At 40.4% G+C, this 57,671-nt stretch carries 47 protein-coding genes and 1 pseudogene (1 of these 48 running past the window's edge); 25 read left to right on the top strand and 23 right to left on the bottom strand.

The window, feature by feature from the left end; all coding sequences use genetic code 11:
- The 7 genes from ADH81_RS09125 to ADH81_RS09095 all read left to right on the top strand — a co-directional run.
- Positions 1-1,223, top strand: the 3' portion of a protein-coding gene (locus ADH81_RS09125; RefSeq protein ID WP_049528464.1) for a DAK2 domain-containing protein. It extends 445 nt beyond the left edge of the window; only the last 1,223 of its 1,668 coding nucleotides appear in the window; its start codon lies beyond the left edge, outside the window; it ends in the stop codon at positions 1,221-1,223.
- 165 nt (positions 1,224-1,388) lie between these two features.
- Complete coding sequence (locus ADH81_RS09120) at positions 1,389-1,595, top strand: hypothetical protein (RefSeq protein WP_025171227.1); 207 nt, start codon at positions 1,389-1,391, stop codon at positions 1,593-1,595.
- On the top strand, positions 1,592-1,786 hold the full coding sequence (locus tag ADH81_RS09115) for a hypothetical protein (RefSeq protein WP_049528460.1): 195 nt from the start codon (positions 1,592-1,594) through the stop codon (positions 1,784-1,786). The genes ADH81_RS09120 and ADH81_RS09115 overlap by 4 nt, the downstream gene beginning before the upstream one ends.
- Positions 1,773-2,657 (top strand): ABC transporter ATP-binding protein, encoded by an 885-nt coding sequence (locus ADH81_RS09110; protein WP_049528458.1) that lies wholly within the window; start codon positions 1,773-1,775, stop codon positions 2,655-2,657. Before ADH81_RS09115 ends, ADH81_RS09110 begins: the two co-directional genes overlap by 14 nt.
- A gap of 1 nt (position 2,658) precedes the next feature.
- Positions 2,659-3,396 carry an ABC transporter permease gene (locus ADH81_RS09105; RefSeq protein WP_006147005.1) on the top strand — a complete coding sequence of 246 codons (738 nt, stop codon included), beginning with the start codon at positions 2,659-2,661 and terminating at the stop codon, positions 3,394-3,396.
- On the top strand, positions 3,396-4,493 hold the full coding sequence (locus ADH81_RS09100) for a sensor histidine kinase (protein ID WP_049528455.1): 1,098 nt from the start codon (positions 3,396-3,398) through the stop codon (positions 4,491-4,493). The genes ADH81_RS09105 and ADH81_RS09100 overlap by 1 nt, the downstream gene beginning before the upstream one ends.
- Positions 4,494-5,093, top strand: coding sequence for a response regulator transcription factor (locus tag ADH81_RS09095; RefSeq protein ID WP_049528452.1), 600 nt, complete (start codon positions 4,494-4,496; stop codon positions 5,091-5,093).
- Between the two features lie 146 nt (positions 5,094-5,239).
- On the opposite strand, the gene ADH81_RS09090 is transcribed toward ADH81_RS09095, so the two are convergent.
- The 10 genes and pseudogenes from ADH81_RS09090 to ADH81_RS09050 all read right to left on the bottom strand — a co-directional run bounded on the left by ADH81_RS09090 (position 5,240) and on the right by ADH81_RS09050 (position 16,862).
- Positions 5,240-6,034 carry a Fic/DOC family protein gene (locus ADH81_RS09090; RefSeq protein ID WP_049528449.1) on the bottom strand — a complete coding sequence of 265 codons (795 nt, stop codon included), beginning with the start codon at positions 6,032-6,034 and terminating at the stop codon, positions 5,240-5,242.
- Between the two features lie 76 nt (positions 6,035-6,110).
- Positions 6,111-6,221 (bottom strand): annotated as a pseudogene (locus ADH81_RS11490) (DNA cytosine methyltransferase); the annotation flags it as partial.
- Between the two features lie 64 nt (positions 6,222-6,285).
- Positions 6,286-8,028: a hypothetical protein gene (locus tag ADH81_RS09085; RefSeq protein ID WP_049528446.1), complete on the bottom strand. Its 1,743-nt coding sequence runs from the start codon at positions 8,026-8,028 to the stop codon at positions 6,286-6,288.
- Between the two features lie 4 nt (positions 8,029-8,032).
- A complete protein-coding gene (locus ADH81_RS09080) occupies positions 8,033-10,483 on the bottom strand; it encodes an ATP-binding protein (RefSeq protein WP_049528442.1) in 2,451 nt (816 codons plus the stop codon).
- A gap of 4 nt (positions 10,484-10,487) precedes the next feature.
- Complete coding sequence (locus tag ADH81_RS09075; RefSeq protein ID WP_049528440.1) at positions 10,488-11,747, bottom strand: modification methylase; 1,260 nt, start codon at positions 11,745-11,747, stop codon at positions 10,488-10,490.
- A gap of 79 nt (positions 11,748-11,826) precedes the next feature.
- A complete protein-coding gene (locus ADH81_RS09070; protein WP_049528438.1) occupies positions 11,827-14,478 on the bottom strand; it encodes a valine--tRNA ligase in 2,652 nt (883 codons plus the stop codon).
- The gene (locus ADH81_RS09065; protein ID WP_049528436.1) at positions 14,471-15,049 is read right to left on the bottom strand and encodes an AAA family ATPase; all 579 of its coding nucleotides are present in this window, start codon (positions 15,047-15,049) and stop codon (positions 14,471-14,473) included. The genes ADH81_RS09070 and ADH81_RS09065 overlap by 8 nt, the downstream gene beginning before the upstream one ends.
- A complete protein-coding gene (locus ADH81_RS09060; protein WP_049528434.1) occupies positions 15,049-15,609 on the bottom strand; it encodes a GNAT family N-acetyltransferase in 561 nt (186 codons plus the stop codon). The genes ADH81_RS09065 and ADH81_RS09060 overlap by 1 nt, the downstream gene beginning before the upstream one ends.
- Complete coding sequence (locus ADH81_RS09055; protein ID WP_049528432.1) at positions 15,587-16,174, bottom strand: flavin reductase family protein; 588 nt, start codon at positions 16,172-16,174, stop codon at positions 15,587-15,589. Before ADH81_RS09055 ends, ADH81_RS09060 begins: the two co-directional genes overlap by 23 nt.
- A 292-nt stretch (positions 16,175-16,466) precedes the next feature.
- Complete coding sequence (locus tag ADH81_RS09050) at positions 16,467-16,862, bottom strand: helix-hairpin-helix domain-containing protein (RefSeq protein ID WP_049509840.1); 396 nt, start codon at positions 16,860-16,862, stop codon at positions 16,467-16,469.
- A gap of 215 nt (positions 16,863-17,077) precedes the next feature.
- Here ADH81_RS09050 and ADH81_RS09045 point away from each other — a divergent pair, with 215 nt between their 5' ends.
- The 10 genes from ADH81_RS09045 (at position 17,078) to ADH81_RS09000 (ending at position 28,607) form a co-directional block, all read left to right on the top strand.
- On the top strand, positions 17,078-17,830 hold the full coding sequence (locus tag ADH81_RS09045; RefSeq protein WP_049528428.1) for an isoprenyl transferase: 753 nt from the start codon (positions 17,078-17,080) through the stop codon (positions 17,828-17,830).
- 8 nt (positions 17,831-17,838) lie between these two features.
- Entirely contained in the window at positions 17,839-18,642 is an 804-nt protein-coding gene (locus ADH81_RS09040; RefSeq protein WP_000613843.1) for a phosphatidate cytidylyltransferase, read from the top strand.
- A gap of 21 nt (positions 18,643-18,663) precedes the next feature.
- The gene (gene rseP / locus ADH81_RS09035) at positions 18,664-19,920 is read left to right on the top strand and encodes an RIP metalloprotease RseP (RefSeq protein ID WP_049528426.1); all 1,257 of its coding nucleotides are present in this window, start codon (positions 18,664-18,666) and stop codon (positions 19,918-19,920) included.
- Between the two features lie 17 nt (positions 19,921-19,937).
- Positions 19,938-21,791 carry a proline--tRNA ligase gene (locus ADH81_RS09030; RefSeq protein WP_049528423.1) on the top strand — a complete coding sequence of 618 codons (1,854 nt, stop codon included), beginning with the start codon at positions 19,938-19,940 and terminating at the stop codon, positions 21,789-21,791.
- Between the two features lie 224 nt (positions 21,792-22,015).
- Entirely contained in the window at positions 22,016-23,395 is a 1,380-nt protein-coding gene (locus ADH81_RS09025) for a glycoside hydrolase family 1 protein (protein ID WP_049528421.1), read from the top strand.
- Between the two features lie 269 nt (positions 23,396-23,664).
- Positions 23,665-24,717 (top strand): LLM class flavin-dependent oxidoreductase, encoded by a 1,053-nt coding sequence (locus tag ADH81_RS09020; protein WP_049528418.1) that lies wholly within the window; start codon positions 23,665-23,667, stop codon positions 24,715-24,717.
- 185 nt (positions 24,718-24,902) lie between these two features.
- Positions 24,903-26,087, top strand: coding sequence for an amidohydrolase (locus tag ADH81_RS09015; RefSeq protein ID WP_239682097.1), 1,185 nt, complete (start codon positions 24,903-24,905; stop codon positions 26,085-26,087).
- Entirely contained in the window at positions 26,088-27,122 is a 1,035-nt protein-coding gene (locus ADH81_RS09010; RefSeq protein ID WP_049528415.1) for a methionine ABC transporter ATP-binding protein, read from the top strand. It begins immediately after the preceding gene.
- Positions 27,097-27,756 (top strand): methionine ABC transporter permease, encoded by a 660-nt coding sequence (locus tag ADH81_RS09005; RefSeq protein ID WP_049528413.1) that lies wholly within the window; start codon positions 27,097-27,099, stop codon positions 27,754-27,756. Before ADH81_RS09010 ends, ADH81_RS09005 begins: the two co-directional genes overlap by 26 nt.
- Before the next feature lie 17 nt (positions 27,757-27,773).
- Entirely contained in the window at positions 27,774-28,607 is an 834-nt protein-coding gene (locus tag ADH81_RS09000; protein WP_049528411.1) for a MetQ/NlpA family ABC transporter substrate-binding protein, read from the top strand.
- Between the two features lie 134 nt (positions 28,608-28,741).
- Here ADH81_RS09000 and ADH81_RS08995 read toward each other — a convergent pair whose 3' ends face one another.
- The 13 genes from ADH81_RS08995 to ADH81_RS08935 form a co-directional block, all read right to left on the bottom strand.
- Positions 28,742-29,416, bottom strand: coding sequence for a rhomboid family intramembrane serine protease (locus ADH81_RS08995; RefSeq protein WP_049528409.1), 675 nt, complete (start codon positions 29,414-29,416; stop codon positions 28,742-28,744).
- Positions 29,400-29,939, bottom strand: a complete 540-nt coding sequence (locus tag ADH81_RS08990) for a 5-formyltetrahydrofolate cyclo-ligase (protein ID WP_049528406.1) — start codon at positions 29,937-29,939, stop codon at positions 29,400-29,402. The genes ADH81_RS08995 and ADH81_RS08990 overlap by 17 nt, the downstream gene beginning before the upstream one ends.
- 3 nt (positions 29,940-29,942) lie before the next feature.
- Positions 29,943-31,073 carry an N-acetyldiaminopimelate deacetylase gene (locus ADH81_RS08985; RefSeq protein WP_049528405.1) on the bottom strand — a complete coding sequence of 377 codons (1,131 nt, stop codon included), beginning with the start codon at positions 31,071-31,073 and terminating at the stop codon, positions 29,943-29,945.
- 61 nt (positions 31,074-31,134) lie between these two features.
- Positions 31,135-31,833 (bottom strand): 2,3,4,5-tetrahydropyridine-2,6-dicarboxylate N-acetyltransferase, encoded by a 699-nt coding sequence (gene dapD, locus ADH81_RS08980; RefSeq protein ID WP_049528404.1) that lies wholly within the window; start codon positions 31,831-31,833, stop codon positions 31,135-31,137.
- 63 nt (positions 31,834-31,896) lie between these two features.
- On the bottom strand, positions 31,897-32,829 hold the full coding sequence (locus ADH81_RS08975; protein WP_049528402.1) for a DMT family transporter: 933 nt from the start codon (positions 32,827-32,829) through the stop codon (positions 31,897-31,899).
- Between the two features lie 87 nt (positions 32,830-32,916).
- On the bottom strand, positions 32,917-35,463 hold the full coding sequence (pbp1b, locus tag ADH81_RS08970) for a penicillin-binding protein PBP1B (RefSeq protein WP_080979316.1): 2,547 nt from the start codon (positions 35,461-35,463) through the stop codon (positions 32,917-32,919).
- 148 nt (positions 35,464-35,611) lie between these two features.
- Positions 35,612-36,511, bottom strand: coding sequence for a UTP--glucose-1-phosphate uridylyltransferase GalU (gene galU / locus ADH81_RS08965; RefSeq protein ID WP_049528400.1), 900 nt, complete (start codon positions 36,509-36,511; stop codon positions 35,612-35,614).
- 21 nt (positions 36,512-36,532) lie between these two features.
- On the bottom strand, positions 36,533-37,549 hold the full coding sequence (locus ADH81_RS08960) for an NAD(P)H-dependent glycerol-3-phosphate dehydrogenase (RefSeq protein ID WP_049528397.1): 1,017 nt from the start codon (positions 37,547-37,549) through the stop codon (positions 36,533-36,535).
- Between the two features lie 191 nt (positions 37,550-37,740).
- Complete coding sequence (locus ADH81_RS08955; protein WP_049528395.1) at positions 37,741-39,399, bottom strand: ABC transporter permease; 1,659 nt, start codon at positions 39,397-39,399, stop codon at positions 37,741-37,743.
- Positions 39,389-40,480: an ABC transporter ATP-binding protein gene (locus tag ADH81_RS08950; RefSeq protein ID WP_049528393.1), complete on the bottom strand. Its 1,092-nt coding sequence runs from the start codon at positions 40,478-40,480 to the stop codon at positions 39,389-39,391. Before ADH81_RS08950 ends, ADH81_RS08955 begins: the two co-directional genes overlap by 11 nt.
- Positions 40,481-40,492: 12 nt before the next feature.
- A complete protein-coding gene (locus ADH81_RS08945) occupies positions 40,493-41,539 on the bottom strand; it encodes an ABC transporter substrate-binding protein (RefSeq protein WP_049528389.1) in 1,047 nt (348 codons plus the stop codon).
- A 113-nt stretch (positions 41,540-41,652) separates the two neighbouring features.
- Positions 41,653-42,423, bottom strand: a complete 771-nt coding sequence (locus ADH81_RS10875; protein ID WP_080979315.1) for a response regulator transcription factor — start codon at positions 42,421-42,423, stop codon at positions 41,653-41,655.
- Positions 42,416-44,065 (bottom strand): sensor histidine kinase, encoded by a 1,650-nt coding sequence (locus tag ADH81_RS08935; RefSeq protein ID WP_049528388.1) that lies wholly within the window; start codon positions 44,063-44,065, stop codon positions 42,416-42,418. Before ADH81_RS08935 ends, ADH81_RS10875 begins: the two co-directional genes overlap by 8 nt.
- A gap of 149 nt (positions 44,066-44,214) precedes the next feature.
- On the opposite strand from ADH81_RS08935, the gene leuS reads away from it, so the two are divergent.
- The 8 genes from leuS to ADH81_RS11485 form a co-directional block, all read left to right on the top strand.
- The gene (leuS, locus tag ADH81_RS08930) at positions 44,215-46,716 is read left to right on the top strand and encodes a leucine--tRNA ligase (RefSeq protein ID WP_049528385.1); all 2,502 of its coding nucleotides are present in this window, start codon (positions 44,215-44,217) and stop codon (positions 46,714-46,716) included.
- 280 nt (positions 46,717-46,996) lie between these two features.
- Entirely contained in the window at positions 46,997-47,689 is a 693-nt protein-coding gene (locus tag ADH81_RS08925; RefSeq protein WP_049528384.1) for a GNAT family N-acetyltransferase, read from the top strand.
- Positions 47,690-47,700: 11 nt separating this feature from the next.
- The gene (locus tag ADH81_RS08920; protein WP_049528502.1) at positions 47,701-48,123 is read left to right on the top strand and encodes a GNAT family N-acetyltransferase; all 423 of its coding nucleotides are present in this window, start codon (positions 47,701-47,703) and stop codon (positions 48,121-48,123) included.
- A gap of 276 nt (positions 48,124-48,399) precedes the next feature.
- Positions 48,400-49,263, top strand: a complete 864-nt coding sequence (locus ADH81_RS08915; protein WP_049528381.1) for an ABC transporter ATP-binding protein — start codon at positions 48,400-48,402, stop codon at positions 49,261-49,263.
- A complete protein-coding gene (locus ADH81_RS08910; protein ID WP_049528378.1) occupies positions 49,263-50,117 on the top strand; it encodes an ABC transporter permease in 855 nt (284 codons plus the stop codon). Before ADH81_RS08915 ends, ADH81_RS08910 begins: the two co-directional genes overlap by 1 nt.
- 166 nt (positions 50,118-50,283) lie before the next feature.
- Positions 50,284-51,282 carry a Holliday junction branch migration DNA helicase RuvB gene (ruvB, locus tag ADH81_RS08905; RefSeq protein WP_080979314.1) on the top strand — a complete coding sequence of 333 codons (999 nt, stop codon included), beginning with the start codon at positions 50,284-50,286 and terminating at the stop codon, positions 51,280-51,282.
- Positions 51,263-51,835, top strand: coding sequence for a nucleotidyltransferase family protein (locus ADH81_RS08900; RefSeq protein WP_049528375.1), 573 nt, complete (start codon positions 51,263-51,265; stop codon positions 51,833-51,835). The genes ruvB and ADH81_RS08900 overlap by 20 nt, the downstream gene beginning before the upstream one ends.
- A 500-nt stretch (positions 51,836-52,335) precedes the next feature.
- Positions 52,336-57,671: accessory Sec-dependent serine-rich glycoprotein adhesin (locus ADH81_RS11485; RefSeq protein ID WP_239682096.1), on the top strand; the 5,336-nt coding region annotated here is incomplete at its 3' end.

Genomic DNA, 57,671 nt, shown 5'->3' with positions numbered 1-57,671 from the left:
CAGACGATGCCATTGAGGTTATGCGTGCAGCTTTGGAAGGAGCTAAAACAGCCCTTGCTAAGACTCCAGACATGCTTCCAGTATTGAAGGAAGTTGGAGTTGTAGACTCAGGTGGTCAAGGTTTGGTCTTTATCTATGAAGGCTTCCTTTCAGCTCTTACTGGTGAATATAGCGCTTCTGAGGACTTTGTCGCTACTCCAGCCAACATGAGTGAAATGATCAATGCTGAACACCACAAGTCTGTAGCTGGACATGTGGCAACAGAAGACATCACCTTTGGTTACTGTACGGAGATTATGGTTGCTCTTAAACAAGGCCCAACTTATGCTAAAGAGTTTGACTACGAAGAATTCCGTAACTACTTGAACGAACTTGGGGATTCATTACTCGTTGTTAACGATGATGAAATCGTTAAAGTTCACGTCCATACAGAAGATCCAGGTCTTGTTATGCAAGAAGGTCTTAAATATGGTAGCTTGGTCAAGGTTAAAGTCGATAACATGCGTAACCAACACGAAGCACAAGTGGAAAAAGAAGCAGCTCAAGTCAGCAAACCAGCTGAAGAAAAAGAATACGCCCTTATCGCAGTAGTAGCTGGACAAGGCTTGGCAGACATCTTCCGTGCTCAAGGTGTGGACTATGTTATCGAAGGTGGACAAACCATGAACCCTTCGACAGAAGACTTTATCAAGGCTGTAGAGCAAGTCAATGCTCGCAACATCATCTTCTTGCCGAACAACAAAAATATCTTTATGGCAGCTCAATCCGCTGCAGAAGTATTGGAACAACCAGCAGTAGTGGTAGAAGCTCGTACTCTTCCTCAAGGATTGACTAGTCTTCTAGCATTTGACCCAAGCAAGTCTATCGAAGAAAATAAAGAACGTATGACTGCAGCCCTTGGTGATGTTGTCAGCGGTAGTGTAACAACAGCCGTTCGTGATACGACTATCGATGGTTTGGAAATCCATGAAAATGACAATCTGGGTATGGTTGATGGTAAGATCCTCGTATCAAACCCTGATATGCACCAAACTCTGACTGAAACCTTGAAACATATGTTGGATGAAGACAGTGAAATCGTAACCTTCTATATTGGTGAAGATGGAAGTGAAGAATTGGCTAACCAAATCGCCCAAGAAATCGCAGAAGAATTCGAAGATATTGAAGTAGAAATCCACCAAGGTCAACAACCAGTGTATCCATATCTTTTCAGTGTGGAATAAAGATTAAATAGAAAACGAAAGAGGTCGGGATTTCCCGACCTCTTTTTGATTTGCAGAGAATTCTATTTTCATAGCAGAACGAACTTTTAGTGACATTTGTCATATCTCCTCATGACAGAAGCTTCTAGTGGCATGACTCTCAAAGAATTATAATAGATGTATCAAATGGAGGAAGAAAAAATGAAACATAAAGTAATTATCGCAATGAGTTTAGTAGCAGCAGGAGTCATGACTTATCTCATGTTTTCAGGATTGGACGAAGGCTTCTATCATTTTCCTTGGGAGTTATTTGCAGGATTTGGTATGATGTCTTGGTTGATCCGAGAAGGTTTGAAATTGGTTTCAGATGTGAAAAAGGAGTTTGAAAAATGAAAAAAGCGATTCTCTATCTCTTTATTGGACTGTCACTAGTAGTATGGTTGGTCGAAATGTTTACAGGTTGGTTTGATCAAGCCTTCCTGCACCAAGCCATCCGAGGTGCCTGGGGATTAGGATTTATGATTTTTATCGCTTTTCCGATGGGACAGGAGTGGTTGAAAGGAGAATATCATGAACATGATTAAGGTAGAAAGCCTAAATAAAAACATCAAGGGCAAGGCTATTTTGAAGGATATTTCCTTTGAGGTAGCTGAAGGTGAATGCGTCGCCTTGATTGGGCCCAATGGTGCTGGGAAGACCACACTCTTGGACTGTTTGCTTGGAGATAAACTGGTCACCAGCGGTCAAGTATCCATCCAAGGCTTGCCAGTGACGAGTTCTCAGTTAGACTACACAAGATCCTACCTCCCTCAAGAAAATGTCATCGTTCAGAAATTAGATGTCAAAGAGTTGATTGCTTTCTTTCAAAGCATTTACCCAAATCCCTTGAGCAACCAGGAAATCGATCAACTATTGCAGTTTGACCAGCAACAGAAAGAGCAATTCGCAGAAAAATTGTCAGGTGGGCAAAAGCGTCTCTTCTCTTTTGTCTTGACCTTGATTGGCCGACCAAAGCTAGTCTTTTTAGATGAGCCGACTGCTGCCATGGATACTTCAACCCGTCAACGCTTTTGGGAAATTGTTCAGGACCTAAAAGCGCAGGGAGTTACCATTCTCTATTCGTCCCATTATATCGAAGAGGTAGAGCATACAGCTGACCGAATCTTGGTCTTGAATAAGGGAGAGTTGATTCGCGATACAACACCTCTAGCCATGCGCAGTGAGGAGATTGAGAAGCACTTTATCCTACCTCTGGCTTACAAGGAAGTCGTTGAGCAGTCAAACTTGGTTGATAACTGGTCACAAAAACAAGATGCTCTACAAGTAGTCACACGCGAAGCGGATGATTTCTGGCAACTGTTAGTGCAAGCAGGATGTAGGATTCAAGAAATTGAAGTCAATAATCGTAGTTTGCTAGATACAATCTTTGAAGAAACACAAAAGGGAGATGACTAAGATGAAACGATGGATTGCACTAAACAAGATAGAATTTCTATTGACCAAACGACAATTGGTCTATTATCTATTATCCGTAGGAATGCCGACAGCCTTCTATTTATTCTTTTCAGGCATGTACCAGGACACACCAGGTGGACCGGCTAATTTTATGCGCGACTACCTTATCTCTATGACAGCTTTTTCTATGATGTCGACAGCTATGTTTTCATTCCCAGCTGTCTTACATACCGATAAAATCAACAACTGGCAGAAAACATTACGCCATACTCCAGTAAATATGGTAGAATATTATCTATCAAAGATAACAAGTATGATGGTTGATTATTTGGTCTCAATCCTGGTTGTTTTCTCAGTTGGGCACTTGGTCAGAGGTGTAGATATGCCTCTAGGAAACTGGATTGGGGCTGCGTTCTTACTGATTGCGGGAAGTATTGCCTTTGTAGCGCTTGGCTTGACCTTGACACTCTTGCCTTCTAGTCAGCTGATGTCTGTCGTGGGCAATCTTCTCTATCTAGGCTTGGCTGTTTTAGGCGGACTCTGGATGCCCATCTCTTTATTTCCAGACTGGATGCAAGCAATCGGAAAGTGCCTACCAACTTATCAGTTGATGGAGTTGCTCAAGACCTTCTTAAACGAGGGTGGCATCAATTTATCAGCCACAGTTTATCTACTTGTTTTTTCAACAGTTTTGTTTGGTTTGACCATTTACCTTCAAGGTCATAAGGAGAATGCTTAATGCTTGTAAGACTGAAAAGCATAGATTATATGTATTGGGCCAGTTTGATTTTTATGGTTTTTCCCATCGTTCCTGTAGTGACTGGGGAGCTTCCTAGCTGGCATTTGTTGATTGATATTCTATTTGTCTTGGCTTACTTAGGTGTTTTAACCACCAAGAGTCAGCGTTTATCCTGGCTCTGTTGGGTTATCATGCTAGCCTATGTAGCTGGCTATACTGCCTTTGTTGGTGTAAATTATATCTGGTTCTTCTTTTTCCTTGCCAATCTTTTGATTTATCATTTTAGAGTTCGTAGTCTACGTTCTCTTCATGTCTGGACTTTTCTCCTTGCTCAAGTTCTTGTTGTTGGTCAACTCATGATGTTTCAGTCAGTCGAAACTGAGGTTGTAGCCTTTGAGCTTGGGATTCTTACTTTTGTCGATTTGATGACATTGGGCTTGGTTCGGATTCGCATTGTCGAGGATTTGAAAGAAGCTCAGGCCAAGCAAAATGCCCAGATAAATCTATTGCTTGCTGAAAATGAACGCAGTCGTATCGGTCAGGATTTGCATGATAGCTTGGGACATACTTTTGCTATGCTGAGTGTCAAGACAGATTTAGCCTTGCAGTTATTTCAGATGGAGGCTTATCCACAGGTGGAAAAGGAATTAAAAGAAATTCACCAGATCAGCAAAGATTCCATGAATGAAGTGCGAACCATTGTGGAAAATCTGAAATCACGGACCCTAGCTTCAGAGCTTGAGACTGTCAAAAAGATGCTAGAGATTGCTGGGATTGAGGTCGAGGTTGAGAATCAATTGGACAAGGCTAGCTTGACTCAGGATATAGAGTCGACAGCCGCTATGATTTTGTTAGAACTAGCGACCAATATCATCAAGCATGCCAGCGCTGAAAAAGCCTATCTAAAACTGGAACGTACAGATCAGGAATTGATCCTGACAGTCAGAGATGACGGGAAAGGATTTGCAACTGTAAAAGGAAATGAGCTCCATACAGTCCGTGACCGTGTAGCAGCCTTCTCAGGTCAAGTAGAGCTGGTCAGTTTGAAAGATCCCACAGAGGTGCGCGTGCATCTGCCTTATAAGGAGAGAAAGTAGATGAAAGTATTAGTTGCAGAAGATCAAAGTATGCTTAGAGATGCCATGTGCCAGCTCTTAAGCTTTCAACCAGATGTGGAGACTGTCTTGCAGGCGAAAAATGGAGCTGAAGCTATTGAGGTTTTGGGGAAAGAAGCAGTAGACATTGCCATCCTTGACGTCGAAATGCCAGTCAAGACAGGACTAGAAGCACTTGAGTGGATTAAACAAGAAGTGCCTGAAACCAAGGTGGTTATCGTTACAACCTTTAAACGTCCAGGCTATTTTGAACGAGCGGTCAAAGCAGAAGTCGACGCCTATGTCTTGAAAGAGCGAAGCATCGCCGAACTCATGCAAACCCTGCATACGGTGTTAGAGGGACGAAAGGAGTATTCTCCAGAGCTGATGGAAGTCATGATGACCCATCCCAATCCCTTGACCGAGCAAGAAGTCGCTGTTCTACATGGAGTAGCCCAAGGCCTCTCCAACCAAGAGATTGCTGACAAGCTCTACCTCTCAAACGGCACCGTTCGTAATTACATGACCAACATCCTCTCCAAACTAGGCGCCAGCAACCGAACCGAAGCAGCCAAAACTGCCGAAGAAGAAGGCTGGTTGTGAGGGGGAGAAGAAAGAAAAAAGAGGATGGGTAAAAAGTCTTTAAAATAAAAAAACGCATAATATCAGGTATTGAAAAAACTTGATACTATGCGTTTTATTGTGGAAAGATTTACTTTATTTTCTCCTGAAATATAGCATCAGGACTTTTAAAGATCGAGGTTTAGATACATCTTTTCTGAAGACAAATCATTTTGACCATCGAGCAAGAGATTTTCAAAAAAAGCTGTTAAAAACTCAGGGCGTCTCTGTAAAATCTTTGCATTATCTAATACCAAGGCATCACGAAAATACTTGGCATGTTGCTGAAACGGTGTATTATCAATATCAAAACCAAACTCACGAAGATACTGAATCAAAAAGACCGTTACCGTCCGAGTGTTTCCTTCGCGAAATGGATGAATCTGCCAGATTCCTGAAATAAAATGCTGGATTTGTTTAACCATATCCGCCTTGGTTAGTGTCGCATATGCAACTTGTTTTTCCTGATCAAAATCATAATCCAATGTCATTTGAATCATGGAGTAATCAGAGTACACAACACTTTCACCATTCAAAACAGGTTCATTCTTTGTAATATTGGTCTGACGAAATTGCCCCACCGGAATAGAGGCATCAAATATATCTTGAAACAACTCCTTATGAATAGCAAGTAAGGTCGCAGGGCTGAAGCTAAAGCCTCTTCGAGACAATAGTTCTACAATACGTAGAGAAACCAAGTCTGCCTCCTCTGTACTTGCATCAATGGTATGATGATAAGCCGTTGCATCTTCATAAACCTGCTCATAAGTCAGTTCTCCCCGGGACTGTTTCTCAGCCAAAGATTCCATATACGCTGATGGAACTAGATTATCAACTTTCTGCAGACCAAAACCTATCCGCCATAAGTCACGTTTAGCTTCATAAGACAAGTTTGGATTGTCAATGTTGTAAGTTGGTTGCATAGAAAGGTCCTTTCAATTCTTTTTCTTCAGTGACTGAATAATACGATTATTGAGATATATCTGGATAAATGGGCTAGTAAGTCTGACGCGCATACTTATTAAATTCATTGTCATACACCACTCTGAACTCGTTGGTCTGTTCAAATCCCAACTCAATTCCCCCAAAACCTGAGAAGAAGGCTGCGATGTTGTACTTCTCAGGTTGGTTCGAACTTAGAGGATTTGTTGTTTAGTTCCTTTACTAAATATAACTAAATAGACAAAATCTGAGTTATAGGGATGCGGCTCTCGTGTTCTACAATATTTTTCAAAATTTTCATAGCATCAAGCAAATCTAGCCTACCAATTCGTTGAATATTTTTTAATTTGAAGCCGATTAATTTGTGATCATCTGAAAATATCGGCTCACATTCAATTGGTAATTCGTCAAAAGTGAACTTAATAATTTTTTCAACTACTTCTTTAGAACTTTCTTCACCTATTCTAGTAATCAATTCGTTAAACTTATAGTTGAAATATTTCTGAGTTGCATATCTTATCTCATGAGAGTTAGAGATATTTTCTTGAGAAAGAATTATATCACCTTCTTCATTTTGTCTTAGAAGTAAAGTATCTAACCAAATACATTCGATAGAATATATTTTAGATTTTGATTTTTCTATAAAATCATGTTTAAAATAAAGCTCTTTTATTTGTTCAGTTCCCAAATGCTTTTTAGAAGATTGAGGATTAAAAAGATTGCTAAGAATACTTAGAGGTATACCATGCTTTTCTAAAATTTTACTAGTAAAAGAATTATAAACTTCACACTTTTTGTTCAAATCTTTCAATTTATTATGGAGGGATTTCTCAGTAATTGGTTCTATATCCTCTCTAATCTCAACCAATTGGAAATTAGAAAGTATCCTATTACCATCATCTCTAATTGTTATATCACAACCTTGACTTATTAGTAAAAATTTCTTTGTACCAATTTTTATAACGTCTCCAAAAGATATATCTGTACTAGATGATATTTTTATTAATCTATCATTAAAAGTTGTTGCTAAATCTAGGTCTTTTAAAAAGCGAAGTATTTCACCATCTTGAATAGATTGAACGCTACGTTGCATCGATCTTCTTATAGGGTTAATGAGTTCTGCGTGTTTATGATCAGTATTAAATGTATCTGAATAGACCTGTTTAAATTTGGTTAAAAAAGTCTCGTAAACAATACTATCTACATGCTGTCCTTCGTTAATATAATCATAATAAAATAAAACTTGATTTTGATTCAACTGCCAAAGTCTTTCAGTCAACTTACTATAAGATTCTTCAAATATATTTTTGTATTCACTGATATAATTAGCTTTCTGAGATTTCAATATATTGTCAAAGAAATCTTCTGTTAATTCTTCTGTCTTTGAAACATAATTAAAATGAAGAACCAATTGTTCAGCAATACTTTCGTCTAATCCTAGATTTCTTAAATATCCTTTAGCACCTTCAAAACTATCTAATTCTTCTGGTGTGGCTTCATTGCTGTAGATTAGAAGTAATAAATTCTTTTCTCTAAGTTGACTGTGTATAAACTTTAAAACTTTAATAAAAAGATTATCAATTATTGCTCCTCCCGCATCATCCTGAAGTGTTCTATCAAGAAGTATCAAATGTTTACGAGATTTATCTGTTCCATCAATATCTTCAATAGTTTCTTTAATTTGTTCAAAATTAGCACTTATCGCTTTAAAAGTAATGCCAGTTGATCTAAAGCATGCATATTTATCTTGCAAGTTTAGCTCGTTGCTTAATTTATGTTTAAAATCAGAGTCTTCTACTTCTTCAGAATACTGCTCGACTGTGTAATCAGAATATTTATCATAACAACCATTTGTTAAAGTATCTATTTTTTCAACAGGAAAGTTTGAGAGTAAATCATCATCCTTAATTTCACAAAAGTCATCATCAATTGCAATAATCGTTGACACACCATAGTCTTTAAAATTATAAACCATCAAATTATACCTCTGCATCTGGGAATGTGATTATAAATTTATATAGATTACCATATTGATTCCTTTCATCATCTAAAGTAATCGTTGCACCAAATTCATTTAGCAATGTACTTACAATATACAATCCCATACCTCTACCTTCATTGTCGGGTTTGTTCGTTACAAATTCTTCGAATAGATGATTTTCAACAGATTTATCTATTCCAATACCATTATCAAAAACAAATAATTTCCCTAAATCATTATCAAGTTTAAAAGTTAATAAAGAATCACTGATATTCATCTTATCTAGCCAATACGTCGAATTTATAACTAAATTTTCAACGATGATTTTAAAGCTATCACTAATAATTTTTGCTTTAAAATCATTTCCGGTAATTTTAAGATTTACAGTCGTATTTCCGTATGTCAATAATGGAGTATTTTCTAAAATCTCCTCAAGTTTTTCCTTTACCGGTTCTACAGAATAGCGTCTTCTTCTAGAATACGAATTTACATCTAGTAATGAAGCATAACGGACTAAAAATTTATTACTAGAATCTATCCGATTTAGATTCAAAATAGCTTCTTCTTTATTATCATTAAGAACTGAATTTCTGACTTTTGAGGAACTTGATTTTATATTGTTAGATAATCGAATAATTTCATGAGATAAAGTCTCCGCTATAATGGTAGCTCCCATAATTGGTGCGAACTCATCTATATGAGTTCCCAGTTCCTCTACTTGTTTTTCTTTTAGACTAACTGCATTTCGTAAATTTTTGGTTGATTCTTGAAGAGAAATTAATTCATTTTTCTTTTCATTATCATCCATATTGTCAAACTCCCTTATCAGGCGCTCCGCTTTATTCTCAGCTTGAACAATATCATTAGAACGTTTCCTGAAAGAAATTCCCGCAATTTCTATAATCTGTTCTGAAGGCAGTTCCTTAATGTTTCTTCTATTAAAACTAAAAATTTTAGAGAAGTCACCATCCTTTTTAGCTATCGTCTTATAAATAAGTTCTTTTGCAATGAGAATAAAATTTGTACCAAAGTTATCTAGTACTAATCCCTGCCTATTGGTTAGCTCTTTTAAAAGCTCTAAATTTTGTTCTCCATCTATATTAAAAAAACCAGTCGAAGTATGTTGCTTAAAAACAACGCCTTTATTTCTTTGATTATAGTCTGACATCCCTAACCAGTCATTATTTGTACTACCGTAAGGAAAAATCCTAAAATTGTTTCTATATATTTTTACGCCCTTAATTTCTTCTAAAACTTTTCTAAAATTTTTAGAGATAGGACTATTTGCAGATAGATCAAAAGCATAGATTGATCCTCTAAAATCACCTGGCAAGAAAAATTTCTCTATCAGTTTCGTATCTTTCTGCTCTTCGTCTTTAACTTCTTCAAAATAAGTTAGAAACTTATCAAATTTAACATTAGGCAAAGAAATATTTGCTTGTATCAAGCTTGATAAGTCGATTTTTATTATTTCTTTCTCCCATTTTTTATAATATTCTTTAAATGGAATTATACTCTCTTTCTCAAGTTCCCAGTTTCTTAAGTCTGAAATTAATTGTTCAACTTTATAATCTATATATTTTTTACTTCTACTTATATTTAGATTTATTAATTTCTCATTTGAATCAAAAGTAAAATCCACTTTTGAAAGAAAATTATTTTCTATATCAGAAATATCATAATTATTACTTGTAAAAATTCTATTATCTAAGTTTATCTTTACATAGAAATTATATTTTTCATCTAGATAAGGATTTAAAAATTCTAAAACGTCTTGTTCAATTTCTTTCTGCGTTTGATTACTTTGCCAAAAATCAATTCCTTTCAGACCCAACACTTCTATTCTTGTTCCGTGATTTTTTTTATGGCTAAAAGTTAACTCATTGAATAGTAAAGTTTGTAATTCTAGTTTAACGTTTTCAATTGATTCATTGCTCTTACTATAACGTTCCCAATCAATCTCGATATGATAATAATAAAAATCATTATCATTCAAGAAATCATCATTTGTATTATAGCCTAAAACAGTTCGTAATTCTTCCGATGAAAAATACTTAGAGAGTTCCAAATCAACCTTAGTATCGACAGAAATAAATTTTCCTAATTGATTCAAGGACAATCGACCAATACCTTTATTCCCCTGAGCTTGTCTTTTGAATTTAGGAGAAATTTTTTGATGATTTGATTTAAAAGAAGTAGCTATTTTTAAAAAAGCATTCTCAATAATATACGGAGTCATACCATTACCATCATCTTCAATAATAATGCGTCCCTGACCATGCTCAGATTGATAAAGAGTGTCAATTTCAATATTACAATAATTAGCATCAGCATCTGATGAGTTTTTAATTAATTCTAGTAAGGCTATTTTCTCATTATCAATTAAGGCTTCACCCAAATGACTAATAATTCTAGAATCAATAGTTAAATTTACTTCTTTTTTATTCATTAAGTTACCTATTTTCTACTTTTTTTAGGATTAAAACGTGCTCTTGATTCATAGACTCTACAGAATCTCCACCGACCTTTGAAACTTTTCTGGGCATTCTTTTTTTAGGAATATTTCTGGTAATCGCTTTTTCTAAAATAAATCCATTAGATTCCAGATATTCTGTTGTAATAGTTGACAGGGGGACCACTTGATTATCTACTCTTCGATCTCCAAGAGTCAAAACTATATATTTTCCTACTTTTAAGACACGTATAAGTTCAGACATTACATTTAGGTAATCTAGCACAAAATTTTTCACTTTATTTTGTTTTTTGTCATCAATTCTAGGTAAAAAATTATTGAGAATTGAAGATTCAAAACTATTTCTGACTCTTCGGTTTCCACCTAAACTATTAGAATCAATACTAGAATAATTTGCAATTAACTGTTCATCAAATTTCCCTAAATCCGACTTATCAATCCAATATAGAGGAAGTATAGAATACTGACCATAAGTTACTGTAGTTGGATTATCGCCATATGGCGGGGATGTACAAATTAAATCAACTGTTCCATTTTCAAATTCTGATAATATGTCCTCAGCTTTTCCTATATAAAGATTTTTTTTGTCATATTGAATAAAGTTTGGAAGAAAAATATATGATTTCTCAATGTTTTTTATAAAATCTTCAATGATATCATTAGACATCGAATCGATATCTTTTTGTGTTTTTACATGTAGTTTAAAAGTAGAACTACGAGTATTACTATATTTTTTTAAAATATTTATCAAACAAACCCAGTAATACTGTCTTATATTTTTATATCTTTCTCTTTGTATTGTTGCTCTAATTTTACTAAACGTCTCAATAAAATCTTTTCTATACCACTTATTGATATTATAGAAATCATGCATTTCAAACTCGAAGGATTCTTTACGCAACAGTTCAATTATTCTATTGTTAGAGAGTTTGATTTGATTTTTACTGACACCCTGTAATTTTACTAAAGTAATTAAATTAGCTAAAGGATTGATATCAATTCCTATTGGAGTTAAATCATTCTTCATCCCCTCAACTAGAGTTACTCCCGATCCGTGAAACGGGTCTAATATATTTTGAACCGATTTATCTTCACTTTTGATTAATTTAATTAATTCGTTTTGCATATCTGGAACCATAGTAGCTGGATAGGCACTAATTTTATGAATTCCAGTAGAAACAACATCTGAAAAATCCCAATAATTTAGTTCTTTTTTGTTGATTTCATCTACTAAGGACATTGCTTCTCCCTTTCTTAATAAAAGTATACTCAATTACCATTATACCAAAAAAACACGGCATTCCGCCGTGTTTCTGTGTTTATTTCACCAACTTCTTCATCTCATCAATACGTGCTACGGTCGCGTCGTATTTGGCTTGGTAGTCGGCTTGTTTGTCGCGCTCTTTTTGGACGACTTCTGGTTTGGCATTGGCTACGAAGCGTTCGTTAGAGAGCTTCTTACCGACCATATCCAGTTCTTTTTGCCATTTAGCCAGTTCCTTGTCGAGACGAGCCAGTTCTTCTTCGACATTGAGGAGGTCTGCCAGTGGCAAGTAGATTTCCGCTCCTGTGATGACGCTTGACATGGCGAGTTCAGGTGCAGGAATGTTTGAAGCGATTTCCAGGTGTTCTGGATTTGTGAAGCGTTTGATGTAGTTGTCATTGCTGTTAAAGAAGGCTTCTAAGTCGCTATCGCTTGTCTTAACAAGGATGGTGATCGGCTTGCTTGGAGCTACGTTTACTTCCGCACGCGCATTACGAACAGCACGGATCAAGTCTTTGAGACTTTCCACACCAGTGTGAGCCGCGAGATCTTCAAAGGCTGGATTGACAGTTGGGTATTCTGCTGTGACGATAGAACCTTCTGAGATTTGTCCAAAGATTTCCTCTGTCACAAATGGCATGATTGGGTGAAGGAGACGAAGGATCTTGTCCAAAGTATAAAGGAGTACAGAACGTGTGATGACTTTCTCTTCTTCGTTATCGCTATAAAGGACTTCCTTGGTCAACTCAACGTACCAGTCCGCAAACTCGTCCCAGATGAAGTTGTAGAGGATATGTCCAGCGACACCAAACTCAAACTTGTCAAAGTTAGCAGTTGCTTTTCCGATTGTTTCATTGAGGTTGTGGAGAATCCAGCGATCTGTGACATTTCCAGCTTCCTTGTTGACCACTTTTTCGACATTGGCAGTTGCTTGCTCAAGGGTCAAACCTTCATTGTTCATGAGGATGTAGCGAGAGATGTTCCAGATCTTGTTAATGAAGTTCCATGAAGCATCCATTTTCTCGTAAGAAAAGCGCACGTCTTGACCTGGTGCAGAACCGTTTGAAAGGAACCAACGAAGGGCATCGGCACCGTATTTCTCGATAACATCCATTGGGTCAATCCCGTTACCGAGAGATTTAGACATCTTACGTCCTTGCTCGTCACGAATGAGACCGTGGATAAGGACATTCTTAAATGGTTGACGTCCTGTGAATTCCAATGATTGGAAGATCATACGAGACACCCAGAAGAAGATGATGTCGTAACCTGTTACCAAGGTTGAAGTTGGGAAGTAACGTTTGAAGTCTTCTGAGTCGACATCAGGCCAACCCATGGTAGAGAATGGCCAAAGGGCAGAGCTGAACCATGTATCCAAGACGTCTTCGTCTTGAGTCCATCCGTCACCTTCTGGAGCTTCTTCGCCGACATACATTTCACCCTTAGCATTGTACCAAGCAGGGATTTGGTGACCCCACCAGAGCTGACGTGAGATGACCCAGTCATGGACATTTTCCATCCATTGAAGGAAGGTATCGTTGAAACGAGGTGGGTAGAATTCTACCTTGTCGTCTGTATCTTGGTTGGCAATGGCATTCTTAGCCAATTGGTCCATCTTAACGAACCATTGCGTAGACAAGCGTGGCTCAACTACAACACCTGTACGCTCTGAGTGACCAACACTGTGGACACGTTTTTCGATTTTAACGAGGGCACCGATTTCTTCCAACTTAGCAACGACTGCCTTACGAGCTTCAAAACGGTCCATGCCTGCAAATTCGAAGGCCAAGTCGTTCATAGTTCCGTCGTCGTTCATGACATTAACTTGTGGCAAGTTATGACGTTGACCAACCAAGAAGTCGTTTGGATCGTGGGCAGGCGTGATTTTCACGACACCTGTACCAAATTCAGGATCCGCGTGCTCATCTCCAACGATTGGGATCAATTTATTAGCGATTGGAAGGACGACGTTTTTACCGATCAAGTCCTTGTAGCGTGGGTCTTCTGGATTGACCGCAACGGCTACGTCCCCAAACATAGTCTCAGGACGTGTTGTCGCAACTTCAAGGGCGCGTGAGCCGTCTTCCAGCATGTAGTTCATGTGATAGAAGGCACCTTCAACGTCTTTATGGATAACCTCAATATCAGATAGAGCTGTGCGAGCAGCTGGGTCCCAGTTGATGATAAACTCACCACGGTAGATCCAGCCTTTCTTGTAAAGGTCCACAAAGACCTTGCGGACAGCTTTTGACAAGCCTTCGTCAAGAGTGAAACGCTCACGAGAGTAGTCTACAGAGAGCCCCATCTTGCCCCATTGTTCCTTGATGGTAGTGGCATATTCGTCTTTCCATTCCCAGACCTTGTCAAGGAATTTTTCACGACCGAGGTCATAACGGCTAATGCCCTCACCACGCAAGCGCTCCTCAACCTTAGCTTGAGTCGCAATCCCAGCGTGGTCCATCCCTGGAAGCCAAAGTGTATCAAAACCTTGCATACGTTTTTGACGGATGATAATATCTTGCAAAGTTGTATCCCAAGCGTGACCAAGGTGGAGTTTACCAGTTACGTTTGGTGGTGGAATAACGATAGAATAAGGCTTAGCCTTTTTATCGCCTGAAGGCTTGAAAACATCTTCGTCAAGCCATTTTTGGTAACGACCAGCCTCAACCTCGGCTGGATTGTATTTAGGTGAAAGTTCTTTAGACATGTGTGTGTCCTTTCTCTATTGTTTTCATTTTTTCTTGAATCTGCTTTGCGACTTCTTCTGCAGACAGATTCGTATTATCAATTTTCAGGTAGTGGTGAAGAGCACTCGGTTGCTTTTGAGAATTAAGTTGATTCGTTTTATCAGTCTCTAAAATCTCTCTTTCAGATACCTCAAAATACCGTTTCAAGGGTTTATACTTTAACCGATTCTCCGTCCGATTTCGACGTAAGCGCTCTTCAAGGCTTGTTTCCAATTCAACAAAAAGAATCTCTTGATGATACTCATTTAACAAATCTTGAATGTCCTTCAAATACATCAGATGGTATTGATTTGAAAAATCAGTTACGCCTGTTAAAATCACCGACCGATGATGCCTGGCGCTTATTCCAAGAAAAGAAAAGTTAACGCTACGAACAAATTCCCACATTTCTTCCGTAAAATCCTGATAGATTTCGAGTGCGAAATCTATTGGTTGATGGTTGAAAAAGAGAGTCGCACCGGTGAGTTTTGAAAGTTCCTGACCAATGGTCATTTTCCCTGAGGCTGGAGCTCCAATGATGAAAACATGCATCAATCCGCCTCCCACTCACTCTTCAGCAATCCGTATCTCAAATCATCACAGCGATTGCCTTGGGCATCTTTGCGGTCTCTTATGCGAGCTTCGAGGGTGAAACCAAGCTTCTCAGCGACACGTTGACTTTGAAGGTTGTAACCAAAGCAAGACAATTCAATCTTGTGAAGACCCAATTCATTAAAAGCTAGGTCAATCAAGGCACGCGCCGCTTCAGGAACATAACCGCGGCCCCAATAGTCTGGGTGCAAGGCATAGCCAATCTCTAGCACATCATCTTCGTGGCGATGGGGGAAATCGACAGAACCAATGATTGTATCGGTCCCTTTAATCACAATTCCATAGCCTGCTGGGAGATTATCCTTTTGATTGCGCTCGGGAAGGATATGTTCTAGGTAATAAATCTCATCTTCCAAGGTCTTGACAGGTGGAAAACCTGCTGGGTAAGAGACTTCTGGACGACTGGCATAGTCAAAGATATCCTCTACATCCGCCACTGTTCGGGCTCGCAATACCAGTCGCTCCGTTTCGGTTCGTTCAGGTAATGCTGCTCTTGTCATTCTTCTGCCTCGCTTTCTTAATAAAGCTTCCCATGGAATCGACTCGGTCATCTAGATAACGATAAACGCGCTGGTGGCCGTCCCCCATAAAGTAAGTCGGCGCAAAACGGTCATTTTTAAAATGTCCCTTGTCATCCAAGAGCTCTGGATCAGCTAGTCGCTCGAGAATCTTGGCGAAGATATGGCAGATGCCATCTTCCTCGATAATCCGATCTACCTGGCAATCCAAAACAACTGGACAAGCCTCTAAAATCGGTGCCTGAGTTCGTTCAGAAATCTCATAGTCAAGCCCCAGGTGTTTCAATTTCTCCCGATGACTGATAAAGCCAGCCTGCTCCATCTCAAGCATGAGGTTTTCGTCAGGGATGTTCACAGTGAATTTCTGATAATGCTTAATCTGGTCTGCTGCATTTTCCTCAGCACCAACACCGATGACGAGCCAATCTCCCAAGCTATAGGAGGAACTGCAGGTCGTGATATTGTGCCCAAAGTTCTGGTCCTGATATCCCAAGATGAAAATTGGAAAACCATAGTAGAGCTTACTGGTGTTAAAAGATTGTTTCATGACAACCTCCTTTGCTAGGGGTGCAAAATAAAAATCGCCCCTGTCATTAATCTGACAGGGACGAATGTGTTAATCCGCGGTACCACCCAATTTCGGGCAGATGCCCGCATCTCTCGTCTTTTAAACAAAAAGACATTTATATTTCATTTTTAAATTTCATCCATTAGCAACCAGTTTTGACACATTTGTGGACTTCTCAGCACCGCCACTTTCTGTAAAATGTGGGACTCAAAACACCTCTAATGGCTTTATTTTAACAAGTTTTTGACGGAAAAGCAAGGAACAAGAAAGATTACTTGAACTTAATGCCGTTTTCTTTTAATTTCTTGATAGTAGCTGGCCCGATTCCTTTCAAAGCAAGGAGTTCTTTTTCTGTCCAGTTTTTGAAGTCAGCAGCAGACTTGATACCTTCATCGTAGAAAGTTTTAGCGCGATCTACTGAAAGTCCACCTAGGTTGGCTGCGAAATCTTCTACAGAAGTAGCAACTTTTTGTGCTTGTTCTTTAGTTGCTTCTACAGTTTTTTCAACCTTTTTAGAGACAGCTTTACCTGCATCACTTGCTGCTTTTTCAGCGTGTTTCACAACTTTTTTTGTTTCTTCGACAACCTTGTTTACAGTGTTTGAAAATGCACCTGAGCGACGAAGGCTGTTTCTTAATTGTTTTTTACGTTGGAGTGTCTTTGACATGATAAAATCCTTTCAATAAAAAATCCCTGTGGCTGAACAAGGATCGAATCTCTATGGTTTTATTGTATCAACTTTCTTTAGGAATTGCAAGGCTTGATATACTGGAAATATAGGAGATATATGGGAAATTTCGCCGTAGAATGATAGGCAATAATAGAAGAAAAGTGAAAAATATGGTATAATGAAACGATAGATTTTTGAATAGGAATACAATCATGTTTGGATTTTTAAAAAAAGATAAAGCAACAGAAACCCCGACAATGGTGCCAGACCACATCGGTGTGATCATGGATGGGAATGGCCGTTGGGCTAAAAAACGGATGCAGCCACGAGTCTTTGGCCATAAGGCTGGGATGGATGCTTTGAGAAAGGTAGCTATTGCTGCTAGTGATATGGGTGTCAAAGCCTTGACAGTCTATGCCTTTTCAACTGAAAACTGGACACGTCCAGATCAGGAAGTCAAATTTATCATGAACCTGCCAGTTGAATTCTATGATAAGTTTGTTCCTGAATTGCATCAGAAGAACATGAAGATTCAAATGATTGGGGAGACTGATCGTTTGCCGAAGCAGACTTTTGATGCCTTGAAAAAGGCAGAGGAGTTGACCAAGTTAAATACAGGCTTGATTCTCAATTTTGCCCTTAATTATGGTGGACGAGCTGAGATTACACAAGCGGTCAAGTTGATTGCACAGGATGTTTTAGATGCTAAGATTAATCATGGTGATATCACAGAGGAATTGATTGGGGAATACCTCTTTACGGGTCATTTGCCAAAAGTTTTGCGGGATCCTGATTTGATTATTCGGACCAGTGGTGAACTTCGTTTGAGTAATTTCTTGCCATGGCAGGCTGCTTATAGCGAGCTCTATTTCACGGATGTCTTGTGGCCTGACTTTGATGAGGAAGCCTTGAAAGAAGCTATCATCGAGTACAATCGTCGCAACCGTCGTTTTGGAGGAGTTTAGGAGATATTATGATACAGGATTTACAAAAGAGAACCCTTTTTGCTATCTTGGCCTTGGCTATCTTTATCCCAATCTTGGCGATTGGCGGCTTATGGCTCCAGATTGCCATGGGGATTGTAGCTATGTTGGGAGTACATGAGTTGCTTCGTATGAAGGGGTTAAATACCATGACGCCTGAAGGGCTCTTGACTTTACTAGCAACCTTTTTTCTGACTATTCCTTTGGAAAACTACCTGAAGTTTTTGCCCGTGGATGGGAACGTTGTTGCTTATAGTGTCGTGATTCTCATTTTGCTAGGAGCAACAGTTTTTAGCAAGAATTATACTATTGAGGATGCTGTTTTTCCGATTGCCATGAGTTTTTATGTTGGCTTTGGCTTTAATGCTTTGGTCGATGCTCGTATTGCAGGTTTGGATAAGGCGCTTTTGGGACTTTGTATGGTCTGGGCAACCGATAGTGGCGCCTATCTAGTAGGGATGAAGTTTGGTAAGAGAAAGCTAGCTCCGAGAGTTTCCCCTAACAAGACCATAGAGGGTGCCATGGGAGGTATCTTGGCTGCTATGCTAGTGACTTTGATTTTTATGCTAGTTGATAGTACCGTTGCTTTACCTTATGGGATTTACAAAATGATGGTTTTTGCTATTTTCTTTAGTATAGCTGGTCAGTTGGGGGATTTGATCGAAAGTGCTATGAAACGTCACTTTGGTGTCAAAGATTCAGGCAAGTTTATCCCAGGTCATGGTGGGGTACTGGATCGTTTTGATTGCATGCTGGCTGTTTTCCCGATTATGCACCTCTTTGGCTTATTTTAAGGAAAGGTAAATAGAAATTAAATGATAGGATTACTAACATTTATCCTAGTTTTCGGGATTATCGTGGTAGTTCACGAGTTCGGGCATTTTTACTTTGCTAAGAAGTCCGGGATTTTGGTTCGTGAGTTTGCCATTGGTATGGGTCCCAAAATCTTTGCCCATATCGGAAAAGATGGGACTGCTTATACTATTCGTCTCCTGCCACTGGGTGGTTACGTTCGTATGGCAGGTTGGGGTGAAGATACGACAGAGATTAAGACTGGAACCCCTGCAAGTCTAACATTGGCAGCGGATGGTAAGGTCAAGCGTATCAATCTCTCTGGGAAAAAGGTTGACCAGACTGCTTTACCCATGCAGGTTACTCAGTTTGATTTTGAGGATAAACTCTTTATTAGAGGCTTGGTCTTAGAAGAAGAGAAGACTTTTTCAGTTGATCATAATGCGACCATTGTGGAAGCTGATGGAACGGAAGTCCGTATCGCTCCCCTAGACGTCCAATATCAAAATGCGACTGTCTGGGGCAAATTGATCACCAACTTTGCTGGTCCTATGAATAACTTTATCTTAGGAGTTATCGTCTTTTGGATTTTGATTTTCATGCAAGGTGGTGTTCGTGATACGCAAACGAACAATTTCAGTATTATTCCAGATAGCGCTTTGGCTAAGGTTGGAGTTGAAAATACGGCCCAAATCACTAAGGTCGGAAGTTATGAGATTTCAAACTGGTCAGACTTGATCCAGGCGGTTGATGCAGAAACCAAGGACAAAACAGCGCCCGTTTTGGATGTGACAGTTTCTGAAAATGGCACTGAAAAACAAGTGAGTGTGACCCCTGAGGAAAGCCAAGGGCGTTATATCTTGGGTGTCCAGCCGAGACTCAAATCAGATATCTGGTCTATGTTTATGGGTGGATTTACAACTGCAGCTGATTCAGCCTTGCGAATTCTCAATGCTTTGAAAAGCTTGATATTCCAACCAGATTTGAATAAACTAGGCGGTCCTGTTGCTATCTTTAAGGCAAGTAGCGATGCTGCCAAGAACGGACTGGAAAATGTCTTGTACTTCTTGGCTATGATTTCCATCAATATCGGAATTTTCAATCTGATTCCAATCCCTGCGCTCGATGGTGGAAAAATCGTGCTCAATATTATTGAGGCTATTCGCCGCAAACCACTAAAACAAGAAATTGAAACCTATGTCACTCTGGTCGGAGTTGTCATTATGGTCGTTTTGATGCTCGCCGTGACATGGAACGACATCATGCGTACCTTCTTTTAAGAAATAGAGGAGTCATTATGAAACAAAGTAAAATGCTTATCCCAACGCTTCGCGAAATGCCAAGCGATGCTCAAGTTATCAGTCACGCCCTTATGTTGCGTGCTGGTTATGTTCGTCAAGTATCAGCAGGTGTTTACTCATACCTACCACTTGCTAACCGTGTTATCGAAAAAGCTAAGAAGATCATGCGTCAAGAGTTTGACAAGATTGGTGCTGTTGAGATGTTGGCTCCAGCCCTTCTTAGTGCAGATCTTTGGCGTGAATCTGGTCGTTATGAAACTTACGGTGAGGACTTGTACAAATTGAAAAACCGTGAGAAGTCAGACTTTATCTTGGGTCCAACTCACGAAGAAACCTTCACAGCTATTGTCCGTGATTCTGTCAAGTCTTACAAGCAATTACCTTTGAACTTGTATCAAATCCAGCCTAAGTATCGTGATGAAAAACGTCCACGTAATGGACTTCTTCGTACGCGTGAGTTCATCATGAAAGATGGTTATAGCTTCCACGCTAACTACGATAGCTTGGATGTAACTTATGATGAGTACAAGGCAGCCTATGAGCGTATCTTCACTCGTAGTGGTTTGGACTTCAAAGCCATCATCGGTGATGGTGGAGCCATGGGTGGTAAGGATAGCCAAGAGTTTATGGCCATCACACCTGCTCGTACAGACCTTGACCGTTGGGTAGTTTTAGATAAGTCTGTCGCATCATTTGACGAAATTCCTTCAGAAGTGCAAGAAGAAATCAAGGCAGAATTGCTGAAATGGATGGTTTCTGGTGAAGATACCATTGCCTACTCAAGTGAATCAAGCTATGCAGCTAACTTGGAAATGGCAACCAACGAGTACAAACCAAGCAATCGTGTTGTGACTGAAGATGAAGTGGCTCGCGTGGAAACACCAGGTGTTAAATCGATTGATGAAGTTGCCGCTTTCTTGAATGTCTCTGAAGAGCAAACAATCAAGACCTTGGTTTATATCGCAGATGAGGAGCCGGTTGTGGCACTACTTGTCGGCAATGACCAGCTCAATGAAGTCAAATTGAAAAACTACCTTGGAGCAGATTTCTTGGAACCTGCAACTGAGGCAGAAGTGAAAGAATTGTTGGGAGCGGACTTTGGTTCACTTGGCCCAGTAGATCTTCCAGAAAATGTCAAGATTATCGCAGACCGCAAGGTACAAGATAGCCGCAATGCTGTTGTTGGTGCCAACGAAGATGGCTACCACTTGACTGGTGTAAACCCAGGTCGTGACTTCACTGCCGAGTATGTGGATATCCGTGAAGTTCGTGAGGGAGAAATTTCTCCAGACGGACAAGGTGTTCTTAACTTTGCGCGTGGTATCGAGATTGGTCACATCTTTAAACTGGGTACTCGTTACTCAGCAAGTATGGGTGCAGATGTCTTGGATGAAAATGGTCGCGCCGTGCCAATCATCATGGGCTGCTACGGTATCGGTGTCAGCCGTCTCCTTTCAGCAGTTATGGAGCAACACGCTCGCCTCTTTGTTAACAAAACTCCAAAAGGTGAATACCGTTACGCTTGGGGAATCAACTTCCCTAAAGAATTGGCACCATTTGATGTACACTTGATTCCAGTTAATGTCAAGGATGAAGCAAGTCTTGAATTGACTAATCGTATCGAAGAAGCCTTGGTCAACAAAGGCTACGAAGTCTTGACAGATGACCGTAACGAACGTGTCGGAGTTAAATTCAGCGATAGCGACTTGATTGGTCTTCCAATTCGTATCACTGTTGGTAAGAAAGCAGCTGACGGTATCGTAGAAGTGAAGATCAAGGCGACAGGAGATACGATTGAAGTTCATGCAGATAACTTGCTTGAAACTCTTGAAATCTTAACCAACAAATAAAATCTATAATCAGAAGAAAAACAAGACAAAAATGTAACTAGTTTTTGCCTTGTTTTTTCTGTATAATGAGAGAAAGTAAGACTCAATGAAAATCAAAGAGCAAACTAGGAAACTAGCCGCAGGTTGCTCAAAACATCGTTTTGAGGTTGCAGATGGAAGTTGACGCGGTTTGAATTTGATTTTCGAAGAGTATAAACATTAAAAGCGTAAAAAGAGGTAGTGCTATGCTAAAATTTCCAAAGGATTTTGTCTGGGGTTCCTCAACTTCTGGGCCGCAGACAGAAGGACGAGTGCCTGGTGATGGCAAGGGAGATAATCTCTGGGATTATTGGTTTCAAGTAGAGCCAAATCGTTACTACAATGGTATTGGACCAGACAACACGTCGACCTTCTATGAAAACTGGGAAAAGGATATCGAACTCTTGTTAGAAACTGGCCACACAGCCTTTCGAACTTCTATCCAGTGGTCTCGTATTTTCCCACAGGGCCGTGGGGAAGTCAACCCTCAAGGTGTGGCTTTCTACCGTCAGGTCTTTGAAGCCATCAAGGCCAAGGGCATTCGCCTCTTAGTCAATCTCTATCACTTTGACCTGCCTTTTGCCCTTCAAGAAGATGGGGATGGTTGGGAAAATAAGGCAACTATTAAGGCTTATGAAGACTATGCTCGTTTCTGTTTTGAAACCTACGGAGACTTGGTTGACCAGTGGATTACCTTCAATGAACCAATCGTTCCTGTAGAGTTTGGCTATTTTTATGATGCCCATTATCCTCACAAGGTAGATGCTAAAGCGGCAGTTAAGGTTGCCTATCATACCCAGCTAGCCAGCACTCTTGCAGTTAAGGCTTGTCATGAAATCTTACCAGACTCTAAGATTGGGATCGTCCTCAACTTGACACCAGCCTATCCACGTAGCCAGCATCCTGCCGATGTCAAGGCTGCTCGTATTGCCGACCTCTTTCAGGCACAATCTTTCCTAGATCCGTCTGTTTTAGGAGCTTATCCAGAAGAGTTGGTGGAAATTTTGGCTGAGCATGACTTGTTACCAGAATACACAGCCGAAGAGTTGAAACTCATTCGCGAGCATACGGTTGACTTCCTAGGAGTCAACTACTACCAACCTTTGCGTGTCATGGCGCCGCGTTTTGCTAAGCATCCTGACAGCCCACTCTTGCCAGAGCATTTCTATGAACCTTACGTCATGCCAGGTCGTAAGATCAATCCACACCGCGGTTGGGAAATCTACGAGCAAGGGATTTATGACATTGCCCAAAACATCAAGGAAAACTACGGTAATATTGAGTGGATGCTGACAGAGAATGGGATGGGCGTTGAAGGTGAGGATAAATTCCGGGAGAATGGCATGATTCAGGATGATTACCGTATTGACTTTGTCAAAGGTCACCTGCGTGAGCTCCATCGTGCTATCGAAGACGGTGCCAACTGTAAAGGCTACTTGATCTGGACCTTTATTGATTGCTGGTCATGGCTCAACAGCTACAAAAACCGTTATGGTTTAGTCGAGCTTGACCTTGAAACGCAAGAACGCCGTCTGAAAAAATCAGGCCACTGGTTCAAAAAACTCAGTGACAATAATGGATTTTAAGAATAAGAAGAGTGAGATGATTTTCATCTCATTTTTTCTTATAGAATCATCACCAAGCTCTCACCATCATAGAAGAGAATGTTACAAGAGATATAGATGGTATCGTCCTTACAACGATTTACCCTCACCTCTCACCAATTTAAATGGCCACACAAGGAACTAAAAATGTCTACTTAATCAAGGCCTTTTCTAATGAGTAAATTCGTTGCAACTATAATTGACTAGTGATAAAATACCTAGATAACTAAAAATTAAACGGGGAAATCCGTATGGTAGAACTAGGAATTTCAACATTTGGCGAAACAACAGCCTTAGAGGGGCCAGGACAAGTTTACAGTCATGATGAACGAATCCGTCAGTTGGTAGCAGAAATTGAGCTGGCTGACAAGGTTGGATTGGATGTGTACGGCATTGGGGAGCATCATCGGGAGGACTTTGCGGTATCAGCGCCAGAGATTGTCCTTGCAGCTGGTGCGGTGAATACCAAGAAGATTCGTTTGACCAGTGCGGTCAGTATCCTCTCAAGTATGGATCCCATCCGTTTGTTCCAACAATATGCGACCATCGACGCCCTTTCAAACGGTCGTGCAGAGATTATGGCTGGGCGTGGTTCATTCACCGAGTCCTTTCCACTGTTTGGATATGACTTGAAAGACTATGAAGCCCTCTTTGATGAAAAATTGGATCTGCTCCAGCTAGCAAATGAAAACACCAAGGTGAACTGGCGTGGAGAATTGACCCAAAGTATTGCTGGAAAAGAAGTTTATCCTCGTCCTGTTCAGGACAAATTGCCATTGTGGGTGGCGACAGGTGGTCATGTAGAGTCAACAGTGAAGATTGCTCAGGCTGGTTTACCGATTGTCTATGCGATTATCGGTGGCAATCCTCGCTATTTTAAAAAGTTGATTCAAGCTTATCGTGAGATTGGAAGTGAAGCCGGTCATGCTGACAAAGACCTGAAAGTGGGCGCTCATTCTTGGGGCTGGATTGCTGAAGATGGTGAGCAGGCAGTGAAAGATTATTTCCATCCGACCAAGCAAGTGGTAGATGCGATTTCCAAAGACCGACCACACTGGCAGGAGATGACCTATGAGCAATATTTGGAGCAAGTTGGGCCCAATGGTGCTATGTTTGTGGGGACCCCAGACCAGGTAGCAGAAAAGTTGATCCGCATGATTGAGGATTTAGACTTGGATCGCTTTATGTTGCACCTACCACTTGGTTCTATGCCACATGATCAAGTTCTCAAAGCCATTGAACTCTTTGGAACGCAAGTGGTACCAAAAGTGCGTGCTTACTTTGCCATGAAAGAAGGGTTATAAAAAAATCCAATCAAATTGATAAAAAATCTATATGCCCGTCTGATCTTTAAAAAACTAGAAATAAAAGAAACTCTGGAAAGCTAATAAAAACAAGCTTTTCGGAGTTTTTTCTTTTGCTGATATAAAAAAATCTAATCGGATTGATAGTCAATATATATTAGGAAAACACAAGATGGAGTGGTAAGATGGTGTCAATCCAAATGGATGAAATGGAGGAGATTAAAATGAGTATCAGTCAATCTCATTTAGAAGAAGAATTTAAATGGTTTCATAGTCATCCCGAATTGTCATTTGAAGAATTCGAGACAACAAAACGAGTACGACAGTTATTAGAAAATGCTGGTATTGAGATTCTAGATTTACCATTAAGAACGGGACTAGTAGCAGTCATTAGGGGTGATGAGAGTGGACCAACAATTGCCATCCGAACAGATATTGATGCCCTTCCTATCCAGGAGAAAACATCTCTAGCCTATCGTTCCCTCCGTTCAGATGTGATGCATGCATGCGGTCATGATTTTCATTTAACTTCTGTATATGGGGCTGCACTCCAGTTGCATGCGCTAAGAAAAGACTTAAAAGGTACTATAAAAATTATCTTTCAACCAGCCGAGGAGATTTTTTCTGGAGCTGTTCATGTGATGGAAACGGGCGTTTTGGATGATGTCGATGCTATATTTGGTTTACATGCCAATCCCTCTTTGCCTGTAGGAACTGTCGCTGTTAAAGCAGGTAGTGTTACAGCAGCCGTTGACCGTTTTCAAATCACTCTACGAGGAGTGGGTACTCATGCAGCTCACCCGGATCAGGGAAATGATCCCATCATTGGGACAACCCAATTAGTGACAGCTTTACAGTCAATCATCAGTAGAAATGTCAATCCTTTTTCAACAAACTTAATTAGTGTAACTCATATAAAAGCTGGAGCAACTTGGAATGTGATACCAGAAGATACTTTTGTTGAAGGGACAGTCAGAACTTTAGATGTAGTGGATAGGCAATTTATCAAAAAGAGAATTTATGAACTAACAGAAAATATTGCACAAGCCTTTCGTTTGAAATCTGAGATCAATTGGATAGCAGGGCCTCCAGCAACCAAGAATGATGTGGCATTAGCTGAGCTTGTCTCAGAAATTGCTCAAAAAAGTGGATTGGAAGTTGTCAAACCAGCAGATAGTTTAGGTGGAGAGGATTTTGCCTTCTATCAAGAAAAGATTAAAGGAATGTTTATCCTGGTAGGAACAGGTGAATCTTATCCTTTACACCATCCAGAGTTTCAAGTGGATCCAGCAGCTCTTCTTGCTACTTCGAACTTGCTAGCAAAAATTGGGAAAGAATCTTTAGAGAAACTTGTTGAGAAAGGGGAGTAAATGATTGAATTAAGAGATGTTACGAAACAGTTTCAAACTAAACAGCACACGGTTACTGCCTTAGATAAAGTCTCCCTAAAAATTGAAAAGGGTGATATCTTTGGAATTATCGGTTATTCAGGTGCTGGGAAGTCGACATTGCTAAGAATGGTAAATGGATTAGAGAAGCCGAATGAGGGTGATGTTATTGTCGCAGGTAAGTTAATCAAAGATTTGACAGAAAATGAACTCAATCAACTTCGGAAAAAAATTGGAATGGTATTTCAACAGTTTAGTTTATTAGAAACAAGAACTGTATTTCAAAATATTGCACTTCCTTTGGTCTTGTTAAGAAAGAATAAGAGTGATATCGCTCAAAGAGTAGAAGAACTACTTGATTTTGTGGATTTAAAGGATAAAAAGGATGTTCCAGTAAATAAATTGTCAGGAGGGCAAAAACAACGTGTAGGTATCGCTAGGGCTTTAGCCACAAATCCAGAGATTTTACTCTGTGATGAGGCGACAAGTGCTTTAGATCCCAAAACAACACAGTCTATCTTGAAATTATTAAAAAAAATCAATCAAAATTTTGGGATTACGATCTTGTTGATTACTCATGAAATGGAAGTTGTAAAGGAAATTTGCAATAAAATGGCTGTCATGGAACATGGGGAAATCGTAGAACAAGGTAGTGTTGTAGATTTGTTCACTTCTCCAAAGAATGACTTGACAAGAAGTTTTATTCATACCATTGTGAATCACAATATTCCACGAAGTATTTTAAAAAGACTTGATCAACGATATCCTATCTATAGATTAACTTTTTTAGGTGAGAATTCAGAACAGGATCTTCTATCAAGAATCAATAAGGAATATAAGGTTTCAACACGGATTTTATCTGCTTCTGTAAATGAAGTAGGGGAAACTGTTTTAGGAATCTTGTTTATCCAAATTGAGGGAGAAGAAAATTTACTCAAAGAGGTTGAGGACTATGTTCGTAAAAATCAAGTTTCAATAGAGAGGGTTGTATATGGTGAAGGATTGGCTACAAATTAGTAGTGATAAATTAGTTGAATCAGCGAATCAGACCATCTATATGATTGGTTGGTCCTTGTTTTTTGGAATGTTACTAGCGATTCCTCTGGGATTAGCAATGACTTTATGCAGAAAAGGTGGTCTAAAGGAAAATTTAGTTGTATTTTGGATCATCAATGGTATTGTCAATATCGTCCGTTCAGTTCCTTTTGTTATTCTATTGGTGTTTATAGCTCCAGTAACAAAAATTGTTGTGGGAACTCGGATTGGTACGACTGCAGCCATTGTTCCCTTGGTTTTGTATATTGCACCCTACCTAGCTCGCTTAATAGAGGCTTCTTTATTGGAAGTGAAATCTAGTGTATTGGAGGCAGCTCAGGCAATGGGAGCTAGTACATTACAGATTATCTGGTATTTTCTATTGCCAGAAGCAAAAGCCTCGCTTATTTTAGCTTTGACAACAGGAACAATTGGTTTGCTTGGAGCGACTGCTATGGCAGGTACGATTGGAGGTGGGGGAGTTGGAGATTTGGCCTTAACTTACGGTTACCAACGCTTTAACACCCCTCTGATGTTTGCTACGGTCGTGATATTGATTGTGATTGTACAGTTAATTCAAGCAATTGGAAATTATTTATCTCACAAATTTAGATAGAAGGAAAGGTAAAATCAATGAAAAAACTAACAAGTGTGATTCTATTTTTAGTAGGGCTACTGTTTTTAGTAGCATGTTCAACAAATGGTGGAAGTAAAGAAGCTACAAAAGAACAGTCTTCTGATAAGAAAGTTATTAAGTACGGAAAAGCAGCAGGACCTTATACAGTATTGTTTGAGGATGCGATTATTCCCATCTTAGAAAAAGAAGGGTATCAATTTAAAGTAGTGGAATTTTCAGACTTACTACAGAATGATACAGCTCTAAATGAAGGCGAGATTGATGTCAATGTTGAACAACATACTGCTTATATGGAAAATTTTAACAAAACACAAAATGGGAATCTTGTTGCTATTAGCAAGATTCCAACAATTCCAGCTGGTATCTTCTCATCTAAGCATAAAGATTTAAAAGCTATTTCAAAAGGTGCTAAAATTGCCATTCCTAGTGATGCTTCAAATACAGCTCGTGCTTACAAGTTGCTTGAAAAAGCAGGTTGGTTAAAAATGGATCCAAATGCATCTGTTTCGAAATTGACGAAAGATGACATTGTTGAAAATCCTTATCAACTTGAAATTACAGAAATGGATTCAGCCAATATCCCTAGAGCTTTGGATGACTTTGATTACGCAGTTATAACAGGAAGTATCGTCTACAGTGCAGGAATCGATGCTTCAACAGCCCTCTTGCAAGAGGATATCTTGGACCATTTGATTTTGCAAGTGGTCGTTAAAGAGGAAAATAAAGATAGTGACTGGGCAAAGGCGATCAAAGATGCTTACCATTCAAAAGAATTCAAAGACTATTTAGAAAAAAATAATAAAGGCTTGTGGTTTGTTCCCAATGATTAATAGCATAAAAAGTGAACCGCTGTAATAAGAAACACCTCATGAACTAGAGCGTTTTCTAGTTCATGAGGTGTTTTGCCATATGAAATGAATTAATCTTTGTTTGAAAATAAAGATACTCCCTAGATGAGACTAGCTTATAACAAGCCCGCAAAAAGCATCAAGGCTGATAAAACAATGAAAGCTAGGCTTGCTAGACCACGTTGGCTTGGACTGTATATCTTTCGTTCACCTCGAACGGGGAAGACAATAGCTAGTAATGCGCCACCGACAGCTCCACCTACGTGTCCAGCAAGGCTGATCCCAGGCATTAAAACACTTCCTACTAGGTTGATGACCAAGAGGGAGAGGTAGGATTGACCGAGCTGTTGAAGATAGGGGTTGCGTGAGGCATAACGGAGAACGACAATAGAAGCGAACATACCATAGAGGGCAGTTGAAGCACCAGCAGTAATGGCATTGGGACTAAAAACGAGGACAAAGAGATTTCCCATCATACCTGATAGAAGGTAGATAAAGAAAAACTGTTTGGAGCCAAAGATTTGCTCCATCTGACGTCCCAAGAAGTAAAGGGATAGCATATTGACTAAAAAGTGCTCCAAGCCAATGTGGATAAAGGTTGCTGAGAATAGGCGCCAGATTTGTTCAGGCATGGCCTTGATTGCTGGGGGATAAACAGCTCCGAATTTATACAGGGTAGCTGCACTTGTGTAATTGAACCCGCTAGTTAGAAACATGATGATAAAAACTAGGGTTGTCACGAGGAGAAAGAAGCTCGTGGTGGGATAACGACGATCAAAAATCTCTTTCATAGATGAGTACCTCCTCAACGGGAATATCGTGTGGATCAGGTTGGAAATCCTGAATCTGGCATGGATAAAGTGTACTAATGGTATGGCCTGGGAAATGCTCCAAGTAGCGGTCGTAATAGCCACCTCCGTAGCCAACCCGATAGCCAGAAGGATTGAAAGCTAATCCAGGAACATGGATCAAGTCAATCTGAGACGGCTCAAAGACAATAGCTTCCCCCTGTGGTTCAAGAAGTCCAAAAGAATTTCTTTCGAGCTTCTCTGGTTCATATAGAACCAAGTCCATTTTCCCATGTGGATAGGTTTTGGGAATGAGAATAGTCTTTCCATCTTTTTGAGCCTGTTCGATTAGTCTAGCTGTTTGAAATTCATGGGGAAAAGACAGGTAAGTAGCGATGGTTTTTGCTTCCTTATAGAATGGATGTTGCAGGAGTTGCTCTGTGAGCCAATCGTTCATGCTCTGCTTTTCTTCCTTGGATAGACACTTAAGTCCTTGCAAGACCTGCTCGCGAATGGTTTTTTTCATAGTTTACTCCGCAGCTTTCTTGGCTAAAAAGCTTGATACAGCCTCAACACCGATAGCTAGAGCTTCTTCTTTAGGACTCATCTTTGGATGGTGAAGAGCGTAGGGACTATCAATACCTAGCCAGAACATGACGCCAGGAACCTTGGAGAGAAGGTAACCGAAGTCTTCCCCTGTCATGGCAGGTTCGATATCGATTAGTTCAATCCCCTCTTTTTCATCAAAGAAAGTCATCAACTTCCGGGCTAATTCAGGGTTGTTTTCGACTGGCAAATAACCTCCCTGCTTGAGTTCGATCTCTACATCCATATCAAAGGCAGCTGCTACACCTTCAGCGATAGCTTTGACACGTTTTTGAACCAAGAGGCTCATGTTGTGTGTAAGAGCTCGAATGGTTCCATGTAAGAAGGCTGTATCAGCGATGACATTATTGGTTGTACCAGCTTGAAAAACACCGAAAGTGACGACAGCTCCCTCGATAGGATCGACATTACGGCTGACAACCGACTGAACTTGGGTCACAAAATAGCTAGCTGCAACCAGAGCGTCGTTGGCTTCATGTGGAAAGGCAGCGTGTCCGCCTTTACCCTTAAAGCGAATCTTAACTTCACATGTTCCAGCAAAGAGTGTATGAGTATTGGTCGCAATTTGTCCAACTTTTAAGTCGGGGCGAACATGGAGTCCATAGAATTGGTCAGGCAACCAGTCACCAAAGGCATCATCTTCATACATGAGCATACCGCCTGCCTCATTTTCTTCCGCAGGTTGGAAGAGAAAGAGGAGGTTGTTTTTTGGTTGTTTTTCTAAAGCACGTTCGAGACTTCCAAGTGCAATAGTCATGTGAAAATCATGCCCACAAGCATGCATGCGGTCTGGATGTTGAGAGGCAAAAGGAAGGCCTGTTTGTTCAACAATTGGGAGTCCGTCAATGTCTGTCCGCCAACCAATGGTACGTTCTGGCTGACTTCCCTGCAAGTAAACTAAAATGCCTGTTCGCCAAGTACGAATCTGAACAAAATCCTTACCAGCTGTTAATTTCTCAATAACATTGAGTAAATAAGCGTGAGTCTTGAATTCTTCTAAACCAATCTCAGGAATTTGGTGAAGATCGCGTCGAGTTTGAATCAAATCTAACATATCTATTTTCCTTTTACTGATACGATAAAGAGGCTGGAAACATTTCCGCCTCTGTTACTAATTACAAGGTGCGAAGCGCATCTTCTAGCGCTGTTTTTTGTTGGGTTTGGCTATCGATTTCTTTGATAACACGAGCTGGAACGCCTGCTACCACAACATTTTCTGGAACATCTTGAGTGACGATGGCTCCTGCTGCAACAACAGAACCGCTGCCGATTTGAACACCTTCGATAACCACAGCGTTAGCACCGATGAGAACATTGTCGCCGACACGAACAGGCTCAGCGCTGGCTGGTTCGATAACGCCTGCAAGAACAGCACCGGCACCTACGTGACTATTTTTACCGACAATAGCACGTCCGCCTAAAATAGCTCCCATATCAATCATAGTACCAGCACCGATTTCAGCACCGATATTGATAACTGCTCCCATCATGATAACAGCATTGTCACCAATCTCAACCTGGTCACGGATGATAGCGCCTGGCTCGATACGAGCATTAATATCACGTTTATCAAGGAGAGGTACAGCTGAGTTACGAGCATCTTGCTCAACAACATAGTCCTTGTTTTCTGTTAGTCCATCAAGAAGTGGAGCGATATCTTTCCAGTCTCCAAAGAGAACATTTCCAAGCTTGATAACAGAAGCAGGGATAGTTCCAGCAAGTTGCCCCTCAAAGGTCACTTTTACACTTGTCTTTTTCTCAGCATTTGCGATAAATTGGATAATTTCTTGTGCATTCATTTTTGTAGCAGTCATAGGTGTCTCCTCACTCTTTGTAATGCTTACTATTCTACCAAAAAAGGCTTCAATTTTGAAGCCTTAAGTGTTAAAAGAGGATTCTTTTAGTTTGTTTTTTGATTCTTCAATGGATAGAAAGATCATTGGAATGATAATCAAAATCATAGCCAGTAGCAGATACCCATCCAAGACTAAACCTAGAAAGAGGACGCTTAGAATAGCAGATGATAAAGGTTCGCTTGCGCTAACGACCGACACCACCAATGGGGAAACGAGAGAGACAGCCTTCATCGATAGGAAGAAGGCAAAGGCAGTTCCCAAAAAGGCAATAGTCAAACAAATACAGATACTGATGGCATCAACCTGGAAGCTAATCTTATAAACGGGGTAGAGAAAATTACTAAAAAGTCCAGCGATAATCATTCCCCAGCCAACAGTTGGGACAAAACCATATTTTTTAGCAAAGCGTTGGGGTAAGATGACATTGAACATGACACCTAGGGCACTGAGAAGTCCTGTCAGTAAAGCAAGTGGAGTGATGGATAGCTTAGACAAATCGCCTTTGGTAGCCATCAAAAAGACTCCAAGCATAGCAGTCAGAACATAGAAGATCGCTTTTTTAGAAGCTTTTTTCTTGTAGATAATACGGTTGTAGATAAGAATGAAGACAGGACTGATAAATTGTAGGATGGTTGCAGTTGTAGCGTTGGAGTACTCCACACAGAGATAAAAGAAAAATTGTACGGAGAAGATCCCTAAGATAGCATAGGCAAGGAAAGGAAGATAATTGTTTCGATTTCTCCAGATATCGAAAAGTTTGGATCGGAGTTTTATACTAGATAAGACGATTACGAAACTACCAGCGACGAGTAGACGCATAGAAGTAATCCACCCTGAAGAGACTTGATAATGTGAAAAAAAGTACTCTCCTAAGATTCCACAGATCCCCCAGATCAAGCCAGATAGGAGAGAATAAATGGTTCCCTTAAAAATATTCTTTTGATATTTATTCATGTTGCTATTGTACCATGAAATGAAAAAAGAAAAAAGAGAGTGGAGAAAAATCATTTCTTTCCCACTCTCAATAATTGTGCTGTTTAGTTAGCGCCGTTGATTGCTACTTCTGCTATTGGAACTAGAGCTACTATTACTGTTCCCGTTACTATTAGAAGTATTATTACGATTATTATTGTTGTTGTTATTGTTATTATTGTTACTGTTACTGCTATTGCTATTGTTTGATGAGGAAGAAGATGCTTTAGGCAGACTTCCTAAAATGGTGTTCCAAGCATTTTGGTAGTCAGAATCGCTTCCACCAATAGCAAATTTGTAGCTAGTAGTTGGAGCACCAGCTTGGTTTGCCCAGTAGCTAGTCACCGTTTCTCCGCTCAGATTAATTTCTTTTCCATTAATAGTCACCTTTCCTGGCTTTTGACCAGTTGATTTGAGGACTTGTGATGAAGTGACACTTGAATCGAGTTTGAAACGTTCTGAACCCCAAGCAGAAGGGGCTGCTTGCTGAATGGCATTTACCAGATGAGCCATATATTTTGCATTGCGGTAGTAAGCTCCCTGGGCTAGAGAACTGTTGTCGTCATGTCCAACCCAGCCTCCCAGAGTTAATCTTGGAGTAGAGACCATGAGCCACATATCTCCTTCTTCATTGCTTGTACCAGTTTTTCCGATCCAGTCAGCACCTGCTAGACTGGAATTGATAGAAGTCAGATCCGTTTGGAAGCTTGTAGTAACTCGAGATGAAAGTACATCTCTTAGCAAACTCTGCATAATGGTTGCGGTAGCTTTAGAGTAAACTTGGATAGGTTTAGCCTGATGTTCATAGAGAACCTCGCCACTCGTTTTCTCAATTTTTGAGATCATGTATTTCTTATGATAGGTACCATTGTTAGCCAGTGTTTGGTATCCATTGGTATGCTGGGCTACAGTAACTTCAATTCCTCCTCCCATAGGAAGACTTTCAATGCCGTATTCTGGGATTTCATAGCCCATTTTTTCCATGTAAGAACGGACATCAACCCCTTTTTCACGGAGCATTCGGTAGGTCCAGTAGGCTGGGATGTTCCAAGAATAGTTCAGAGCTTCTTTAAGGTCTATCATGGCTGTTCCAGGACTGTTGACATGCATGATTGGAGTTCCGTTAGAGAAGTTTGTTGGATAGTTAGAGAGGATGCTAGCACTTCCCATAAGCCCTTGGTCGATAGCAATACCGTAGGCCAATAGTGGCTTGGTAGTGGAGGCAGGGGAACGTTTGGTATCGAAGGCGTGATTGTTTTGATTGGTCTGATAATCTCGTCCACCTACAAACCCTAAAATCGCCCCAGTTTGATTGTCCATCAAGACATTCCCGACTTCAGGTTGACCCGAGCTATCATTTAGAAGGTATCCGTAGTTTGTTACGGCATTTTGCATAGCAGTATGAATCGTTTTATCGATGGTAGTTGTAATACGGTAACCACCGTTTTGGATTTCTTTTTCGGCCAATTCTCGATAAGATTTTCGGATCGATTCGTTCTGTAGTTCTTGGTCAGAAACATTGTCCTTTTGCACCAGATAATCATACATAATCTTGGTAGCCTCGTCGAGCGCAGTGAAGTAGAGGAAGCCTTTAGAGGTAACGCTAGCATTTTCTGCTGGCAAGAAATCTTGCTTAATGTCATAAGCCTTGTAGGTTTCATAGTCTTGCTGGCTGAGGGCTCCTGTTCGATACATATTGTAGAGAACATCTTTTGAGCGCTTAATACCGAGTTCAATATCTTCTTCGCTCTTCATCTCACCAGTAGACTCGTAAGGTGAGTAGGAGATAGGGCTTTGTGGTAAACCTGCTAGGAAAGCTGCTTGAGGAATGGTTAGTTTGCTTGCATCCACCCCAAAAATCCCTTTGGCAGCTTGTTGAGCCCCTGCGATATTTTGACCTTTATTGTTACGACCAAAAGGAGCAACGTTGAGATAGGTGGTTAGGATTTCGTCCTTGCTCATGGCTCTTTCCAAGGCCAAGGCATCCACGATTTCACTGGCTTTACGGGCAAGTGTAGGAGCATCACCAACTACTTGTTGTTTGATGAGCTGTTGTGTTAGGGTAGATCCTCCACTGGAAGAACCAAGTCCGATGAATTTTCCTAGACTGGCACGAATGACAGCTTTAGGAACGACACCGTTATGCTCTGCAAAGTGTTCATCCTCGGTTGCAACGATAGCTTGCTTGAGGTTATCTGAAATGGCATCTGATGATACAGATGTGCGAAGTAGATCGCTTTCGATAGCGCTAATCATGGAACCATCTGCATAGCGGATTTCAGAGATGGATGAAATATTATTGACCTGCTTGATCAAATCCTCCGTTTGAGGGACACTAACTTGATCAAAGAGAGAAACAGCATACCCCAAGGCAACCCCTGTTCCAAGGAGACCGCCAATAAAAGCTAGGATGAAAAGTGTGTTAAAAGTTGCCTTTATTCCAAGTAAAATTTTTGCAAATAAAGTCCAGATATCGAATGGTGTTTGCGTTTGCTTTTTCTTCTTCTTAGAATTTTTTCCACTCTTTTTCTTTGTATTCATTTTAGAAATTGTTAATTTTAGAGACCCAAGTAAGGCCAGTCCTTTTTGTTTGATTCTTGTTACATGTTTGTTCATAGAATTCCTCACTCTTTATTATTATACCATAAAAGCATCTCTTGCAAGAAATTAGGCTTAGAACAGGGCTTTGGATAGGGATTGGAGTTCGAAATTTAGACATCAAAAAAGCCAGATTTAAGTTAAATCTGACTGTTTGACAAATTGTTTATTTTTCTCCTGAAAGTTCTTTTCCAAGATCAATCAAGTAGTCCTTCAAGTGGTCTTTGACTTGTGGATGTTTAAGGGCGTATTCGATGGAAGTCTTCATAAACCCAAACTTGTCTCCGACATCGTAACGTGCACCTTTAAACTCACGAGCAAATACTCGTTGGGTTTTGTTGAGAGTATCGATAGCATCTGTTAGCTGGATTTCATTTCCTGCTCCTGGTGTTTGCTTTTCAAGAATACCAAAAATCTCTGGTGTGAGAAGGTAACGACCGATAATAGCTAAATCACTTGGTGCGTCTTCAGGTGCTGGCTTTTCAACGAAGGTTTCAACACTGTAAAGGCCGTCATTTCCTTCTCCCTGAGGAGCGATAACACCGTATGAAGAAACTTCTTCGTGTGGGACAGGCATTACGGCGATAGTAGAAGCATGAGTCTTCTCATAATCATTCATGAGCTGCTTGGTCAATGGCACAGCTTTGTCATTAGTGATATCCATGAGATCATCTCCAAGCATGACCACAAAGGGTTCATTTCCGACGAAAGCCTTTGCTTGTAAGACGGCATCTCCGAGTCCACGTGGGTGTGTTTGACGGATGAAGTGAAGACGCATACCAGTTGTTTCGTCAACTAGTTTCAAAAGGTCGGTTTTTCCTTTTTCCTTGAGGTTGTATTCTAGTTCAAAGTTTGAGTCAAAATGGTCTTCGATAGAGCGTTTTGACTTCCCAGTTACCACAAGAATGTCCTCAATTCCAGACTTGAGAGCTTCTTCAACGATAAACTGGATGGTTGGTTTATCGACGATTGGCAACATTTCTTTGGCCAAAGCTTTAGTAGCAGGTAGGAAACGAGTTCCAAGTCCTGCAGCAGGGATAACGGCTTTTCTAACTTTTTGCTTCATGAGCTTCCTTTCTAACGGTGACTAAGACCACTCGTTCTCTGCCTTGAACTCATTGCTCATGAGTTCAGAAACGGCATCCTTAATATTAACATTTTCATAAATAACTTGGTAGATGGCTTGGGTGATAGGCATATAAACTCCTAGCTCTTGTGCTAATTCGTAAGCAGCTTTGGTTGTTGAAATACCTTCAATGACCATTCCCATATTTGCTTCGATATCTGCCAAGGCTTCGCCACGCCCAAGAGCATCTCCAGCACGCCAGTTACGTGAGTGGACAGAAGTTCCTGTAACGATTAAATCCCCAACTCCAGAAAGACCACTGTATGTTAATGGATTTGCTCCAAGTTTAACACCCAGACGGGTAATTTCTGCCAGACCGCGCGTGATAATAGCAGCTTTGGCATTATCTCCAAAGCCAAGTCCATGAAGGGCTCCTGCCCCAACAGCGATGATGTTTTTAAGAGCACCAGCTGTTTCCACTCCAATCACATCTGTATTGGTATAAAGACGGAAGTAGTGGTTGCTAAAGAGTTTTTGAACATATTGAGCAGTCTGTAAATCTTTAGAAGCAGCCGTAATCAAGGTAATATCGCGTACAATCGTTTCTTCTGCGTGACTAGGACCAGATACAACCACAATTTCACTACGCAACTCTTGAGGGATTTCTTCTTCAAGAATGGTTGAAAGACGTTTGTGACTATTTGGTTCGAGGCCTTTTGAAGCATGCATGACCACCACTTTATGATCCAAAACAGCAGCCACTTGTTGAGCTACCAATCTGGTCACCTTGGTTGGCACCACAAACAAGACAGCATCAACACCCTTCAAGGCTTCTGCCAAATCATGATAGGCCACAATTTTTTCGTCTAATACAGTATCCTTAAAATAGCGTTTGTTAGTATGTTGTGTATTAATTTCATCAATTTGATCAGGAATATTTCCCCAGATACGCACTTGGTGTCCGTTGTCATTTAGAACTTGTGACAAGGCAGTACCCCAAGAACCAGGCCCTAAAACAGCGATGGTTTGTTTGTCCATATTTTCCTCCTTCTGAGAAAGCACTTTCCTATATTCTACCATAAAAAGGACTATCATGCATCTATATAACTAGCTAAGATATGTCCTATTGATAGGAATCTGTATTTATCGAAGGTGATGATTCGGGAAAATCAAAAGTGGAGATCTAAAAAAACAGCCAGGGGGAATTGGCTGTTTTAGTAGGAAAAAAACTAGAGCGTAATGCTGTTATTTTTAGAAATTTTCATAAATAGTAACAAGGAAGTAACTGTCAAGATAGTGAGGATAGTAGATAGGGCTGCTGCCACACCGTAATTCCCACGAAGTACTTCAGTGTAAATAGCTACGGTCATTGTTCTAGTTTTAACGTTATATAAGAGAATGGAAGTAGATAGTTCCGAAATCATTGTTACCCATGAAAGGATTGCCCCTGATATGATTCCTGAAAGCATCATTGGGGTTGTGATTTTAGTAAAGGTATTGAGACGGCTACTTCCCAAACTTTCTGCTGCCTCTTCGATACTAGGAGCAATTTGTTGCAAACTAGCAACTGAAGAACGAATGGTATAAGGAAGTCTTCTGACAGATAAGGACATAATCAAGATGAAGGCTGTTCCAGTAATCATCAGGAAACCACTTCCGAAGAGGCCTGTATTGAATGAAGAGATAAAGGCAATACCGAGTACAGTTCCTGGTACGATATAAGGTACCATACTAAGACTATCGATTAAGTTGGTAAATAGGTTACGTTTGCGAACTGCAAGATAGGAGATGAAAGTCGCAAAGACAACAACTAGAACCAAGGCAAGGAGAGGGATACGAATGGTATTAAAAATAGCAGATCCCATACGGCTAAAGGCAGTCTTATAGCTGTTTAGTGAATATCCTTTGACGAAAACCATACCAGATGTTTTCAGGAAGGATGTATAAATCAAGTAAACTTGAGGCAAAACAGAGAATAAGATAATGCCATAAACTGTCACATAAATAGCAGCCATCTTCCCTTTTGTCGTTTTCTTAGGTTCAATTGGATGAAGCGAGTTCATACTGAAACTGTAGCGATTTGAAACGTACTTTTGGATGAGGAAGATAACTAGGGCGATTGTAATCGCCATAATTGCTAAGGCTGATGCGAAGGCAGAGTTGCCTCCAACTTCACTGATAAACTGTGTATAGATCAAGACTGGGAAGGTACGATATCCCTCACCAATCAACATCGGAGTACCAAAGTCCGAGAAGGCTCTCATAAAGACGAGGAGTGCAGCTGCTAGTAAGGTTGGAACCAAGAGAGGTAAAACGACTGTTACAATTCGTTTTAGACCGAAAGATCCCATGCTTTCAGCAGCTTCCAAGAGGGAGTTGTCGATACTCTTCATAGTCCCAGCTACGTAAAGAAAGACGAGAGGGAAGAGTTGAAGTGTAAAGACAAGCACAATACCTTTGAAACCGTAGATGTCAAGACCTGGCAAGTGAAGTGTGTTGGTTAGAAACTTTGTGATAACCCCGTTTCTTCCCAGCAATAGAATCCAAGAATAGGCACCTACAAAGGGAGCTGACATGGATGCAATGATGATTAAAATCTGTAAAAATTTCTTTCCCTTGAAGTCATACATTGAAAAAAGATAAGCTAGCAAGGTACCAACAAGGACAGAAGTGATTGTTGCAGTTACAGAAACCTTGAAACTGTTGATAAGGGTTTCAGAGTAGTAAGATTTGCTAAAGAAAGTAACAAAATTTTCTAATGAGAAATGACCTTCATGTACTAGTGCCTGTTTTAATACCGTAACAATTGGATAGACCAGAAAAACAAGATAAGTAAGGAAGATGAAGAAGGAAGACGCCGTCCAGATATTTAGTTTTTTACGCTCCATGGCTGACTCCTTTTATGAGATTGCGCGAACCATCTTCAGAGAAGACATTGAGTTTTTGAGTATTGATACGCAAACGAACGCGATCTCCTTTCTTCAAATCTTCTTCAAATGTAGATTCTTCACTTACCTGAAGTTTTGAAGCAAATCCTGTCTCAATGAAGTATTCGGTATTAAGTCCAAGATAGACACTGTCAGTAATTGTTCCATCGATGGGTCCGTTTTCGTCACGGATAAGTTCTTCGGGACGAATGCTGACATGAATAGCTTGTTCTTCCACCTGATCTAGTGCTGGCATACGAAGAGAATAACCATCTTCAAAGACGATGTAAGCTCCGTCAGCTTGCTTTTCCAAACGAGCAGGGATTATGTTTGTTCTACCAATAAAGGTTGCGACAAATTCATTTGCTGGCTTGTGGTAAAGTTCTTTCGGGCGTCCGATTTGTTGGATAACACCATCTTTCATAACGGCGATTTGGTCAGAAATGGCCATAGCTTCTTCTTGGTCGTGAGTTACGTAGACCGTTGTAATACCAACTTCGTGTTGGATTTCACGAATAGCTTGACGCATATCCAATCGCAGTTTGGCATCTAGGTTACTGAGGGGTTCGTCCATGAGGAGAACGCTAGGATTAACTGCCAAGGCACGTGCTAGGGCAACCCGTTGTTGCTGACCACCACTAAGTTTATCTGGTTTTCGGTCTGCATACTGGGCAATTTGCATCAACTCAAGGTATTTATTTGTTTGTTCGATGAGTTCGTCTTTTGGAACTTTCTTTTGCTTGAGTCCGAACGCTACGTTATCACGCACTGTCAAATGTGGGAAAATCGCATAGTTTTGGAAAACCATCCCAATGTTTCGTTTGCTAGGTTCCATGTTGTTGATTTTAGTATCGTCGAAGTAGAACTCTCCTCCTTCGATGCTATTGAAACCTGCAATCATACGAAGTAAGGTTGTTTTCCCACAGCCTGAAGGCCCAAGGAGAGTGAAAAGGCTCCCCTTAGGAATGGTCACGCTTAGATTTTCGATAACAGCTACATCGTGATAAATTTTCTTGGCATTGATAATCTTGATCTCACTCATAGTTAACCTCTTTTACTGTTTAGATTGGATATCTGTAAAGACTTCGTTGTATTTCTTCACGATATCTGATTTGTTTTTGATGACATAATCATAGTCTTCAGTGAGTGTTTTAATCTGTTCGATTGGTTTCATATTTTCGCTAGTTTTAGCATTTTTACGAACAGGACGGTTAGTAGTTGTTGTACCAAGGGTGTCTTGGACTTCTTGAGAAATGATGAAGTCGATAAATTTCTTAGCGTTTTCCATATTTTTAGCGTTTTTAATAATAGCAGCGCTAGCAGGCAGGAAGACAGTACCTTCTTTTGGATAAACAACCTTGATGTTAGCTCCGTCGTTTAGAAGTTTCACTGCGGGGTCTTCGTAAGAAAGACCAACAGCCATTTCTCCATCTGCTACAGCCTTGTAAACACCAGATGAACTAGAGCCAATCTTACCATCAATCAAAGTAAAGAGATCTTTGACATAAGTCCAAGCCTTGTCATCTGTATAGCCACCTTGTGCTTGCAACATGTTTGTTAGTTGAGCAAAGGCGCTAGAAGAGTTGGCTGGGTCAGCAGTTGCGATTTTTCCTTTGAGTTCTGGTTTGATGAGGTCGCTATAACCTTCAATATTCATCCCCTTAGTTAAGTCAGGATTGACGATCAAAACGCTACCGTCCAATGTGTAAGGAGTTGAGTAACCAGTTGTATTTTGATATTCTTTGATTACATTATCGTTTTCCGTTGATACGTAATTTTCAAAAAGTTCTCCGTGAGTAGCATATTGGGTATAGGAACCACCAAAGATGATATCTGCCACAGGGGCTTCTTTTTCAGATTCTAGTTTCTTAAAGAGTTCACCTGTTCCGGCTTGAATGAGTTCAACCTTGATGCCATACTTTTCTTCAAAAGCAGGAATAGTTGCTCCAATCAATCCTTCTGAGTTTGGAGAGTAGACTACTAGAGTATCGCTTCCTCCATTTTCAGTTGCCTTTTCTCCCGAAGCATCGTCAGAAGAGCAGGCGGTTAGCCCCAAAATAGCAAGTCCACACGCAGCATAATACATCCATTTCTTTTTCATGATGGATACCTCCATAGTTTTGTTACCTCTATTGTAAAGCAATGAAAGCGTTTTTAAAACTTAAAATTCTATCCTAATGGGGTAAAATTCTCTACAAAAAAGAAGAATAGTGTCTAAACTATTCTTCCAATGGCTTTTAACTCTTTTGGAGAGATATGAAAGTATTTCTTAAAAACTTTACCAAAATATTTATAGTCTGAGAAGCCGACTTGTTCAGCGATTTGACTAAGAGGAGAATCAGGATACTGGCTCATCTTTTCAACGGCTTGTTTTAAACGATACTGAAGAATGTATTCGTTCAAGGTGATAGGAAAATCCTCCTTGATAACCTTGTAGAGATAACTTTCGCTATAACCTAGATTCTCTGCAATGGTAGAAATGGTAAAGTGTTGGGAGTAGTGTTGGTGCACAAATTCGAGAATTTGTTGAATCAGTTGGTTTTGAGGATTGATTTTTTGAAGAGATGTTACAAAAGTCTGATAGTCTTGTAAAAATGAATTGGTTTGGTGTTGATCCATCTTGAGGCGTAGAGTTATTTTTTCTAAACACTCTGTTAATTCTGCGACATTTATGGGTTTTGGGAGGAAGTCCACTGCTCCGAATTGCATGGCCTTTTTAGCATTTTGGAAATCATTATAGCCTGAGAGGATCACTTTTTCATAAGAGAGTGAACGAGTCGCTTCAAACATCATAAAAGCATCCATGATGGGCATGGTAATATCTGTCAGGACGATATGTGGCTTCTCTTTTTGAATCAATTCCATGCCTTCTTGTCCGTGACTTGCAGTTCCAACGACTTGAATACCTAAGGCTGAGTAGTCTACGGCGATTTCAAGCCATTTTCGGATCAGGTGTTCGTCTTCGACAATGATTAACTTAAACATGCGTTCTTCCTTTCGTGACAAATTTTACCCAGGTTTCCCCTTTGGAGTTGACTCCCAAATCTAATTCTACATTTTCAAAAAAGTTATTCAATCGTTTGTAACTATTGACAATACCGTGCTGTGTATGTGGGCTGTCCAAGGATTCTAAGATATGTAGACGTTCTTGTTTGGTTAGACCACCAGCATTATCCTTAACGATAAAGGTCAGTGCTTCCTGCTCTTGAGTGATTTGGATAGAGATGGCAAGGTCGATACGATACTGCCTTCCGTATTTTAGAGCATTTTCCACAAGTGGTAATAGGAAAAGTTTCGGAATAGTTTGGGAATGTAGATTCTCAGAACAGTCAATCTGATAAGAAAAATGTTCAAATCGAATCTGATGGATTTTCAGATAAGCTTCGATAATCTCTAGGTCCTGCCCAAGAGTCGTTTCTTTTTCTAGTTCAGTTACACTATATCGCAGGATGCGCGTGAGATTTTGAATAAGTTCTTGAGTAATACTAGCATCAATCATACTCGTGATTTTAATGGTTTCCAAGGTATTGTAGAGGAAGTGAGGATTAAACTGAGCTTCCAGCATCTTTCTTTCAAAGATCCACTTTTCCTTCTCAATGGTCAACATCTTTTGATGGAGCTCATCCAACTCTTGGAGCATATCGGTGATTTTCTCAGCAATCAGTTCAAATTCGTCTCCTGTCTGGAGGATCAGCTTCTTGTCCTTTTTCTTAGGAATTTCTTGCAGTTGATAGACTAGACTTTCAATAGGGCCGGCATTGTGCGTCGCAATTTTATAAGCAATTCGTCTCGCCTGCCAGAAGTATAATAGAAAGATACAGAGTGTTAAGACAGAAGCAAGCCCTAGTAAACTCGGAATGGGAAAGAAAGATTGAAAGGTGTAGATTGAGAAAATCGGTTCAATTTTACGTTTTTCAATCAGAAGTGGATTTTCAACGTACCAATGAGTTTTAGACTGGAGTAATTTTTCATCAAATTTTTCCAGAGTTGATTGAGTAAATTGATTGGTATTACTAGAGTAGATGTTTCCAAAAGTATCTGTAATAGCATATTTTGAATTGATAAGAGGGATACTGGACACAAATTCATTTTCATTTACAAAAGAAATGCTATAAGCCTTAACTCGTTGATTTTGAACGATAGGCATAATGAAGAGTGCGTAATGTTGTTTATCTATTGACAAAGCAACCTTTTCTGTAATAGCTCCTTGAATCGGATTTTGAATTAATAATTTTAAATAATAAGGAGCTAAAATAGTTTCTTGATGGTTGCGATTGGTACTAAAGAGAAGTTTTCCTGTGTCGTCAAGGATGATAAAATCAGAACTGAGTTTCAGTTGAGCTTTTGTTTCATAAAATAGACTAAAGAGTTCTCGGTCAGTGTGTTTACCTTCTAAAAATTCTGGAACCATTTTTTGATTCATGGTCTCCAGTAATTGATAGTTCGCTTGTTTCATGTCGCGAATATGCTGGACGATCTGTTGGGTATCCTTGGTGAGTTGTTGCTTTTGCAGAAAATAGGAAAAACCAAACAGGAGAATGAGGAGTAAAAACGAGGTCGCCAAAGCAGCCAAAGAACTACGGTGAAGAATCTCTTTTTGGAGAGAATGTTTAAAAGAATGTACCATAAATTACCTCTTACAAAGAGCATACTAAAGTAAGTATAGCAGTATTAAAAATGGAAGGCAAGGTGAAAAGAGAAAAGAGTTGAAAAGAAAGAGACGAATTCCCCCTAAAAATGGTATAATAGGAGCATCACGAAAATTGGAGAGACGCTATGAGTTTTTACAATCATAAAGAAATCGAGCCTAAGTGGCAAAAATACTGGGCTGACAATCACACTTTTAAGACAGGAACAGATGCCTCAAAACCTAAGTTTTATGCGCTTGATATGTTCCCTTACCCATCTGGAGCGGGTCTGCACGTAGGACACCCAGAAGGTTACACAGCGACTGATATCCTCAGCCGTTTTAAACGTGCGCAAGGCTACAATGTCCTTCACCCAATGGGATGGGATGCTTTTGGTTTGCCTGCAGAGCAATACGCTATGGATACAGGGAATGACCCAGCGGAATTCACAGCAGAAAACATTGCTAACTTCAAACGCCAAATCAATGCGCTTGGATTCTCTTACGACTGGGATCGTGAAGTCAATACTACAGATCCGAACTACTACAAGTGGACGCAATGGATTTTCACTAAGCTTTACGAAAAAGGTTTGGCTTATGAAGCGGAAGTGCCAGTAAACTGGGTTGAGGAACTGGGAACAGCTATCGCCAACGAAGAAGTGCTTCCAGATGGAACATCTGAGCGTGGTGGCTATCCAGTTGTCCGCAAACCAATGCGCCAATGGATGCTTAAAATCACTGCCTATGCGGAGCGCTTGCTCAATGACTTGGATGAGCTTGACTGGCCAGAGTCTATCAAGGATATGCAACGCAACTGGATTGGGAAATCAACTGGTGCCAATGTCACTTTCAAGGTAAAAGGAACAGACAAGGAATTCACAGTCTTTACCACTCGTCCTGACACCCTTTTTGGTGCTACCTTCACTGTTTTGGCTCCTGAGCATGACTTGGTAGATGCCATCACAAGTCCGAAACAAGCTGAGGCTGTGGCGGACTACAAACACCAAGCTAGTCTCAAATCAGACTTGGCTCGTACCGATCTTGCCAAGGAAAAAACAGGGGTTTGGACGGGTGCTTATGCGATCAACCCTGTAAACGGCAAAGAAATTCCAATCTGGATTGCCGACTACGTTTTGTCTAGCTATGGTACAGGTGCTGTTATGGCTGTACCTGCCCACGACCAACGTGACTGGGAATTTGCCAAACAGTTTGGACTTCCAATCGTAGAAGTACTGGAAGGTGGAAACGTAGCAGAAGCTGCCTACACAGAAGATGGCCTTCACGTCAACTCAGACTTCTTGAACGGTCTTAACAAAGAAGAAGCGATTGCTAAAATCGTGGCTTGGCTGGAAGAAAAAGGTTGCGGCCAAGAGAAGGTGACCTACCGTCTCCGCGACTGGCTCTTTAGCCGTCAACGTTACTGGGGTGAACCAATCCCAATCATTCATTGGGAAGATGGAACTTCAACAGCCGTTCCAGAAAATGAACTCCCACTTGTCTTGCCAGTCACCAAGGACATCCGCCCTTCAGGTACTGGGGAAAGCCCACTAGCCAACTTGACAGACTGGCTGGAAGTAACCCGCGAAGATGGCGTCAAAGGTCGTCGCGAAACCAATACCATGCCACAATGGGCAGGTTCAAGCTGGTACTACCTCCGCTATATCGATCCACATAACACAGAAAAATTGGCTGATGAGGATCTACTCAAACAATGGTTGCCAGTCGATATCTACGTGGGTGGTGCAGAACACGCTGTGCTCCACTTGCTTTACGCTCGTTTCTGGCATAAATTCCTCTATGATATCGGTGTTGTTCCAACCAAAGAACCATTCCAAAAACTCTTTAACCAAGGAATGATCTTGGGAACAAGCTACCGTGACCACCGTGGTGCTCTTGTGGCGACTGATAAAGTTGAAAAACGTGACGGTTCCTTCTTCCATGTGGAAACAGGGGAAGAATTGGAGCAAGCGCCAGCCAAGATGTCTAAATCTCTCAAGAACGTGGTCAACCCAGACGATGTGGTGGAACAATACGGTGCTGATACCCTTCGTGTCTATGAAATGTTCATGGGACCACTTGATGCTTCAATCGCTTGGTCAGAAGAAGGTCTGGAAGGAAGTCGTAAGTTCCTCGACCGTGTTTACCGTTTGATCACAAGTAAAGAAATCGTTGCAGAAAACAATGGTGCTCTAGACAAGGTTTACAACGAAACTGTTAAAGCTGTCACAGAGCAAATCGAGTCTATGAAATTCAACACAGCCATTGCCCAACTCATGGTCTTTGTCAACGCAGCGAACAAGGAAGACAAACTCTATGTGGATTACGCTAAAGGCTTTATCCAATTGATTGCTCCATTTGCTCCTCACTTGGCTGAAGAACTCTGGCAAACAGTGGCAGCAACAGGCGAGTCTATCTCTTATGTAGCTTGGCCAACATGGGACGAAAGCAAATTGGTTGAAGATGAAATTGAAATCGTAGTCCAAATCAAAGGAAAAGTCCGCGCCAAACTCATGGTCGCTAAAGACCTGTCACGCGAAGAACTGCAAGAAGTGGCTCTGGCTAACGACAAGGTCAAAGCAGAGATTGATGGCAAAGAAATTGTGAAGGTGATTAGTGTCCCTAATAAACTCGTTAATATCGTCGTTAAATAACGAGTTTATTAGCCCTATCTGCCACCTTCAATAGTCCACTGGACTATTGAAGCCAACTAAATTGGTTAATATTGTTGTAAAATAACCAATTTATTTGCTGATTTCCAACCTCAAACAGTTTCCCAAGCTGTTTGAGCCAACTAAACTCGTTAATATCGTTGTGAAATAAATTTAAAAGTCCTTCAGAGTTCAGCTCTGGAGGATTTTTTGAATATTATGTGTGAGATGTGATATACTATTCACATCTTTAAACTTATAAGAGTGAGATAAGGAGAAAACTATGCCAGTAAATGAATATGGTCAGATGATTGGTGAACCTGTAGACGATACACCTGGAGTTTTACCGTCGCTTGTACGGATAGAAGGACAGTATACGATTATCGAAGCTCTGTCAGTGGAAAAGCATGCGGAGGATTTGCTGGCTGTTTATGGCCCAGATACCCCTCGTGACATGTGGACCTATCTCTTTCAACCACCAGTAGAAAATCTTGAAGAATTAATTGTTGCTTTAAAGCAGATGATTGAGCGCAAGGATCGCTTCTATTATGCGATTATTGATAAAGCGACTGGAAAGGCGCTGGGGACTTTTTCTCTCATGCGTATTGACCAAGCTAATCGCGTGGTTGAAGTTGGCGCGGTGACCTTTTCGCCGGCTCTTAAACAGACCAGGATGGGAACAGAAGCCCACTATTTGCTTGCTCGTTATGTCTTTGAAGAGCTTAACTATCGCCGTTATGAGTGGAAATGTGATGCGCTAAATCTACCTTCTAGAAAAGCAGCAGAACGTTTGGGATTTATCTACGAAGGTACTTTCCGTCAAGCGGTTATTTATAAAGGGCGTACCAGAGACACGGACTGGATGTCTATGATTGATAAGGACTGGCCAAGGGTTAAAGCTCGTTTTGAATCGTGGTTGAGTCCAGATAATTTTGATGAAAATGGGGAACAGTTGAAATCCCTTAGAGAATGTTAGAAAGGTTTGCTATGATTAATATTACAAAAGAATCCTCTGTTTCAGTTGATGACGTTTTACCGCTCTACCAGGCAGTTGGTTGGACAAATTATACCAATCAGCCCCAAATGTTGGCTCAGGCTCTGACTCATTCACTGGCCATTTATCTAGCACGTGATGGTGAGAAAATCGTTGGTTTAGTGCGTTTGGTTGGAGACGGATTTTCATCCGTTTTTGTCCAGGATTTGATTGTTTTGCCTAGCTATCAGCGCCAAGGGATTGGAAGTTCTATGATGAAAGAAGCCTTAGCTGACTATAAGGGTGCCTACCAAGTACAACTAGCGACTGAACAGACAGAAAAAACATTGGGGTTTTACCGTTCTCTGGGGTTTGAAACCTTATCTACTTACGATTGTACAGGAATGATTTGGGTGGATCGAAAAAAATTAAAATAATTTTTTTATCTTAAGTTAACTTTAAGTTTACTCATGTATCATGTAATCATTAAGTAAAGACCTCCTAACTTTATTTAATAGAAATCCTAAACTTTTCTTTTTCATAATAATCTCCCTAAAGAAGCCACCAAATCAGGTGGCTTTTTTTATGTTCAAATGCAGAAGTTTTAAGGTAGAATTGACCATATAATCATCTATTTCGACCACATAGCACCAAACTATATTTTTTCTTTTTCCTTTTTGTTAAACTGAGAGTGTGAAAAGGAGGAAAGAAATATGATTTTACAAGCAAAAGGTCTCACTAAGAACTATGGAGACCATATAGCAGTTAGAAATATAAATTTAGAGTTTAAAAAAGGAAGTTTTAACGCAATCTTAGGACCTAATGGGGCTGGCAAATCGACCACGATTTCAATGTTAATCGGACTTAAACGAGCAACTAATGGTCAAATCATCTATGCGCCCAATACTAGGATTGGAGTTGTTTTTCAAGCAAGTGTATTGGATGAAAAGTTGACAGTCAAAGAAAACCTAGCCATTCGTGCCCAGCAGTATAAGGGGATTAAAGGTGGTCGTGTGGAAGATTTAATCAATCAACTAGGGTTGACTGCTTTTCAGAAACAACTTTATGGAACTTTATCAGGAGGACAGAAACGTCGAGTTGACATTGCTCGGGCTCTCCTATCCAATCCCGATATTTTATTTCTAGATGAGCCTACGACTGGACTAGATATTCAGACTCGCAAATCCATTTGGGATTTATTGTATCGTCTACAAAGAGATGAAGGGATGACTATTATCTTAACGACTCATTATCTGGATGAAGCAGATGAGGCAGATCAACTTTATATTATAGATCATGGAAAGGTTATTGCCCAAGGTTCTGCTGCTGAGATTAAAAGTGAGTACGCTTCCAATCTTTTAAAAATTTGTTTTAAAGACAAGCAGGTGGAGGAATTCTTACCTAAAAATATGCCTGTGGAAAAGGAAAATGAGTTTGAGTATAGTCTTTATCCTAAGAGCCAATTGGAAGCTATTGATTATTTGACCCAAGTTCGTGAGAAGATTGCTAGCTTTGAATTTCGTTCAGGAACTATGGATGATGCCTTCATAGCACTTACAGGAAGAGAGGTGCGCTAATGTTAGCCTTATTAAAACGTGATTTTTTGTTGTATTTTCATAATCGTTCAGGAGTCTTTTTCTCATTACTGGGAGCTTTGATTTCCTTTCTACTCTATATCATTTTTTTGCAGAAAAATTTGATGGACGCCTGGTCCCAACTTCCTGATAATAAGAGTCTATTAAATAACTGGCTGATGGGTGGAACCTTGGCTGTGACTGGGATTACAACCAGTTTTACAGCTTTGACCCAGATGGTACAAGACCGTGAAAATCAAGTGGATCAGGATCTCTTTTTGACAGACTTAGGAAGCTGGGGCTTGCAACTGTCTTATCTTATTAGTAGCCTTATCATTTCCTTTGTTATGCAAGCCTTTATGCTTATTGTTATGAGCCTTTATTTTCAAGAAATTCCAGCTATGAATAAGCTATTTGAAATAAGTTTAATCATGCTGCTAAGTAGTCTCCTTTCAACATTGGTAAATGTACTCTTGATTTATCATTTCCAGTCAGTAGATAGTCTAGGTAAATTGGCTACCATTGTAGGTACAGCTTCAGGTTTTTTAGTAGGAACTTATGTACCAATGGGAATTCTTCCTAACTTCGCTCAAGTTCTCATGAAGTGCACACCGGCTACCTATCTTGCTTCTCTCTATAGACAGGTCTTAATGAAGGAGCAATTAGAAACTACATTTATGGGGAATAGTAGCTTATTAGAAGAATTTCAAGAAAAATTAGGAATCCGGCTTAATTGGCAGAACCTTTTAACAAAGGAAGAAACATACTTAATAGTGGTGAGTATCTGCCTCCTAACTTTTCTGCTTTGGCTGGTAGTAGTTAAAATCTCTAGCAAAAAAATAAAATTTATAGGTTAAGCTAACTTTAAGTCTTCTCTTGTATCATATGGATATTAAATAAAGACCTCCTAACTTTATTTAATAGTAATCCTAAACTTTTCTTTTTCATAATAATCTCCCTAATGAAGCCATCCAATCAGGTGGCTTTTTTGTTTGTAGGCTGGATTTTTGCTATAATAGGAACATGAGTAGAATTTTAGATAATGAAATCATGGGAGATGAGGAGTTGGTAGAGCGTACCCTCCGTCCCCAATATTTACGTGAATATATCGGTCAAGACAAGGTCAAGGATCAGCTTCAAATCTTTATCGAAGCGGCAAAAATGCGTGATGAGGCGCTGGACCATGTTCTTTTGTTTGGCCCTCCAGGTCTCGGGAAAACGACCATGGCTTTTGTCATTGCCAATGAATTGGGAGTTAATCTCAAACAGACGTCTGGTCCCGTTATCGAAAAAGCCGGTGATCTGGTAGCGATTTTGAATGACTTGGAGCCAGGAGATGTGCTCTTTATCGATGAAATCCACCGTTTACCAATGGCTGTCGAGGAAGTTTTATATAGTGCCATGGAAGACTTCTACATCGACATCATGATTGGTGCTGGTGAAGGCAGTCGCAGTGTTCATTTGGAGTTGCCACCTTTTACCTTGATTGGTGCGACGACTCGGGCTGGTATGCTTTCAAATCCTCTTCGTGCACGTTTTGGGATTACTGGTCACATGGAGTATTATGCCCATGATGACTTGACAGAGATTGTCGAGCGGACGGCAGATATCTTTGAGATGGAAATTACACATGAAGCTGCTGCTGAGTTGGCCCTCCGTAGTCGTGGAACTCCTCGTATCGCCAATCGTCTCCTCAAGCGTGTGCGTGACTTTGCGCAGATTATGGGCGATGGTTTGATTGATGATGTCATTACGGATAAGGCCTTGACTATGCTGGATGTAGACCATGAAGGCTTGGACTATGTGGACCAGAAAATTCTTCGCACCATGATTGAGATGTACGGTGGGGGTCCTGTCGGTTTAGGAACTCTTTCGGTCAATATCGCTGAAGAGCGTGAGACGGTAGAGGATATGTATGAGCCTTACCTGATCCAGAAAGGCTTTATCATGCGAACTCGTTCAGGAAGGGTCGCGACAGCCAAGGCTTATGAGCATTTGGGGTATGAGTACAATGAAAAATAAGCAAGAAATCCTAGATAGTGTTAGAGAAAATTCTGACATGATGGCCATTCTGACTATCATTCGAGACCTGGAGTTGAAAGATTCCTGGTTGGCAGCTGGTTCGGTTCGAAACTTTATCTGGAATCTCTTATCAGAAAAACCAGCTTTTGACCGTGAAACGGATGTGGATGTGATTTTCTTTGATCCAGATGTGAGTTACGAAGAAACGCTGGCTATAGAAAGTAAGTTGAGAGAGGATTTTCCCCAGTATCAATGGGAGCTGAAGAATCAAGTCTATATGCATCAGCATAGTCCCCATACGCCTCCCTATGTGAATTCCTGCGATGCCATGAGTAAATATCCTGAACGTTGTACGGCGATAGGTATTCGCTTGCATACAGATACAACTTTAGAGCTCTTTGCGCCTTATGGCTTGGAGGATATTTTGAGCTTTCAAGTTCGTCCAACTCCTCATTTCTTAGAGAATGAAGACCGAATGAAGCTCTATCAAAAACGTTTATCTAAGAAAAACTGGCAAGAAAAATGGAAAAATCTCATATTTAAAATAACTTAAGGAAACTTTAAGTTAGGAGTTGTATACTTATCTCATAAGTTAAGAAGACCTTAACTTTAACTCCTAAAACTTTTTCATAATAATCTCCCTATAAAAATTAAGTCGCCCAATCAGGCGGCTTTTTTTGATGTGAACTAAACTGTTATCTTAATAACTTTTTAGATTATGGTAGGGATGACCAAATTAGGGGAAAGTGAAACTACACAAGTTTGAAAAAAATAGAATTCAAAGTTCACCGAAATTCGTTTTTTTCTATAAAAATGAAAAATAAAGCCTAGGGAGTTAAAATAAGGTAAAAAATCGTCAAAAAGTTTAGACATAGAGAACAAAAGTGTGCTATAATAAAATGATTAAAACATTGGTTCATATTATAAATTTGCGACTTTATTTGTTAACAAAGATTATAAAAATAAGGAAAAATCGGAGTAACAGTCGTTTTTTTCGCAATAACACAAATAGGGCCTGGTTTTATAAAAAAACAGAATTTAAGGAGACGAAAAATGTTTTTTAGACGTCAAGAAGGACGGTATAGAGAAACTGATCGTGTTACCCGATATAAGTTGATTAAATCGGGGAAACATTGGTTGCGTGCCTCAACGTCACTATTTGGCTTGTTTAAAGTTCTTCGTGGTGGTATTGATACTGCTCAGGTGACAACTGAAGTTGTAGAAGATCGTGTATCAACTTCCATAACAGGGTTAGATATCCTCAAGGGTATAGCCGCCGCAGGGGCGGTGGTTGGTGGTGGAGTTGCTACTCACACGCAAGTCCATGCCAATGAACAAGTTGCTGTTGAGAAGGTGGTTGATGGAACTGACAACTTAGTCACTTCTGACCAAGCTGTCTTGGGAACTGTAAAGAAAGATGATGAGCAACAAACTTCTGTTTCAACATCGAACTCTATCAGTGAGAGTCTCTCAATCTCTGCTTCTACAAGTGCCTCGATTTCGGCCTCAACAAGTGCATCAGAGTCCGTAAGTGCTTCAACCTCAGCTAGCACTAGTGCCAGTGTATCATCTTCAACTTCTGCTAGTACTTCGGCTTCATTGAGTGATTCGACATCAACATCGGCTAGTGCTTCGACTGTTGCAAGCAGTTCCCTCTCTGAGGCTTCGCATGTAGAAGGTTCACAGACGGCTACTAGCGAAGATGCTATCAGTAATGACGGAGCATCCGGAGCTACAGTCAAGGCTAGCGATGTTAAGGTCAACCCTAGCCTTTCTAGTGCTCTGTCAACTGCAGAAAACTTCACAAGTCAAAATGTTAGTTTGACAGCTACTACAACAGCTACTCTTGCTGCGACAACGACTGCAGAAGCAAGTGCTAAAAAGCAAGCAGAAGACCGTAAGAAATTAGCCGCTCTTTCTGCCGAGATGGGTGAATATCTAGCTAAAGCTGCTGGTCTACCAAATACCGATTCAGCTATCACTAAGGTGAATGCTGCTGTAGTAGAGATTGAAAAAGCACTTGCAGATCTAACTGGTGATTTGACAGCAGTTGTGCAAAGGGCAACTTCGGCTCGCAATTCCATCGTGAATGCTGTGACACGTGCAAATTCAGGTCAACGTGATAGCCGTAATGGTCAAGCTATGCCGACAGGAGAAAGCCTCAGAGGCTTTGCACCAGTAACGCTAAATCAGCAGACGACTGCATCCCTTGAGCAAGGAAGCTTTGCAAGTGGAAGCCGAGAAGTTAGCTGGCGTATCAATATGCATGCTCAAAGTGCGTTGAACTATGCAGGTCTGATCGCACAAGTGGATAAAAACACAACCATCACTCGAGTTCTTTTCAACGGAGAACCAATGGAAAAACGTGGTGGTTCTGGAAATGAATATGTCTTTAACAAACGGCATGATTTGAATAGAAACTTAGATGCGACTATTATGATCTATGCAACAGTTAATGAAAACTCTAGTGAAGCTACTTTGGCTGCGCAAGTAGCTACAAGCAGTCGACCATTCGATAGTGCAGCTACTGCTGGTAACTATACAAGTGTTATGAATGGCAAGGTTGCTACTGGTACAGGTCAAAGACAGATAGATAAGGCTCCGACTATCTCTATCAACCCTAATTACGTTGAAATCTACAATGATGAGGCGCTAGGGGGAGCAAATGGAATTCCTTTTGTCATGAGAGATGATAAAGGGGTGCTAAGTATGTTGTTTGCTCCATCAAATAAACATATCAATGGATTGGTCATGAGTCGAACGCCGATTGGAGATCAAGGATTCAAACCTTATTATTCTGATAGAAAGAGCCCTAAGGAACATACATCAGTGCTAAGTGGGACAATTGGCCGTGAGAATGGATGGAATCCAATGACTCCAGGTGTTTATAATTTCGAGGTTCAAGTGTTTGACACTGCTCAACAGCCTACTACAGGTCGTTTGACGCTTAACATCAAAGGTTTCAATGATCGTAACAACCCTGTTAGTGGTGAAACTGTTACAGTTAACAACCCTGCATCTTTGAGCCAGTCTGAAAAAGACCAAATTATTGCAAACTTCAAGAAACAGAATGCGACTATCCTTTCAGGCACTGACTACGTGAAGGGCTCTGAAGGTGGTCATGAAATAACTGTGTCTGATACTGGTGAAATCAAACTGACCTATCGTGATAACACTGTAGATTACGTTCAGGCAAGTTTAAAAGCTGAAACGGAAGTACCTGTACCTGCTGTTACAGTCACGCGTGATGGTCAAACCATCCCAGCGACTCAAAGCCCAGTAGCTAGTCGTGGGATGGAACACATCGTCTATGCAGGTGATGATTTTACCATTAACTTTACTGCGACGGATAACAGTGGTAAGTTAAGTGAATTTAAGATTGTTCCAAAAGCAGAGGGAGGTCACTCAGGATTAAGAGATAACTTCTTTGAAGATCCTCAATATGGTACAGGAACTGTAGGATACTTGACCGGAGATATCACAGCTACGCCAGAAAGTCCTGCGACGATCACAGTCAATGCTCACATGAAGGATGATTTGAAGTGGGTGTCAGGAAATACTTGGCAACGGAATGCGGTTGCAACTGACCAAGTAGGTAATAGACATCAGACAGGTCTTTCTGGCAATGTTCGTATTACCCAAGGACAACTGAAAGACCGTCTTGCAGTGACTAATCCTGAACTTACACCAGTTGCAGATAAGAGTAACTTGACTGAAACTGAAAAGACAGCTGTCAAGAATGCTATCTACGCTAAGAATAATCAGACAACTCACCGTATCAAAGACATTGAAGTTGCAAACGATGGTACTGCGAAGATTCTTTATAATGATTTGACAAGCAATACTCTTCCTCAGTCAGTAACTGTTAATGAACGTCCAAAACTGGTAATTCCATATGACAGACCAGATGTCAAAGAAATCGATATCTATCGTGGTGAGCCTACTAACCTCACCTTTAGTGCGACAGATGATTCTGGCAAGATTTCTTCATTGAAGTTTGAAATGGATAGATTCGCTGATAGCGCGAACGGGAACAACTACGCAGGATATGAAGGTATCAATCGTTCAAATCCGATTACCAGTTTGACTGATCAAGCAAATGCTAACATTACGATAACTGGTACGTTGGCTACAAGGTTTGTAAAAGGCCAAACATTTGAACGCTATTTGATGGCGACAGATGACCGTAATACTCCTGATAGTGACCATGCTAAAAATGGTATTGCTGATAATGGCTATATCAAGTTTGTAATTAAGAACCAAACGGATAAATATAATGCTGTAGCCAAGGTTCCAACTGTCTATACTTATGTAGGCGAATCAGCAGATGATTTGTCAAATGCGGCTAACTTCGTACAGCTGGAAGGCGGTAAGCAACTGCCACAAGGTGCTACTGTCGCTTGGAAGACACCAATTGACACAACGAACTCTGGTGACAATAAAAAAGCTGTAGCGACAGTTACATACTCAGATGGATCTACAGATGATGTTACTGTTACTTACAGTACCATGTCTACAATCAAGCCAAAAGCTCCAATCAATGATATCCAAGGAACAACTCCTCACAATGGTAATGGTTCAAACTGGCTTGACTATGTGTATAAGTCGGGAGATGCTTGGTTCCCAAGTGGTTCTAAACAAACATGGACAAATGAAGATGGAGCTCGCTTGTCAGATGCTCCTATCACTACGACAGAAGCTGGACAACAACGACTTAAATTCACCTTTACATATCCTAAAGGACGTTTAGGTGAGACTGATAGTGCGAAATTGCTTAGCAAGACAGTAGACGTTATTCATAATGTTTACAAGTTTGAGACTAATCGTTCTTATATCTTCACTCAAAATAAAACAGATGATCCGAATTATCAACGTGTAGCTGCAAATCCGAAAGATTCTATCACCAAGGTTACAGGAAGCCCTGATTATGATGTAAATAAGACTAACTTCACTTGGGTTGATGGTGCTCCAGATCTTTCACAAGTGGGACGATTTACAAAAGATGTAGAAGTTGAACTGCCTGTCGATGGTACGGGAGTCCGTGTGAAACAGCGCGTTCCAATCACTTATACAGTCAACCCACAAGCGCCAGCTATTTCAGTTGATTCTACTAATGAAACAGGTGGTTTGCCAAATCGTTCGATCGTTGTTACGAATGTAACACCTGGTGCTCTTGTAACCTTGACTTTAGCTGGACATACGTTCGAGAAGAGAGCTAAGAATAATGAATCAAGCGTTACCTTTGAACCTGCAGATCTGAAAAAAGCTTACGATGGCAATAATGGACTTCTTCCGACAGGAGATGTGACAGCTAAGTCTACAGTTGATGGCCTGAATTCAGAAGTGACGACTGGAACAATCACTCCAGAGCGTGTAAAACCAACGATTACCTATACTGTCAAAGTTAATGGCCAAGAACCTAAGAAAGATGGCAATGGTCGCTATTTGTTCTATGCTGGAGATAATATCCAGATTACTTATACAGGTAAAGATAATAGTGGTAAATTAGTCACACTGAAGGTTTACGGTAATAGAAAAGATTTGACAGATTTCTTCGAAAATAGACCTGAATGGGGAACTGGTCCAATCACAAACATTATCAATACCTTGACCAATGATGACCAGACTACCTTTACTATTAATGCGGTTGCTAATAAAGATCTTGCGTGGAGATCAGGAAACACATGGGGACGTTGGCTCACTGCTACAGATCCTAGTGGAAACACTGTTGACGTTGGAGAAATTCGAATTCAACAAGATCAGTTGCAGAACTTGTTTAAAAAGCCTGCCATTGATGTGACAGAAGTTAAGGATAAAAATCACTTAACAGAAACTGATAAGGAAAAAGTTCGCGAAGAAATCAGAAAAGCTCATGATAAGGTGATACCAAACGGTCGCGATCGTATTTCTAGCATTGATGTAAGTGAGGATGGAATTGCAACTGTCTACTATAAAGATAATGCTAAAGTAGCATCTGGTAGCCAGCCATATCCACCAACGGTCTATAGTCAGGATGAAACTGTTTCAGACAAGAAATATCGTTCTGAGTCAGCGTCAACCAGTGCTTCAGAGTCAGCGTCAACAAGTGCATCGACATCAGCATCAGAGTCAGCGTCAACAAGTGCATCGACATCAGCATCAACAAGTGCGTCAACATCAGCATCTGAGTCAGCATCAACAAGTGCATCGACATCAGCATCTGAGTCAGCAAGCACAAGTGCAAGTACATCAGCGTCTGAATCAGCAAGCACAAGTGCGTCAACATCAGCATCTGAATCAGCCTCAACAAGTGCGTCAGAGTCTGCTTCAACATCAGCTTCTGAATCTGCATCAACCTCAGCATCTGAATCAGCAAGCACAAGCGCATCAACCTCAGCGTCTGAGTCAGC

This window comes from Streptococcus pseudopneumoniae, assembly GCF_001072925.1.
GTDB classification, from domain to species: Bacteria; Bacillota; Bacilli; order Lactobacillales; family Streptococcaceae; genus Streptococcus; species Streptococcus pseudopneumoniae_Q.
The sequence above is the reverse complement of the archived record's forward strand: the minus strand, read 5'-3'. Positions and strand labels throughout refer to the sequence as shown.

What these genes read in the sequence shown, in the direction of transcription:
- ADH81_RS09040 (WP_000613843.1), top strand. Translation starts at nt 17,839, where the DNA reads ATGATACAGGATTTACAAAAGAGAACCCTTTTTGCTATCTTGGCCTTG.
- rseP (WP_049528426.1), top strand. Translation starts at nt 18,664, where the DNA reads ATGATAGGATTACTAACATTTATCCTAGTTTTCGGGATTATCGTGGTA.
- ADH81_RS08920 (WP_049528502.1), top strand. Translation starts at nt 47,701, where the DNA reads ATGATTAATATTACAAAAGAATCCTCTGTTTCAGTTGATGACGTTTTA.
- ADH81_RS09090 (WP_049528449.1), bottom strand. Translation starts at nt 6,034, where the DNA reads ATGCAACCAACTTACAACATTGACAATCCAAACTTGTCTTATGAAGCT.
- ruvB (WP_080979314.1), top strand. Translation starts at nt 50,284, where the DNA reads ATGAGTAGAATTTTAGATAATGAAATCATGGGAGATGAGGAGTTGGTA.
- ADH81_RS09045 (WP_049528428.1), top strand. Translation starts at nt 17,078, where the DNA reads ATGTTTGGATTTTTAAAAAAAGATAAAGCAACAGAAACCCCGACAATG.
- ADH81_RS08915 (WP_049528381.1), top strand. Translation starts at nt 48,400, where the DNA reads ATGATTTTACAAGCAAAAGGTCTCACTAAGAACTATGGAGACCATATA.
- ADH81_RS10875 (WP_080979315.1), bottom strand. Translation starts at nt 42,423, where the DNA reads ATGTTTAAGTTAATCATTGTCGAAGACGAACACCTGATCCGAAAATGG.
- pbp1b (WP_080979316.1), bottom strand. Translation starts at nt 35,463, where the DNA reads ATGAACAAACATGTAACAAGAATCAAACAAAAAGGACTGGCCTTACTT.
- ADH81_RS09000 (WP_049528411.1), top strand. Translation starts at nt 27,774, where the DNA reads ATGAAAAAACTAACAAGTGTGATTCTATTTTTAGTAGGGCTACTGTTT.
- ADH81_RS08945 (WP_049528389.1), bottom strand. Translation starts at nt 41,539, where the DNA reads ATGAAAAAGAAATGGATGTATTATGCTGCGTGTGGACTTGCTATTTTG.
- ADH81_RS08935 (WP_049528388.1), bottom strand. Translation starts at nt 44,065, where the DNA reads ATGGTACATTCTTTTAAACATTCTCTCCAAAAAGAGATTCTTCACCGT.
- ADH81_RS09055 (WP_049528432.1), bottom strand. Translation starts at nt 16,174, where the DNA reads ATGAAACAATCTTTTAACACCAGTAAGCTCTACTATGGTTTTCCAATT.
- ADH81_RS09065 (WP_049528436.1), bottom strand. Translation starts at nt 15,049, where the DNA reads ATGCATGTTTTCATCATTGGAGCTCCAGCCTCAGGGAAAATGACCATT.
- dapD (WP_049528404.1), bottom strand. Translation starts at nt 31,833, where the DNA reads ATGACTGCTACAAAAATGAATGCACAAGAAATTATCCAATTTATCGCA.
- ADH81_RS09030 (WP_049528423.1), top strand. Translation starts at nt 19,938, where the DNA reads ATGAAACAAAGTAAAATGCTTATCCCAACGCTTCGCGAAATGCCAAGC.
- ADH81_RS08995 (WP_049528409.1), bottom strand. Translation starts at nt 29,416, where the DNA reads ATGAAAGAGATTTTTGATCGTCGTTATCCCACCACGAGCTTCTTTCTC.
- ADH81_RS09075 (WP_049528440.1), bottom strand. Translation starts at nt 11,747, where the DNA reads ATGTCCTTAGTAGATGAAATCAACAAAAAAGAACTAAATTATTGGGAT.
- ADH81_RS09120 (WP_025171227.1), top strand. Translation starts at nt 1,389, where the DNA reads ATGGAGGAAGAAAAAATGAAACATAAAGTAATTATCGCAATGAGTTTA.
- ADH81_RS09110 (WP_049528458.1), top strand. Translation starts at nt 1,773, where the DNA reads ATGAACATGATTAAGGTAGAAAGCCTAAATAAAAACATCAAGGGCAAG.
- ADH81_RS09070 (WP_049528438.1), bottom strand. Translation starts at nt 14,478, where the DNA reads ATGTCTAAAGAACTTTCACCTAAATACAATCCAGCCGAGGTTGAGGCT.
- ADH81_RS08955 (WP_049528395.1), bottom strand. Translation starts at nt 39,399, where the DNA reads ATGGAGCGTAAAAAACTAAATATCTGGACGGCGTCTTCCTTCTTCATC.
- ADH81_RS09100 (WP_049528455.1), top strand. Translation starts at nt 3,396, where the DNA reads ATGCTTGTAAGACTGAAAAGCATAGATTATATGTATTGGGCCAGTTTG.
- ADH81_RS08925 (WP_049528384.1), top strand. Translation starts at nt 46,997, where the DNA reads ATGCCAGTAAATGAATATGGTCAGATGATTGGTGAACCTGTAGACGAT.
- ADH81_RS09020 (WP_049528418.1), top strand. Translation starts at nt 23,665, where the DNA reads ATGGTAGAACTAGGAATTTCAACATTTGGCGAAACAACAGCCTTAGAG.
- ADH81_RS08960 (WP_049528397.1), bottom strand. Translation starts at nt 37,549, where the DNA reads ATGGACAAACAAACCATCGCTGTTTTAGGGCCTGGTTCTTGGGGTACT.
- ADH81_RS08910 (WP_049528378.1), top strand. Translation starts at nt 49,263, where the DNA reads ATGTTAGCCTTATTAAAACGTGATTTTTTGTTGTATTTTCATAATCGT.
- ADH81_RS08990 (WP_049528406.1), bottom strand. Translation starts at nt 29,939, where the DNA reads ATGAAAAAAACCATTCGCGAGCAGGTCTTGCAAGGACTTAAGTGTCTA.
- ADH81_RS09015 (WP_239682097.1), top strand. Translation starts at nt 24,903, where the DNA reads ATGGTGTCAATCCAAATGGATGAAATGGAGGAGATTAAAATGAGTATC.
- ADH81_RS09060 (WP_049528434.1), bottom strand. Translation starts at nt 15,609, where the DNA reads ATGACAAGAGCAGCATTACCTGAACGAACCGAAACGGAGCGACTGGTA.
- ADH81_RS09025 (WP_049528421.1), top strand. Translation starts at nt 22,016, where the DNA reads ATGCTAAAATTTCCAAAGGATTTTGTCTGGGGTTCCTCAACTTCTGGG.
- ADH81_RS08950 (WP_049528393.1), bottom strand. Translation starts at nt 40,480, where the DNA reads ATGAGTGAGATCAAGATTATCAATGCCAAGAAAATTTATCACGATGTA.
- ADH81_RS09105 (WP_006147005.1), top strand. Translation starts at nt 2,659, where the DNA reads ATGAAACGATGGATTGCACTAAACAAGATAGAATTTCTATTGACCAAA.
- galU (WP_049528400.1), bottom strand. Translation starts at nt 36,511, where the DNA reads ATGAAGCAAAAAGTTAGAAAAGCCGTTATCCCTGCTGCAGGACTTGGA.
- ADH81_RS09115 (WP_049528460.1), top strand. Translation starts at nt 1,592, where the DNA reads ATGAAAAAAGCGATTCTCTATCTCTTTATTGGACTGTCACTAGTAGTA.
- ADH81_RS09080 (WP_049528442.1), bottom strand. Translation starts at nt 10,483, where the DNA reads ATGAATAAAAAAGAAGTAAATTTAACTATTGATTCTAGAATTATTAGT.
- ADH81_RS09095 (WP_049528452.1), top strand. Translation starts at nt 4,494, where the DNA reads ATGAAAGTATTAGTTGCAGAAGATCAAAGTATGCTTAGAGATGCCATG.
- ADH81_RS09085 (WP_049528446.1), bottom strand. Translation starts at nt 8,028, where the DNA reads ATGGTTTATAATTTTAAAGACTATGGTGTGTCAACGATTATTGCAATT.
- ADH81_RS08985 (WP_049528405.1), bottom strand. Translation starts at nt 31,073, where the DNA reads ATGTTAGATTTGATTCAAACTCGACGCGATCTTCACCAAATTCCTGAG.
- ADH81_RS09050 (WP_049509840.1), bottom strand. Translation starts at nt 16,862, where the DNA reads ATGTCAAAGACACTCCAACGTAAAAAACAATTAAGAAACAGCCTTCGT.
- ADH81_RS08900 (WP_049528375.1), top strand. Translation starts at nt 51,263, where the DNA reads ATGAGTACAATGAAAAATAAGCAAGAAATCCTAGATAGTGTTAGAGAA.
- ADH81_RS09005 (WP_049528413.1), top strand. Translation starts at nt 27,097, where the DNA reads ATGGTGAAGGATTGGCTACAAATTAGTAGTGATAAATTAGTTGAATCA.
- leuS (WP_049528385.1), top strand. Translation starts at nt 44,215, where the DNA reads ATGAGTTTTTACAATCATAAAGAAATCGAGCCTAAGTGGCAAAAATAC.
- ADH81_RS09010 (WP_049528415.1), top strand. Translation starts at nt 26,088, where the DNA reads ATGATTGAATTAAGAGATGTTACGAAACAGTTTCAAACTAAACAGCAC.
- ADH81_RS08975 (WP_049528402.1), bottom strand. Translation starts at nt 32,829, where the DNA reads ATGAATAAATATCAAAAGAATATTTTTAAGGGAACCATTTATTCTCTC.